Annotated in this window: 48 protein-coding genes (1 of these 48 running past the window's edge); 30 read left to right on the forward strand and 18 right to left on the reverse strand. The window is 73.4% G+C overall.

Annotated elements, in window-relative coordinates:
* On the forward strand, positions 1-268 hold the 3' portion of the coding sequence (locus ACPYO4_RS02105; protein ID WP_425707548.1) for a PH domain-containing protein. 161 nt of this gene lie to the left of the window's left edge; the window shows 268 of its 429 coding nt (coding positions 162-429); its start codon lies beyond the left edge, outside the window; it ends in the stop codon at positions 266-268.
* Positions 269-281: 13 nt separating this feature from the next.
* Entirely contained in the window at positions 282-620 is a 339-nt protein-coding gene (locus tag ACPYO4_RS02110) for a DUF488 domain-containing protein (RefSeq protein WP_425707549.1), read from the forward strand.
* Between the two features lie 43 nt (positions 621-663).
* Here the strand turns inward: ACPYO4_RS02110 and ACPYO4_RS02115 are convergent, their stop codons facing one another.
* Positions 664-1743: a DUF418 domain-containing protein gene (locus ACPYO4_RS02115; protein ID WP_425707550.1), complete on the reverse strand. Its 1080-nt coding sequence runs from the start codon at positions 1741-1743 to the stop codon at positions 664-666.
* Between the two features lie 237 nt (positions 1744-1980).
* On the opposite strand from ACPYO4_RS02115, the gene ACPYO4_RS02120 reads away from it, so the two are divergent.
* A complete protein-coding gene (locus ACPYO4_RS02120) occupies positions 1981-3756 on the forward strand; it encodes a gamma-glutamyltransferase family protein (RefSeq protein ID WP_425707551.1) in 1776 nt (591 codons plus the stop codon).
* Between the two features lie 61 nt (positions 3757-3817).
* Here ACPYO4_RS02120 and ACPYO4_RS02125 read toward each other — a convergent pair whose 3' ends face one another.
* Positions 3818-4366: a YqeB family protein gene (locus tag ACPYO4_RS02125; protein ID WP_425707552.1), complete on the reverse strand. Its 549-nt coding sequence runs from the start codon at positions 4364-4366 to the stop codon at positions 3818-3820.
* Between the two features lie 195 nt (positions 4367-4561).
* Between ACPYO4_RS02125 and ACPYO4_RS02130 the strand changes: the two genes are divergently transcribed.
* The 6 genes from ACPYO4_RS02130 to ACPYO4_RS02155 all read left to right on the forward strand — a co-directional run bounded on the left by ACPYO4_RS02130 (position 4562) and on the right by ACPYO4_RS02155 (position 11013).
* Positions 4562-4837 carry a hypothetical protein gene (locus ACPYO4_RS02130; protein ID WP_425707553.1) on the forward strand — a complete coding sequence of 92 codons (276 nt, stop codon included), beginning with the start codon at positions 4562-4564 and terminating at the stop codon, positions 4835-4837.
* 2 nt (positions 4838-4839) lie between these two features.
* Positions 4840-6723 carry an ATP-binding cassette domain-containing protein gene (locus ACPYO4_RS02135; protein WP_425707554.1) on the forward strand — a complete coding sequence of 628 codons (1884 nt, stop codon included), beginning with the start codon at positions 4840-4842 and terminating at the stop codon, positions 6721-6723.
* On the forward strand, positions 6720-8243 hold the full coding sequence (locus ACPYO4_RS02140; RefSeq protein ID WP_425707555.1) for a phytoene desaturase family protein: 1524 nt from the start codon (positions 6720-6722) through the stop codon (positions 8241-8243). Before ACPYO4_RS02135 ends, ACPYO4_RS02140 begins: the two co-directional genes overlap by 4 nt.
* Positions 8240-8758: a hypothetical protein gene (locus ACPYO4_RS02145; RefSeq protein ID WP_425707556.1), complete on the forward strand. Its 519-nt coding sequence runs from the start codon at positions 8240-8242 to the stop codon at positions 8756-8758. The genes ACPYO4_RS02140 and ACPYO4_RS02145 overlap by 4 nt, the downstream gene beginning before the upstream one ends.
* Before the next feature lie 126 nt (positions 8759-8884).
* On the forward strand, positions 8885-9838 hold the full coding sequence (locus ACPYO4_RS02150; protein WP_425707557.1) for a hypothetical protein: 954 nt from the start codon (positions 8885-8887) through the stop codon (positions 9836-9838).
* Between the two features lie 53 nt (positions 9839-9891).
* The gene (locus ACPYO4_RS02155; RefSeq protein WP_425707558.1) at positions 9892-11013 is read left to right on the forward strand and encodes a trans-sulfuration enzyme family protein; all 1122 of its coding nucleotides are present in this window, start codon (positions 9892-9894) and stop codon (positions 11011-11013) included.
* Here ACPYO4_RS02155 and ACPYO4_RS02160 read toward each other — a convergent pair.
* The 5 genes from ACPYO4_RS02160 to ACPYO4_RS02180 form a co-directional block, all read right to left on the reverse strand.
* On the reverse strand, positions 11000-12670 hold the full coding sequence (locus tag ACPYO4_RS02160; protein WP_425707559.1) for an ABC transporter permease: 1671 nt from the start codon (positions 12668-12670) through the stop codon (positions 11000-11002). The two genes, ACPYO4_RS02155 and ACPYO4_RS02160, sit on opposite strands and share 14 nt — an antisense overlap.
* Positions 12670-13575 (reverse strand): ATP-binding cassette domain-containing protein, encoded by a 906-nt coding sequence (locus ACPYO4_RS02165; RefSeq protein WP_425707560.1) that lies wholly within the window; start codon positions 13573-13575, stop codon positions 12670-12672. The genes ACPYO4_RS02160 and ACPYO4_RS02165 overlap by 1 nt, the downstream gene beginning before the upstream one ends.
* Positions 13572-14372 carry a TetR family transcriptional regulator gene (locus ACPYO4_RS02170; RefSeq protein WP_425707561.1) on the reverse strand — a complete coding sequence of 267 codons (801 nt, stop codon included), beginning with the start codon at positions 14370-14372 and terminating at the stop codon, positions 13572-13574. The genes ACPYO4_RS02165 and ACPYO4_RS02170 overlap by 4 nt, the downstream gene beginning before the upstream one ends.
* A gap of 188 nt (positions 14373-14560) precedes the next feature.
* On the reverse strand, positions 14561-15328 hold the full coding sequence (locus tag ACPYO4_RS02175; RefSeq protein ID WP_425707562.1) for an NAD(P)-dependent oxidoreductase: 768 nt from the start codon (positions 15326-15328) through the stop codon (positions 14561-14563).
* Complete coding sequence (locus ACPYO4_RS02180) at positions 15325-16386, reverse strand: EamA family transporter (protein WP_425707563.1); 1062 nt, start codon at positions 16384-16386, stop codon at positions 15325-15327. Before ACPYO4_RS02180 ends, ACPYO4_RS02175 begins: the two co-directional genes overlap by 4 nt.
* 79 nt (positions 16387-16465) lie before the next feature.
* Between ACPYO4_RS02180 and ACPYO4_RS02185 the strand changes: the two genes are divergently transcribed.
* Entirely contained in the window at positions 16466-17332 is an 867-nt protein-coding gene (locus ACPYO4_RS02185; protein ID WP_425707564.1) for a LysR family transcriptional regulator, read from the forward strand.
* Between the two features lie 53 nt (positions 17333-17385).
* Here ACPYO4_RS02185 and ACPYO4_RS02190 read toward each other — a convergent pair whose 3' ends face one another.
* Both ACPYO4_RS02190 and ACPYO4_RS02195 read right to left on the reverse strand, forming a co-directional pair.
* Complete coding sequence (locus ACPYO4_RS02190; protein WP_425707565.1) at positions 17386-18339, reverse strand: AEC family transporter; 954 nt, start codon at positions 18337-18339, stop codon at positions 17386-17388.
* Positions 18340-18517: 178 nt separating this feature from the next.
* Entirely contained in the window at positions 18518-19180 is a 663-nt protein-coding gene (locus ACPYO4_RS02195; RefSeq protein ID WP_425707566.1) for a nucleotidyltransferase domain-containing protein, read from the reverse strand.
* A 210-nt stretch (positions 19181-19390) separates the two neighbouring features.
* Between ACPYO4_RS02195 and dnaK the strand changes: the two genes are divergently transcribed.
* The 6 genes from dnaK (at position 19391) to ACPYO4_RS02225 (ending at position 25058) form a co-directional block, all read left to right on the forward strand.
* Entirely contained in the window at positions 19391-21274 is a 1884-nt protein-coding gene (dnaK, locus tag ACPYO4_RS02200; RefSeq protein ID WP_425707567.1) for a molecular chaperone DnaK, read from the forward strand.
* The gene (locus tag ACPYO4_RS02205; RefSeq protein ID WP_425707568.1) at positions 21271-22032 is read left to right on the forward strand and encodes a nucleotide exchange factor GrpE; all 762 of its coding nucleotides are present in this window, start codon (positions 21271-21273) and stop codon (positions 22030-22032) included. The genes dnaK and ACPYO4_RS02205 overlap by 4 nt, the downstream gene beginning before the upstream one ends.
* A gap of 130 nt (positions 22033-22162) precedes the next feature.
* Positions 22163-23149: a DnaJ C-terminal domain-containing protein gene (locus ACPYO4_RS02210; RefSeq protein WP_425707569.1), complete on the forward strand. Its 987-nt coding sequence runs from the start codon at positions 22163-22165 to the stop codon at positions 23147-23149.
* Positions 23146-23622, forward strand: coding sequence for a heat shock protein transcriptional repressor HspR (locus ACPYO4_RS02215; protein ID WP_425707570.1), 477 nt, complete (start codon positions 23146-23148; stop codon positions 23620-23622). The genes ACPYO4_RS02210 and ACPYO4_RS02215 overlap by 4 nt, the downstream gene beginning before the upstream one ends.
* A gap of 158 nt (positions 23623-23780) precedes the next feature.
* Positions 23781-24296 carry a DinB family protein gene (locus tag ACPYO4_RS02220; RefSeq protein ID WP_425707571.1) on the forward strand — a complete coding sequence of 172 codons (516 nt, stop codon included), beginning with the start codon at positions 23781-23783 and terminating at the stop codon, positions 24294-24296.
* A 141-nt stretch (positions 24297-24437) separates the two neighbouring features.
* Positions 24438-25058 (forward strand): hypothetical protein, encoded by a 621-nt coding sequence (locus ACPYO4_RS02225; RefSeq protein WP_425707572.1) that lies wholly within the window; start codon positions 24438-24440, stop codon positions 25056-25058.
* Positions 25059-25115: 57 nt separating this feature from the next.
* Here the strand turns inward: ACPYO4_RS02225 and ACPYO4_RS02230 are convergent, their stop codons facing one another.
* Complete coding sequence (locus ACPYO4_RS02230) at positions 25116-27242, reverse strand: prolyl oligopeptidase family serine peptidase (protein ID WP_425707573.1); 2127 nt, start codon at positions 27240-27242, stop codon at positions 25116-25118.
* 163 nt (positions 27243-27405) lie between these two features.
* Entirely contained in the window at positions 27406-27603 is a 198-nt protein-coding gene (locus ACPYO4_RS02235; RefSeq protein ID WP_425707574.1) for an antitoxin, read from the reverse strand.
* A gap of 182 nt (positions 27604-27785) precedes the next feature.
* Here ACPYO4_RS02235 and ACPYO4_RS02240 point away from each other — a divergent pair, with 182 nt between their 5' ends.
* Positions 27786-29258: an amidase gene (locus ACPYO4_RS02240; RefSeq protein WP_425707575.1), complete on the forward strand. Its 1473-nt coding sequence runs from the start codon at positions 27786-27788 to the stop codon at positions 29256-29258.
* Positions 29259-29424: 166 nt separating this feature from the next.
* Positions 29425-32235, forward strand: a complete 2811-nt coding sequence (locus tag ACPYO4_RS02245; RefSeq protein ID WP_425707576.1) for an ATP-binding cassette domain-containing protein — start codon at positions 29425-29427, stop codon at positions 32233-32235.
* Between the two features lie 178 nt (positions 32236-32413).
* On the opposite strand, the gene ACPYO4_RS02250 is transcribed toward ACPYO4_RS02245, so the two are convergent.
* Positions 32414-33493 carry a hypothetical protein gene (locus ACPYO4_RS02250; protein WP_425707577.1) on the reverse strand — a complete coding sequence of 360 codons (1080 nt, stop codon included), beginning with the start codon at positions 33491-33493 and terminating at the stop codon, positions 32414-32416.
* Positions 33494-33671: 178 nt separating this feature from the next.
* Positions 33672-34712 carry a hypothetical protein gene (locus ACPYO4_RS02255; protein ID WP_425707578.1) on the reverse strand — a complete coding sequence of 347 codons (1041 nt, stop codon included), beginning with the start codon at positions 34710-34712 and terminating at the stop codon, positions 33672-33674.
* 332 nt (positions 34713-35044) lie between these two features.
* Between ACPYO4_RS02255 and clpB the strand changes: the two genes are divergently transcribed.
* On the forward strand, positions 35045-37651 hold the full coding sequence (gene clpB / locus ACPYO4_RS02260; protein ID WP_425707579.1) for an ATP-dependent chaperone ClpB: 2607 nt from the start codon (positions 35045-35047) through the stop codon (positions 37649-37651).
* 124 nt (positions 37652-37775) lie between these two features.
* Here clpB and ACPYO4_RS02265 read toward each other — a convergent pair whose 3' ends face one another.
* Both ACPYO4_RS02265 and ACPYO4_RS02270 read right to left on the reverse strand, forming a co-directional pair.
* Entirely contained in the window at positions 37776-39767 is a 1992-nt protein-coding gene (locus ACPYO4_RS02265; protein ID WP_425707580.1) for a vWA domain-containing protein, read from the reverse strand.
* A 13-nt stretch (positions 39768-39780) separates the two neighbouring features.
* On the reverse strand, positions 39781-41214 hold the full coding sequence (locus tag ACPYO4_RS02270; RefSeq protein WP_425707581.1) for a sigma 54-interacting transcriptional regulator: 1434 nt from the start codon (positions 41212-41214) through the stop codon (positions 39781-39783).
* A 155-nt stretch (positions 41215-41369) separates the two neighbouring features.
* Between ACPYO4_RS02270 and ACPYO4_RS02275 the strand changes: the two genes are divergently transcribed.
* The 3 genes from ACPYO4_RS02275 (at position 41370) to ACPYO4_RS02285 (ending at position 43853) form a co-directional block, all read left to right on the forward strand.
* Entirely contained in the window at positions 41370-42014 is a 645-nt protein-coding gene (locus tag ACPYO4_RS02275; RefSeq protein ID WP_425707582.1) for a histidine phosphatase family protein, read from the forward strand.
* A 10-nt stretch (positions 42015-42024) separates the two neighbouring features.
* Positions 42025-42867: an SCO1664 family protein gene (locus ACPYO4_RS02280; RefSeq protein WP_425707583.1), complete on the forward strand. Its 843-nt coding sequence runs from the start codon at positions 42025-42027 to the stop codon at positions 42865-42867.
* Between the two features lie 167 nt (positions 42868-43034).
* Positions 43035-43853, forward strand: a complete 819-nt coding sequence (locus ACPYO4_RS02285; protein WP_425707584.1) for a serine hydrolase domain-containing protein — start codon at positions 43035-43037, stop codon at positions 43851-43853.
* Here the strand turns inward: ACPYO4_RS02285 and ACPYO4_RS02290 are convergent.
* The gene (locus tag ACPYO4_RS02290; RefSeq protein WP_425707585.1) at positions 43850-44641 is read right to left on the reverse strand and encodes an exodeoxyribonuclease III; all 792 of its coding nucleotides are present in this window, start codon (positions 44639-44641) and stop codon (positions 43850-43852) included. The two genes, ACPYO4_RS02285 and ACPYO4_RS02290, sit on opposite strands and share 4 nt — an antisense overlap.
* Positions 44642-44797: 156 nt before the next feature.
* Here ACPYO4_RS02290 and exaC point away from each other — a divergent pair, with 156 nt between their 5' ends.
* From exaC to fbaA, 5 genes are all read left to right on the forward strand, one after another.
* A complete protein-coding gene (exaC, locus tag ACPYO4_RS02295) occupies positions 44798-46321 on the forward strand; it encodes an acetaldehyde dehydrogenase ExaC (RefSeq protein ID WP_425707629.1) in 1524 nt (507 codons plus the stop codon).
* A gap of 59 nt (positions 46322-46380) precedes the next feature.
* Entirely contained in the window at positions 46381-46833 is a 453-nt protein-coding gene (locus tag ACPYO4_RS02300) for a DUF779 domain-containing protein (RefSeq protein ID WP_425707586.1), read from the forward strand.
* Between the two features lie 95 nt (positions 46834-46928).
* Positions 46929-47516 carry an orotate phosphoribosyltransferase gene (gene pyrE, locus ACPYO4_RS02305; RefSeq protein ID WP_425707587.1) on the forward strand — a complete coding sequence of 196 codons (588 nt, stop codon included), beginning with the start codon at positions 46929-46931 and terminating at the stop codon, positions 47514-47516.
* A 220-nt stretch (positions 47517-47736) separates the two neighbouring features.
* Positions 47737-48438 (forward strand): TrmH family RNA methyltransferase, encoded by a 702-nt coding sequence (locus ACPYO4_RS02310; RefSeq protein ID WP_425707588.1) that lies wholly within the window; start codon positions 47737-47739, stop codon positions 48436-48438.
* Positions 48439-48622: 184 nt separating this feature from the next.
* Positions 48623-49645: a class II fructose-bisphosphate aldolase gene (gene fbaA, locus ACPYO4_RS02315; RefSeq protein WP_425707589.1), complete on the forward strand. Its 1023-nt coding sequence runs from the start codon at positions 48623-48625 to the stop codon at positions 49643-49645.
* 203 nt (positions 49646-49848) lie between these two features.
* Here fbaA and cysK read toward each other — a convergent pair whose 3' ends face one another.
* The gene (gene cysK, locus ACPYO4_RS02320; protein ID WP_425707590.1) at positions 49849-50811 is read right to left on the reverse strand and encodes a cysteine synthase A; all 963 of its coding nucleotides are present in this window, start codon (positions 50809-50811) and stop codon (positions 49849-49851) included.
* Positions 50812-51039: 228 nt separating this feature from the next.
* On the opposite strand from cysK, the gene ACPYO4_RS02325 reads away from it, so the two are divergent.
* On the forward strand, positions 51040-52326 hold the full coding sequence (locus ACPYO4_RS02325; RefSeq protein ID WP_425707591.1) for an adenylosuccinate synthase: 1287 nt from the start codon (positions 51040-51042) through the stop codon (positions 52324-52326).
* A gap of 233 nt (positions 52327-52559) precedes the next feature.
* Here the strand turns inward: ACPYO4_RS02325 and ACPYO4_RS02330 are convergent, their stop codons facing one another.
* On the reverse strand, positions 52560-53522 hold the full coding sequence (locus tag ACPYO4_RS02330) for an LppM family (lipo)protein (protein ID WP_425707592.1): 963 nt from the start codon (positions 53520-53522) through the stop codon (positions 52560-52562).
* Between the two features lie 171 nt (positions 53523-53693).
* Between ACPYO4_RS02330 and ACPYO4_RS02335 the strand changes: the two genes are divergently transcribed.
* Positions 53694-55559, forward strand: coding sequence for a phosphoenolpyruvate carboxykinase (GTP) (locus ACPYO4_RS02335; RefSeq protein WP_425707593.1), 1866 nt, complete (start codon positions 53694-53696; stop codon positions 55557-55559).
* A gap of 477 nt (positions 55560-56036) precedes the next feature.
* Positions 56037-57410: a phosphoribosylamine--glycine ligase gene (purD, locus tag ACPYO4_RS02340; RefSeq protein ID WP_425707594.1), complete on the forward strand. Its 1374-nt coding sequence runs from the start codon at positions 56037-56039 to the stop codon at positions 57408-57410.
* Positions 57411-57435: the final 25 nt, after the last annotated feature.

Genomic DNA, 57435 nt, shown 5'->3' on the forward strand with positions numbered 1-57435 from the left:
CGACCGGCAGGGCGTGACCGGGAAGAAGGTGCGGGTCTTCTCGATCGCGCTCGACTCGGTCGTGGACGTGACCGCCGAGACTGCCGGCTCGGGGATCGACGACTCCGAGCTGACGATCACCTACATCACGACCCCGCGGCTACGAGCGCACAACTCCGCGACGGCGACCTACACGTTCGAGTTCCCCAAGAGCTTCGACCTTCCCGCCCTGTACCGATACTTCATGACGGTCGCGGAGCGGAACCGGACCGCACTCAACGCGAGCTGATCGGAGGGGAGTCATGGGCGTCGAGATCAAGCGCGTGTACGACGACGCGGCGCGATCGGACGGGTACCGCGTGCTCGTCGACCGGGTCTGGCCCCGCGGCGTGAAGAAGGAGGACGCCGAGCTCGACGAGTGGCTGAAGGACGTGGCGCCGTCCACCGACCTGCGCAAGTGGTTCGGCCACGACCCGGACCGGTACGAGGAGTTCGGCAGGCGCTACGAGGCCGAGCTCGAGGGCTCGGACGCCCTCGACCACCTCGCAGAGCTGGTCGAGGAGCACGAGCGGGTGACCCTGCTGTACGCCGCCAAGGACACGGAGCACAACCACGCCCGCGTGCTCGCCGGGCTGCTCTGAGCGCCGGGGCGCCCGACCCCTGACGAGCGGGCCAGAGGGGCGATCACCGCCGCCGACGGGGCGGTCGCAGGAGCGACTCGAGCGGCCCTCGACCGATCCCGATGCGCCAGGCCGTCGCCCCGGCCACGGCACCGACGACGATGAGCGCGGACAGTGCGTACCCCTGGGTGAGCGTGTGCGGCAGGGGCCGGAGGGCGGCGAGCACGAGCAGGTGCCCGACGTAGATGGTCAGAGCGAGCTGACCCGTTGCCACGAGCGGCCGCGCCCAGGGGCGCGCGAGCTCGTCGCCGAGCAGGAGCGCGACGCCCACGACCGCCACCGCGCTCGCCGCGGAACCGACGAGCCACAACGGCATCTGACCGTGCGCCGCGCTCGTGACGAGGAGGCCCGGGAACGGTTCGCCGTCCGGGTCGTAGAACGCAGCCGCGCCGAGGGCGGAGACGACGGCGGCGCCGACGGTGATGCCGAGCCCCCACGCGGCGAGTCGCCACTGCGTCGGGCGGTCACCGAGGTCGCGCCGGCCGAGCCACATCCCGAACAGGAACGGCGCCAGCCAGGTGACGACCGGGTATGGGCCGGTCAGCACCGCCGATCGCGCCGCCTCGACCGGCGTCATCAGCAGGTCGGGCGCCGGGGAGACGTCGCCCGTCCCGAGCCACATCCACAGCAGCGGGCCGGCGACGACGGCCAGCCCGGCAGCGACCAGCAGCACGCGGTCGGACGCCGCCATGACGAGGCCGCCGACGGCGAACAGCACCGCGTACGTGACGAGGATGACGTCGGACCCGTGGTCCAGGAGCTGCAGAACCAGCCCGATGACGAGCACCAGGGCGGCCCGCCAGGCGACGACCAGCCAGGTGCGCGGCCGGTACTCCCGGCCGCGCGGTCCGCGCACGCGCCGGGTCAGCATCGAGAGCCCGACGCCGGCGAGCAGCACGAAGAGCACGGACGCGCGCCCGTGGGGCAGGTTGTACACGGAGCCCGCCCAGCCCGGCACCCCGGTCGGGCCGACGTTGACGGCGACCATCCCGACGATCGCGACCGTGCGCGCGACGTCCAGGGCGACGATCCGCTCGTCCCCCCGCCGCTCGGACGTCACGGCCCCGCGGTGGTCATCGGTCACACGCCCCCACCTCCCCGACTGTGGACCGACCGCGCCGTGGGCTCTCGGGTGGCCTTGCTGCGAGGTTACCGAGAGCGCGTGCCTGCTGGCGAAAGGGCGCGGCCACCGGGGTTGCGACGACCACCCCGGCCCCGTCGTGCGCGTGCCCGCGGCCCGGGAGCGCCGGCCGACCGGCGCGTGGGGGCGCGGCATGCCAACCTGGACGGTGCCACGACGTCGGTGTGAGGTGGAGGAACGATGACACGACGACGGCACGCGTCCGCGCGCTCCCGCCTCGCGGTGGTGGTGGTCGCGGCGGCGACGCTCGCCGGGGGGTGCACCGCGTCGGAGCCCTCGTCGGGACCGGAGCCCACCACGGAGCCCGGATCCCCGCCCACGCCGACCGTCGGGCCCAGCCCGACGCACGGGACGTCGCCGTCGGAGGCACCCTCGGCAGAGGCGACGGAGACCCCGTCGGACCCACCGGACGAGACGGCCCTGGACTCGATGGGCGTGAGCGCCGGCGACCCCGCCGCGGTCGAGGCGGGAACGGAGGTCCTGGCCGACGGCGGGTCCGCCGTCGACGCGGCGATCGCCACCGCGTTCGCCGTCTCGGTCGTCGAGCCGTTCGCGTCCGGCGTCGGGGGCGGCGGCGCGACACTCGTCGTCCCCACGGTCGGGGACGAGGAACCGCAGGCTTACGACTACCGCGAGGTCGTCCCCGACGACGGCGTCGTCCCCCCGGGCGGAACCGGCGTCCCCGGGTTCGTCGCCGGCATGGCGGAGCTGCACGCGGACCACGGGCGCCTCGAGTGGAGCCGGCTCCTCGAGCCCGCGATCGAGCTCGCGTCCGACGGGCACCCGGTCTCCGAGGTTCTCGCCGGTCTGCTCGACACGCCCACCGGGCGCCAGGTGGCGGCAGAGAACCCCCAGTTCACCACCGGCGGCACGCCCCTCGGCGAGGGGGAGACCCTCGTCCAGGACGAGCTCGCCGCGACGCTGGGCGTGCTCGCGGACGAGGGCGCGGACGCCTTCTACACCGGCACCCTGAGCAGCGACCTCGCCGCCGCTCCGGGGCTCGACCCTGGCTCGCTCGCGGGCTACCAGGTGGTCCGCTCGCAGCCCGCGCGCGGGGCGCTCGGTGACCACGAGGTGCTCGCCGCCGCACCGCCCCTGCCGGGGGCCGCCCTCGTCCAGCAGCTTCAGGTCGCCGAGGCTCTGGGCGTCGCCGACCTCGAGCCGGGCACCGCGGACCACACCCACCGACTCGCCGGCGCCTGGCAGGTGGCGGACGGGACCGCGCAGACCCTGCTGGGCGACCCCGCCTTCGTCGACGTGCCGCTCGACGAGATCACCGACCCCGGGGCCAACGCGGAGCTCGCCGGGGCGCTGCCGATCGACCCGAGCGTCGACGGGCCCGCGCCCGCCGGGCCTGCCCCGGCGGTGCCGGAACGGGCCGACCTCGCGGAGGCGGGCAACACGACCCACGTCAGCGTGGTGGACGCGGACGGGCTGGCCGTGTCGATGACGAACACCATCACGCACTTCTGGGGGTCGGGGCAGAGCGTCGGCGGATTCTTCCTCAACGATCAGCTCACCCGGTTCGAGGCCATCGGGACCACCGACGCCAACGAGCCGGCACCCGGCCGACGGTCGGTCAGCTGGTCGATCCCCGCGGTCGTCGTCGACGGCGAGGACCGGCCCGTCCTCGCGATCGGCACGCCCGGCGGTCGGCGGATCCCCAACATCCTCACCGGCGTCGTCGCCCGGTGGGTGCTCCACGACCAGAGCCTCGAGGAGGCGGTCGCCGCGCCCCGGGCGCACGCCGAGGGGCAGATCCTGCAGATGGAGGCGGCCCCGGACGCTGCCACCGCGGATGCGCTCGCCGGGCTCGGGTACTCGATCGAGGTACCGGACCCCGAGGACCACGTCTTCGGCTCGGTACAGGCGCTGGCGATCGACCACGGCGCCCGCGAGGTGCGCGGTGCCGAGGACACCCGACGCGACGGGACGTTCACGGTCGTCGACCGGTGACGGCCGGCCCCGCGCTCGCACCCCCACTCTCGGCGACCGGACGCCGGGCGACCTGGCGGGGTCAGTCGCGCGGTCCCTCCCACGGGTAGCCGGCCGCGAGCAGCACCTCGCGGTGCCGGCCGCGGTCTCCCTCGAGCTCGTCGTCGTACAGGCGACGGCCGGCGGCGGTCTCGACGACGAGGTGACCCTTCTCGGGGTACACGGCGTCGACCTGGTCGCGCGCGATCTCCCGGACCACCTCGTTGCCGCGCGTCACCGTGATCCGCTCGCGGCTCACCATGAGGACCGTGGCGCGATGCACGACGACGGCGCCGAGCGCCAGGCCCAGCAGCAGCCCGAGCAGCGGCCTGCCCCACGAGAGCCAGGACTGGTCGAACGACCCGATCAGCTCGAGCGGCCCCTGGAACGGCATCCACGGCACCCGCGCGGCCCAGCCCGCCAGCAGCGGGACCAGGGCGCCGACCGCCGCGCCGCCACCGCCGAAGATCGCGTACGTCCACGTCCGGTCGGACCCGTGGATGCCCCCGATCGCGACCGCGGGGTCGTCCGCGCGGGCCGGGTCGTCGTCCCGACCGGCGTCGTCGGGTCCGGGCCGGTGTGCGTCGTCCATGGGTCGACAGCGTAGGGGCGGCACGCGCAGGGTCCGAGCCGTCCGACGCGGCGTCCGCACGTCGTCCGACCCCCGTGTGAGCGCGGTCTTATCTCGGCGGTGACTCCTCTCTCACCAGGGGTTTCTAGCGTTCCAGTCAGCCGGAGACGGCACGCGCGGCGACACAGCGACAGACCGACGGCACGGACCGACGGCGTGGTGTTCGCCGCGCGGGACGCGCTCGGCGCCGTCGCGGGTGTGCGCTGGCTCGCCGACGCCGATCTCCCGCTCCTCGCCGTCAGCGGCCTGCTCACGTCCGCGCCGCTGGCGGTCCGCGAGCTCGAGGCCGTGCACCCGAACATGACTATCGTCGACACGATGGCCCTCGACGAGCCCGAGCAGGCCGTGATGCTGCGCGACGCCGCCCTGGCCACCCGTACCCGGGGTGTGCCGGGCCTCGCCGCGCTCAGCGAGGACGCGAAGGCGGTCTGACCATGACCCGTCCGGTTCCCCGGCCGACGGGCGCGCCGACGCCGTACTCGGCGCCCACCCCGTCCGAGGCCCACGACGTCGCCTCCGTGCGCGCGCCGACGTCCGAGGCCCACGACGTCGGCTCCGCGCACGCGCCGCCGGCCGAGAACGAGCCACCGGTCCCCAAGGCCCCGAGCGTCCCGCGCCCGATCGGCGCCGGTCGACGCCTGCGCTTCGTCCTGCTCATCGGCATCGGCGTGGGCCAGGCGCTCGCCGCCGTCGGCGTCGCGATGCTCACCCAGCGCGGCTTCGACACCCTCCTCGGGTCGGCGGCCGGCGGCCAGGGCTCTCAACCGTCCCCCGGCGCGACGGGCCTGACGACCCTCGTCGTCGGCCTGCTCGCCTGCGTGCTGATCAGCGCCTGGATGCGCGGGGCCGAGCGCACGGAGTCGGAGAAGCTCGGCCAGCACTACGTCACCGAGGTCCGCGCCGTCCTCTTCACGCACCTCACCGCCGTCCCGGCGCGCGAGCTCGGCCGCCGCGGCCGCGGCGACATGCTGATGAAGTTCGTCGGCGACCTGTCCGCCCTGCGGCTGTGGGTCAGCCGCGGCCTCGCCCGCCTCACCGTGGCCGGCGTCGCCATCGCCCTGGCGATCACCGCCGTCGCGTGGATGAACCTCACCCTCGGCCTGGCCGTCGGCGGGGTGCTCGTCCTCGGCGGGGCGCTCACGCTCGCCATCACCCCGTGGATGATGCGCACCGCCAAGGTCTCCCGGCGACGCCGGTCCCGCCTGACCGGCGAGGTCACCGAGCGGCTCACCCAGGTCGCCGTGCTCCAGGCCGCCGGCCAGGAACGCCGCGAGGGCAAGCGGGTCGGCCGGCACAGCGAGAAGGTCGCCGCCGCCATGGTCGACCAGGCACGTGCCTCGGGCGCCGCCCGCGCCATCGCCGAGGGCACCGCCGTCGCCGCGAGCGCAGCCGCCCTGGTGGTCGGCGGCATCGAGGTCACGGCCGGCCGGGCCTCCCCGGGCACGATCGTCGCCGGCGTGAGCGTGGCCGGCATGCTCGCCGGCTACCTGCGGGACCTCGGGCGGGTCGCCGAGTACGCCTCCCGCGCGAAGGTCGCCATGGCGGCCGTGCGCCGGTTCCTCGACATCGCCCCGCTGCCGGTCACGCCCGGCGCGCCGGACATCGAGGTCGACCGCGGCCTCGTCGAGGTCGACGACGTCAGCCTCGGCACCGCGCTGACCGACGTCACCGTCCGCGCCGAGCCCGGCACCCGGGTCGCCGTCGTCGGACCCAACGGCGCGGGCAAGTCCACGCTCACCTCCGTCGTGGCCCGCCTCGTCGACCCCGACGCCGGGACCGTGCGCATCGACGGGCAGGACGTCCGGCACCGCTCGCTGCGCTCCGTCCGGCGCTCGATCGGGATCTCCTCGCCGAGCATGCCCCTGCTCTCGGGCAGCGTCCGGCGCAACGTCACCTACCGGATCCCCAGGGTCGACGACGCCGAGCTCGAGCGCGTGACCCGCCTGTGCGGCCTCGACGAGCTCGTCGCCTCCCTGCCCGACGGCTGGGACACCGACGTCGGCCCCGGCGGCGGCCGGCTCTCCGCCGGCCAGCAGGCGCGCATCTCCATCGCCCGCGCCGCCCTGGGCCGGCCCGCGCTGCTCGTGCTCGACGAGGCCGAGGCCCACCTCGACCCCGAGAACTCACGTGTCGTCGACCGCGTGCTGGCCGACCACCACGGCACCGCCCTGGTGGTCACGCACCGGCACGAGCTCATGGCGTCCTCCGACGTCGTCTGGTGCCTGGAGGACGGCCGGCTCACCAGGGTCGCCACCCCCGCGGAGCTCCTCTCGTCCGACGACGACGCCGCACGGCTCGCCGAGGCGGTGCCGGCATGAGCCGCTCGCCGTTCGACGTCGGGCACGACCCGGCCGTGGCCGGCCGGACCGCAGCCGTCGTCGGGTCGGGCCCCAACGGGCTGGCCGCCGCGGTCGCGCTGGCTCGCGCGGGGATCGCCGTCACCGTCTACGAGGCCGGGCCGGAACCGGGCGGGGCCACCCGCTCCGGGCCGGTCCTCGGCGAGGGGACGACGGTCGACCTCGGCTCCGCGGTCCATCCGTTCGGCATCGCGAGCCCGTTCCTCGCCACCCTCGACCTCGCACGGCACGGGCTGGAGTGGATCCAGCCGGACATCCCCGTGGCTCACCCGCTCGACGACCGTCCGGCCGCCGTCCAGTACCGCTCGCTGAGGTACACGGCCGCCGACCTCGGACGCGACGGCAGGGCGTGGCAGCGCCTCTACGGCCCCGTCGTCGACGCCTGGCAGGAGACGACCGCGGGCTTCCTCGGACCGATGCTCCGCGTTCCGCGTCACCCCGCGGCGCTCGCCCGCCTCGGGCTGCGCGGCGCGCTGTCGGCGACCACCGTCGCGAGGACCCTCTTCCGTGCGGAGCGGGCGCGCGCCCTGTTCGCCGGGACCTCCGCGCACTCCGTCCTGCCGCTGACCCACCCGCTGACCGCCGCCTTCGGCGTCCTCTTCGGCGCCGCCGCCCACGCGACCGGCTGGCCCGTCGCCCGCGGCGGGTCTCGCGCGATCGCGGCCGCGCTGGTCGCCGAGCTCGAGGCGCACGGCGGGCGGGTGGTCACCGGCGCCGAGATCACCGACCTCGCGCAGGTGCGGCCCGCGGACGTCGTGCTGCTCGATCTCGGGCCCCACGCCGTCGCCGACCTCGTCGGCGACGAGCTGCCCGACGGCGTGGCCCGCGGGCTGCGCCGCTGGCGCTACGGCACCGCCACCCACAAGGTCGACTACCTCCTCGACGGCCCCGTGCCGTGGCGCGACGAGCGCGTCGGCCGCGCCGGCACCGTCCACCTCGGCGGCACGCTCGACGAGATCGCGGCCGCCGAGCGCGACGTCCACCGCGGCCGCCACCCCGACCGGCCCTACGTCCTCGTCGCCCAGCAGAACGCCCTCGACCCCGGACGCGCCCCCGCCGGCCGCCAGGTGCTCTACGCCTACGCCCACACCCCGCACGGCTCGGCGGCACCGGTGGGGGACCGGATCGACGCACAGATCGAACGGTTCGCCCCCGGGTTCCGCGACCGCGTGCTGGGCCGGGTGGAATCCGCGCCCGCCGACCTCGCGGCGTGGAACGCCAACCTCGTCGGCGGTGACGTCATCGGGGGCTCGATGGGTGGGGCGCAGCTCCTGCTGCGGCCGCGCGCCACCCTGCGGCCCTACGGGCTGGGGGTGCCCGGGCTGTTCGTGTGCTCGGCGTCGACACCCCCCGGCGGCGGCGTCCACGGCATGAACGGCTACCACGCGGCCCGCGCGGCGCTCGCCCACCTCCGACGCTCGACGAGCCCGGGACGAAGACACGAAGGAGTGGACATGACCAGTATCGAGGTGACCCGATGAACCGGCTCGCCGCGACCTCGCACCGGGGCCGGGCAGCGAGCTCGCCCGGCCGCGCCAAGACCCTCACCTACCTCGCGGGGATCGCGCTGTGCGCGGTCGTGGCCGCGCCGATCCGGCAGAACCGCCGCCCGGCAAAGGAACGGGTCGACGGCTTCCCCCTGTCCTACTACCCGATGTTCTCCGTGCGCCGGACGAGGAACGGCACCGTGCACCACCTGCTCGGCATCGACGCCGACGGCACCGAGCGGATCCTGCACTGCGGCCACGCCGGGACCGGCGGGCTCAACCAGGTTCGCCGCCAGATCAACCGCCGCGTGCGCGAGGGGCGGGCCGAGGAGGTCGCGCGCCTCGTCGCGGCGTCGGTCGCGGCGTCGTCGGCGCGCGACGACGCCGCGGTCCGCCACGTCCGCGTCGTCACCAGCGTGCACCGCTTCGACGACTTCTTCGCGGGGGACCGCACGCCCCGACGCCGCACCGTGCTCGCCGAGGTGCCGGTCCCGCGCACCATGACCTGACCGACCGCGCGATCCCGCCGCCCGGCGTGCCTCCCGCTCGGCGCACCCGGTCCCCGACGTACCAGTGCCGACGCACCCGCCCCGACGTACCGACCCGCCCGTCCCCGGCCCACCTGGAGACCTTCGATGTCCACCCGGATCCGCGCCGGCGCCCGGCGCCTCGCGTCCGCCCTCGACCGGCGCCTCCTGCCCGCCACCGCGGCCGCGCGACCCGCGCTCAACCGGGTCGCGACCGGCGCCTACACCGCCTACTACCTGGGCAGGCGCGTGCGGATGTTCCGCCGCGTCCACCGCACCGACCCCGGCCTGTTCCAGCCCGTCGGCCCGGTGAAGATCCTCCGGCGTCCGCTGCCGGCGCCCGTCGCCGACGCCCTGATGTACGCCACCCTCGCCAGCGACGTCGCGTTCACTCTCGGCGTCCGCCACCGGGTGACGGGACCCCTGCACGCCGCCCTGCTCACGTGGACGCTGTCCTACCGCAACTCGTGGTCGATGATCTTCCACAGCGACAACAACCTCGTCCTGCACACCGCGGTGCTGGGCGTGACCCCGTCCGCCGACGCCGTCTCGGTCGACCGGCTCCTCAGGCGACGGGTGGGCCCGACGGCGACGACCCCGGGCCCGGCTCACCCAGGGGCGCCGGCGCCGTCCTGGCGGTACGCCGCGCCCGTGCGCGGGATGCAGGCCGTCACCGCCGTCAACTACTTCCTCGCCGGCTACGCCAAGGTGCTCGGCCCGATGGGCTGGCGGTGGGCCGACGGCGAGGTGCTGCGACGGCAGATCGCCGCCGACGGCCTGCGCAAGGAGCTCCTCGGCAGCGAGGCCGCCGGTCTCGGCATCCGGCTCTACGACCAGACGTTCCTGTTCACGGTCTCGGCCGCCGGGTCGCTCGTCCTCGAGCTCGCGGCACCGCTCGCGCTGCTCGACCGCCGTCTCGCCCGCCTCTGGGCGGTCAGTGCGTTCTCGATGCACTGGGGCATCAAGGCGATCATGGGCATCACGTTCAGGCACAACCTCTCGGGCGTGCTGTACCTGCCCTACTTCCCGCTCGAGAGGCTTCTGCCGCCCCGTATGCGCTGACACCGCGCCGGGCGGCCGAGCTCGCCGATCGGGCCCCGACCTACCCTGGCCGGGTGAACGAGAACTGGTCCGCCCGCACCCGCGCCGTCGCCCTCGGCCGCCCCGCCGGGCCCGGCGCACCCCTCAACGTGCCGCCGTCGCTGGCGTCGACGCTGCGCGAGGGCGGCACCGACTACACCCGGTTCGGGACCGACGGCACCACCGCCCTGGAGGCCGCTCTCGGCTCCCTGGACGGCGGGCACGCCGTCGCCTTCTCCTCCGGCATGGGGGCGGCCGCGGCGATCGTCGAGACGATGCCGGTCGGCACGCACGTGGTCAGCTCCTCGACGATCTACCACGGCGTGCGCTCGCTGCTCGCCGACCTCACCGCGCTGGGGCGCCTGCGCGACGTCCCCGTCGACGCCACCGACCACGACGCCGTCGCCGCCGCCCTCGACGCCGCGGCCGCAGAGGGTGTGCCGGCGCTGCTGTGGCTCGAGACGCCGAGCAACCCGTTGCTCGAGATCCTCGACGTCGAGGCCCTCGCCGCGATCGCCGCCGAGCGTGGCGTGCCGGTGGCGGTCGACTCGACGTTCGCCACCCCGCTGCGGCTCCGGCCGCTCGAGCTCGGCGCCACGTACGTCGTGCACTCGGCCACCAAGTACATCGGCGGGCACTCCGACCTGCTCATGGGCGTGGTCGTCGCCCGGGACCCCGACGCCCTCGCGCCGATCGTGCGGCAGCGCTCCCTGCACGGCGGCTTCCCCGGCGGCATGGAGACCTTCCTCGCCCTGCGCGGTCTGCGCACGCTCGCCGTCCGCCTCGACCGCGCCGAGGCGAGCGCCCAGGTCCTCGCCGAGCGCCTCGCGGACCACCCGGCGGTCACCTCGGTGGCCTACCCGGGCCTGCCGGACGACCCCGGGCACGAGCTCGCCGCCCGCACGATGGGTGGGTTCGGTGCCGTCGTGTCCTTCTGCCTGAGGAGCGAGGACGCGGCGGACCGCGTGCTCGCCCGCACCGAGCTCGTCATCATGGCGACCTCGCTTGGCGGCGTCGAGACCACCGCCGAGCGGCGCAACCGCTGGGGCGAGGGCACCCGGACGGGCCTGGTGCGCATGAGCGTCGGGATCGAGGACGTGGAGGACGTCTGGGCCGACCTCGCCCGGGCGCTCGAGCCGGAGGTCAGCGCGAGGTGACGTCCCGGCGTCGGAACCCGAGCGCCCCGACGACGACGAGCACCGCGGCGATGCCCGTCAGCACGAGCAGCGGGGCCACCTCGAGATCCTCCGCGGGCAGGGCCGGCGTGCTGTCGAACGGGGACACCGCGAGCGCCCAGCCCGGGATGTCGAGCAGGCCGCCGAGGAACAGCACGAGCGCCGTCCACACCACCAGCAGCCACGCCAGGACCGTCAGGCGAGGCGCCAGGCCGAACGTCGCGACCGCGAGCCCGGCGAGCACCGCGATCGCCGGCAGGTACACCAGCGCGGCGAGGGTGAGCTCGCCGATCCGGGAGGCCTCGCCGACCCCGAGGGCCACGCCGATCCCGGTGCCCAGACCGGAGACCACGGTGAGGAGGACCATGTGCACGGCGACCGTCAGCAGCCACCCCCCGAGGTAGCCGGTCCGCGAGCTGCCGGTGACGATCGTCTGCTCGGTGCGGCCCGAGGACTCCTCGGCCTTGAGCCGTAGCACGCCCGAGACGGCGAGGATCATCGGTGCCACGAGGACGATCGTGAGGATGATGCCCGCGAACTGCGCGGTCATGTCCGTGCCCTCCAGGGCGACCCAGTCCTGCAGAGTGGGGTTGTCCTCGAGCATGTCGTCGATCGATCCGGCGAGGGAACCCATCGCCACGGCGAACAGGAAGGTCCCCACTCCCCAGGCGATGACCGAGCCGCGCAGGAGCCGCTCGGCGAGCCCGGCCGGGGAGAGCAGCGAGCGCGCCGCGTTGGCGGGCCCGGGGGAGGGGCGGCGCAGGCCGGCGCCGAGGTCACGCCTGCGGGCGAGGCTGACGGCCACGACGTACAGGACGACGACGGCGGCCGCCGAGACCGCGAGCGGCCACCACCTGAGGTCGACGAACAGGCGGGTCTGCTGGGCCCAGGCCAGCGGCGAGAACCAGGACAGCCACGAGCCCGTGGGCTCGATGACGTCGCCGATGCCGCGGACGAGGAAGGCGCCCGCGAGGACGGCGGCCGACAGCCCGCTCGCCCCGCCAGCGTGCTCGGTGGTCTGGGCGACCACCGTGGCGAGCGCGGCGAACACCATGCCGGTCAGCGCCGTGGCGAGCCCCAGGGCGAGCGAGTCGGTGACAGCCATCCCGGGGACGACCAGGCTGATCGTCACTGCCGCGCCGACGAGGACGTTGGCGACGGCGACGGTGACGACGGACGCCGTCGGCGCGGCGAACCGGCCGACGGGGAGCGAGCGGATGAGCTCGAGGCGCCCCGACTCCTCCTCGGCGCGGGTGTGCCGCACGGCCAGGAGGATCGACATGATGCTCGCCGCGAGGAGCACGTAGAGCACGAGCTCGTTGGCGACCATCGCGCCGAACGTGTAGTCGTCGAGAGCGAACGCCGGGCCGCTCATGATGACCGCGGCCGGGCTCGACATGAGGTCGGCGCGGCCCTGGAGCGACTCCTGGGTGGGGAACGCGCCTTCGAGGGAGTAGACCGAGCCGAGGACGACGAGCCCGACGGCGAGCGCCCACACCGCGATGCGGACCCGGTCGAGCCGCAGGTTGAGCCGGACCAGGGTCGCTGTCCCCGTGAGGCTTGTGCCGGCGTCGGGCGGTGGTCGGTCCGTGCGGCGTGCCGGCGGGACGTCGGTGCGACCGGTGGCTGTGGCGGTCATCAGGCGGCCTCGCTCACGTCGTCGCCGTAGTGGCGCATGAAGAGGTCCTCCAGCGACGGCGGGGTGATGGACAGGTTCTCGACGCCGGCGTCGGCGAGCACCTGGAGGACCTCGTTGATCCGGGCGTTGTCGATGTCGAAGGTGAGGCGGTCACCCTCGCGGGCGAGGTCGTGGACGCCGTCGAGGCGGGTGAACGCCTCGGCGGGGTGGCTGGTCGTCGCGGTGACGGTCGAGCGCGTGAGGTGGCGCATCTCGGCGAGGGTGCCGGACTCGACGGCTCGGCCCGCCCGGATGATCGTCACGGTGTCGCACAGCTTCTCGACCTCGCCGAGGATGTGGCTCGACAGCAGGACCGTGCGGCCGTCCGCGCGCAGCTTCCGGACCTCGTCGGTGAACACGGCCTCCATCAGGGGGTCGAGGCCGGAGGTCGGCTCGTCGAGGAGGAACAGCTCGGCGTCGGAGGCGAGTGCCGAGACCAGGGCGACCTTCTGCCGGTTGCCCTTGGAGTACGTGCGCGCCTTCTTCGTCGGGTCGAGCTCGAAGCGCTCGATCAGCTCCTCGCGGCGTCGCCGGTCGGCGGTGCCGCCGTGCAGGCGGGTGAACACGTCGATCGCCTCGCCGCCGGTGAGGTTCGGCCACAGGCTCGTGTCGCCGGGGACGTAGGCGAGGCGGCGGTGCACGGCGACGGCGTCGGACCAGGGGTCCTGGCCGAGCACGGTGGCGCGGCCGGAGTCGGCGCGGAGCATGCCGAGCAGCACGCGGATGGTCGTGGACTTCCCGGCGCCGTTGGGGCCGAGGAATCCGGTGACGCGCCCGGTGGGCACGGTGAGCTCGAAGCCGTCGAGCGCGCGGGTGGAGCCGAAGGTCTTGACGAGGTCGGCGACCTCGATCGCGGGGCTGGTCATGCGGTGCTCCTGTGGGACGTGGTGGAAGGTGCGGGATCGGTGGCGGCGGGCGCCGCAGTGGCGGTGTCGTCGTCGGAGGGTGTGGTGGTGGTGCGGTCGGAAGGGTCGGAGTCCTCGTCGTCGAGCCCGTCGGTCGCCCGGCCCTCCTGCGCGGCCCTGGCACCGTCGGGCGTGGCGAGGTAGGCGGCGAGCAGGTCGGGGCTCGTGAGCAGCGGCTCGGTGTACAGCTCGAGCAGCGGGAGCGTCATCGTGTCGGCGTAGGCGCGCAGCATGGCGGGCAGCTCCTCGAGGTCCCAGTGCTCCTGCCGGCCCGGGAGCTGGAGGAGCAGCGCGCCGAGGGACAGGACGGTGAGCGCCCGGGCGCGCGCGGCGGGGGCGCGGCTCGGGCGGACGACGCCGTCGTCGACCGCCTCCTGGACGTAGACGGACGTGTTGTCGACGGAGGCGTTCACGAACCGGTCGGTCAGCTCGCCCCCGTGCTGCAGCGCCCGCAGCACGTAGCCGACGAGCGTCGTGTAGCCCTCGATACCCGCGAGCGGGATGAGCATCGCGGCCGCCCGGGCGTTCGACCGGAGGACCGAGGACTTGAAGTCGCGGATCTGCGCCAGGACGTGCTCGTCGCAGGCCTCGCGGAGGCCGGCGCGCGAGCCGAAGTGGTGGAGGATCAGGCCCGCGCTGACCCCGGCATCGGCGGCGATGCTGCGCAGCGACGCGTCGAGGCCGTGGGCCGCGAACCGGTGGATCGCGGCGTCCCGGATGCGGGCCCTGGTGGTGAGATCCTCGGACGTTGAACTCATGTTCAGGACGCTATACGTGCGTTCAGTCGATGCGCAAGGAGATTCTGGGCGCGGATCGTCCTGGTCCGCCTCGGCCTGCTCCGGGCATCTCCGACGAGGTCGTGCTTGGGGCGGCGAGGTCGTGCGCGCGAGGCACGATCTCGACGGTCCGGGCACGACCTCGCCGAGGCCCGGGCGAGGCGCCGGCGTCAGCGGTCGATGCGGGGGTGTTCCGTGTGGCTTCGCGCGACGGTGATGTGCCGGTCGGTGCCCGGAACCTCGACCTCGTCGATCGCGGCCACCGCGAGATCCTCCACCGAGATGCTCGAACGGCCGTCCGGGTCCGTGAGCAGGGTGGTGGTCCCGCGTCGGTAGCGGCCCGAGCGCTCGCCGGGCGCGAGGACGGCGGGCGGGCTGAGGTAGGTCCACCCCTCGTACGGATGGACGACGCACGCCGCCAGCTGGTCCAGGCTCGCTGCCGCGACGGCACGCCACGATGGCGGGACGAACCTCGGATCGTCGACGACGAGCAGGCCGCCGTCCCCGGGCGCCGGGCAGCCTTCCGTCGGGACCGCTTCCGCATCACCCGGTGCCGGGTCCGCCCGCCCGGGAGAGCTGAGCGGGCCGGCACCCCCGACGACGAGGAGCCGCGTGTCCGTGCGGCGGGCGGCGTCGAGGACCGTTGTCGTGAGCGGGCCGATTCTCCGCTCTGCCCCCGACGGTGCGCGTGCGGCGAGGATCGCGGCGTCGGCCCCGGCGAGTACCGCGTCGGCCGCGCCTGGTCGTGAGACGTCGAGGGCGACGGTGCGCACGGGTGTGCCCCGCCGTGCGTCGTCGTCGGTGGTGGTTCGAGGACTGCGCGTGCGGGTGCGCCCCGGGCTCCGCGAGACGGCGACGACGTCGTGCCCGCGCCGCGTGGCCTCGCTGGTGAGCTGGGTTCCGACCATGCCGGTCGCGCCGATGACGACGATCCTCACGATGCGACCTCCTGCGTCGTCGGGGTGTGCGGAGCGTGCGCGTCGATGCGGGAGCGTCGAGGGGACGGCTGGCTGCTGCGGCGTGCGCCAGGCCTTCGGCGCCGCGGCGCGAGCTGGCCCGCGGCGAGGGCGGCCAGGGCGAGGGCGAACCCGACCAGCTGGACCGGGGTGAGGCGCTCTCCGACGACGGCGGCCCCGAGGACCGCCGCGACGAGGGGGGAGAGCAGGCCGAGGAGTGCCGTCGCGGTGACCGGGCGGGAGCGGACCCCGGCGAACCACAGCGAGTAGGCGATGAGCCCGCCCACGAGGCCGAGCCACGCGTACCCGGCGACGGCCGGGGCGTCGATGCCGGTGGGAACGCCGTCGACGACGAGGGTCGGGACGAGCAGGACGAGGCCGCCCGCGGTCAGCTGCCAGGAGGCGAACCCCACGGGCCCCACGTCGTCGGGCCGGCCCCACCGCTTGGTGAGCACGACGCCGGTGCCCATGGAGGCGGCGCCGAGGATGCCCGCGGCGATGCCGACCGGGTCGAGCGCCGCGTCGGGTCCGAGCACGACGAGACCGACCCCCAGCACGCCGACGACGCCCCACGCGAGCCGCCACCGTGAGAGACGCTCCGAGAGGATGAGGACCGCGAGGAAGGTGATGAGGATCGGCTGAGTGGCGCCGAGGGTCGAGGCGACGCCGCCCGGCAGCCGCTCCGCGGCCACGAAGAGCAGCGGGAAGAAGATGGCCATGTTGAGCGTGCCGAGCACGGCGGACCGCCACCACCACGCGCCGCGGGGCAGCCGGCGGGCGACGAGCAGGCCGAGCAGGCCTGCCGGGAGCGCGCGCATGAGCGCGGCGAACATCGGGTGGTCCGCCGGGAGCAGCTCGGTGGTCGCGATGTAGGTCGTCCCCCACACGGCCGGCGCAAGAGCGGTCGCCAGGGTGAGCGCGGTGGTGCGGCCGGGTGAGGGGTGAGGCGTGTCGACGTCGGGCGTGGTGCCGCGTCCGGGCGGTCCGGTGGGCGTCGCGTCGGGCGCCGATGTCCCCGGGCGGGGTGCTGTCGTCGTCATGCGACCAGCGTCGGCCCGCCTTGGTTGATGAGTCCAACACATCGTTGTCATCGGATCGATCGCGTAGCACGATGGATGGATGGAGCTGCAGCAGCTGCGCTACGTCCTCGCTGTGGCCGAGACCCGCAGCTTCACCCGCGCCGCCGAGCGCTGCTTCGTGGTCCAGTCGGCGCTCAGCCACCAGGTCAAGGCGTTGGAGCGGGAGCTCGGCGTCGATCTCTTCGCCCGGACGAGCCGGCGGGTGGAGGTCACCGCCGCCGGCGAGGCCTTCCTCCCGGCGGCCCGTGCCGCGCTCGATGCTGTCGAGCGCGCCGCTGCCGAGGCCGCGTCCGCCGCCGGCGAGGTGCGAGGGACGCTGCGCATCGGGCTGATCCCGACCGTCACCGCCCTCGACGTCCCCGCGCTCGTGGGCCGGCTGCGCGACGAGCACCCCGCGGTGCGGGTGACGATGCGCGGCGGTGGCAGCGACGAGCTCGTCGCCGCGATCCGCTCCGGCGAGCTCGACCTCGCCGTGCTCGGCCTGTCCGACACCCGCTCGCCGGTCGGCGTCGCCTCCCGTGAGCTCGCCCGTGAGCCGCTCGTCGCCGTGCTCCCGGCCGGGCACCGGCTCGCCCGGCGACGCCGACTCGGGCTCGCCGAGCTGGCCGACGAGACGTTCGCCGACTTCGGCGCCGGCACTCCGGGCCGCGCGCAGAGCGACATCGCGTTCGCGGCCGCGGGCGTCGCGCGGGAGGTGGCCTTCGAGTCGATCGGTCCCGAGCTGCTCCTCGGTCTGGTCGCCGAGGGGCTCGCGGTCACGCTGCTGCCGGCCGCCGTCGTGCCGGACGACGCCCGCACGGTGGTCGTCCCGGTGGTCGACGGACCGGTCCGGGTCGAGCACCTGGCGTGGAGCGACTTCAACCCCGGCCCCGCGACGCTGGCGTTCCTCGACCTCCTCGACGCCTGAGCGAGCGGTACCTCGCCCGCTCGGCGAGGACCTGTGCGGTCGGCGCTGCCCCGTTACAGCCAACCCATCGCGCGCAGGCCGAGCATCCACCCCGAGAGCGTGAGGAACGAGCACGCCGTCTGGAGCATCATCGACGCGGTCGGGACGTCGGACTCCCCGTACCCCTCGCCGAGCGCGGGCAGCACCGAGTACGTCGGCAGCGCGCACATCAGCACCGCTGCCGCCCGCAGCTCGGCCGGCAGCGGGGGCAGCCCGGCGGCGTCGAGCAGGAGGATCAGTCCGACGGCGATCGCCGGCATCACGGCCAGCTTCCCGACGACCGTGGTGGCGATGTCCCCCACCGCCCCGCGCACGCGCAGACCGACGAACATCCCGCCGACGGCGAACAGCGCCACCCCCGTCGACGCGCCCGCGAGGAGGTCGACGCCGCGGTCGAGCGTCGTCGGCAGGTCGATGCCGGCCGTGCTCAGTGCGAGCGCGGCGACGATCGCGATGACCATCGGGTGCAGGACGACACCGCGCAGGGTCGCGACGAGCCGGTCGCGGACGGTGCCCGTGCCCGTCGCCTGCTCGGCCAGCAGCAGCGTGAGCGGGATGATGAGTACGTTGTCGACGATCATGCCCATCCCGACGGCGGCCCCCGCCCGCTCCGCGAACAGGATGAGGAAGATCGGGAACCCGATGAACCCGTTGGCCGTCCCCGCCATGCCGGTGCCCATGAAGATCGCCCGCAGCCTCGACCTGCCCCGCGCGCGGGCGTAGGCGGCAGCGAGGCCGAACATCACCAGCGCGGCGATCGCGTAGGTGAGCAGGTACACGGCGTGGAAGACCTCGCCGGGGGAGCGGCCGGCGATGTTGGCGAAGATGAGGAGAGGCAGCGCCACCTTGACGACGAACCGCGACAGGACCGCAGCGTCCTCGCGCCGGAACATGCCGGACCGCGTGAGGACGTAGCCGAGCGCGACGACGAGGAAGACCGGCACCGTCGCCGAGAGCACGTGCTGCACACTGCCTCCCTGGTCGTCGTAGTGGCTGGGCCGGCCCGCCACCGTGGTCGTCGTGGTGCGGCCGGACCGGCCCGCCGCCGTTCGTGCACGTCGTCGACGACGGAGGGGCACCGCTCGGCGCCGTTCGTCGTCGTCGGGGAGATTGTCGCCCGTCCCGGCGCGGCGGAGGCGCGGATGCTCAGAGGGTGTCGAGCCAGGCGTGGTCGGCGTCCAGGCGCGCGACGACGTCGCGCAGCCACCGGCGCGCCCGGGCGTCGAGCAGCGGAAGCGCGGCCCGGGCGTCCTGCCGGTCCTTCTCCCGAGCCTGGGCGGCCTTGAACATGAGGGTCACCTCGGGCCGTGCGTAGCGCAGCCCGTCGGGCGCGACCCACGTGACGTCGTCGAGGTCCTCGGTGTGGGAGGCGAGGCGCTTGTTGGTCCAGCGGCCGCCGGTCTCCGGGGTGAACGGCACGTCGAGGATCCACGGCGAGCGCGCGTCACGTCGCACCCACAGCTGGCTGTCGGGCCGCAGCTCGCCGAAGCGCCCGTCGAAGGGGCGCAGCCACCCCTCGTCGACGTTCCACGGCGTCCACCGGTCGCCGAGGAAGCGGCGGAAGGCCCCGGCGTCGCTCGACAGGATCGAGACGTCCAAGTCCTCGTGCGGGCGCGCGACGCCGGTAACGACCTCGATGCTCCAACCGCCCACGATCCACCACGGCCGGTCGAAGCCCCGCATGAAGGCGCCGACGGTGGTGGGGTCGAGCGGGTCCCAGCCGCCGTACCAGCGCGAGAACTGCTCGGGCGGCAGCGGGCGGGCGAAGCGCGGTTGCGCCGCGGGAGGACGTGGACGGCGTGGTGGCACAGGGCGAGAGGCTACGGGCCGGGCCTTCTGCGCGCCCGGGAATACCCACCCCACCTCCAAGGTTGAGCCAGGCAGACTCAGCTTCACGCCCGGTCGGCTGGACAACGGAACCGGCGCGGGTGCAGAGTTGAGTGCATACGACTCAAGACCAGTCGGAAGCCGCGGCCAACCAGGTCACGCAGCCGGCGCAACCACTAGGGAGCACCACACATGGCACGAGCAGTCGGGATCGACCTCGGCACCACGAACTCCGTCGTCTCCGTCCTCGAGGGCGGCGAGCCGACGGTCATCGCGAACGCGGAGGGCCAGCGCACCACGCCGTCCGTCGTCGCGTTCAGCAAGTCCGGCGAGGTCCTCGTCGGCGAGATCGCCAAGCGTCAGGCCGTCACCAACGTCGACCGCACGATCTCCTCCGTCAAGCGCCACATGGGCACCGACTGGTCGGTGGACATCGAGGACAAGTCCTACACCGCGCCCGAGATCTCCGCGCGCATCCTGGGCAAGCTGAAGAAGGACGCCGAGTCCTACCTCGGCGAGCCCGTCACCGACGCCGTCGTCACCGTGCCCGCGTACTTCAACGACGCCGAGCGGCAGGCCACGAAGGACGCCGGCCAGATCGCCGGCCTCAACGTCCTGCGCATCGTCAACGAGCCCACCGCGGCGGCGCTCGCCTACGGCCTGGAGAAGGGCAAGGAGGACGAGCTCATCCTCGTGTTCGACCTGGGTGGCGGCACGTTCGACGTCTCCCTGCTCGAGGTCGGCAAGGACGAGGACGAGTTCTCCACGATCCAGGTCCGCGCGACCTCCGGGGACAACCGCCTCGGCGGCGACGACTGGGACCAGCGGGTCGTCAGCTGGCTCGTCGACACGGTCAAGGGCCGCGGCGGTCCCGACCTGTCCAAGGACAAGATCGCGCTCCAGCGGCTCAAGGACGCGGCCGAGCAGGCCAAGAAGGAGCTCTCCTCGGCGACGTCGACGAACATCTCCCTGCAGTACCTGTCGATGACGCCCGAGGGCCCGATCCACCTCGACGAGCAGCTCACGCGCGCGAAGTTCGAGGACATGACCAAGGACCTCCTCGACCGCACCAAGGCGCCGTTCGAGAACGTCATCCGCGACGCCGGCATCCAGCTCTCCGAGATCGACCACGTCGTCCTCGTCGGCGGCTCGACCCGCATGCCGGCCGTCACCGAGGCCGTCAAGGGCCTGACCGGCGGCCGCGAGCCCAACAAGGGCGTCAACCCGGACGAGGTCGTCGCCGTCGGCGCCGCCCTGCAGGCCGGCGTCATCAAGGGCGACCGCAAGGACGTCCTGCTCATCGACGTCACCCCGCTCTCCCTGGGCATCGAGACCAAGGGCGGCGTGATGACGAAGCTCATCGAGCGCAACACGGCCATCCCGACCAAGCGCTCCGAGGTCTTCTCCACGGCCGAGGACAACCAGCCGTCGGTGCTCATCCAGGTCTTCCAGGGCGAGCGCGAGTTCGCGAGGGACAACAAGCCGCTCGGCACGTTCGAGCTCACCGGCATCGCACCGGCGCCGCGCGGCATGCCGCAGGTCGAGGTCGCCTTCGACATCGACGCCAACGGCATCGTCCACGTGTCCGCCACGGACAAGGGCACCGGCACCGAGCAGTCGATGACGATCACCGGCGGCTCGGCGCTGCCCAAGGACGAGATCGACCGCATGGTCAAGGAGGCCGAGGCGCACGCCGCCGAGGACGCCAAGCGTCGTGAGGAGGCGGACGCCCGCAACACGGCCGAGCAGCAGGTGTACTCGGTGGAGAAGCAGCTCACCGACAACGCCGACAAGCTGCCCGAGGACGTCCGGGGCGAGATCCAGGAGTCCGTCGACGCCCTGAAGAAGGCGCTCGAGGGCGAGGACGTCGAGGCCATCAAGACGGCGCAGGACGACCTCAACACCAAGGCGATGAAGATCGGCGAGGCGCTCTACGCCGCGCAGGCCGACGAGAACGTCGGCGCGCAGGAGCAGCCGGACTTCGGTGACGCCGGGGGCGAGCAGGCCTCGGACGCCGGCGCCGACGAGGACGTCGTCGACGCCGAGATCGTCGACGACGAGGAGGACCGCAAGTGACCGAGCAGCCCGACCGACCGAGGGAGGAGCCGGTGGTCAACGACCGCCGTCGCCTCGACCCCGAGACCGGACGGGTGCGCCCGCCGGCGGGCGGCCCGGCCGCGGGCGGACCGCAGGGTCAGGCGGTTCCCGACGACGCCGCGGCGGCGCCCGGTGCCGGTGCGCCCGGCGCGGGCGGCCCCGCGGGTGAGGGTGCGGCCGCGGGCGGTGGCCCAGCCGGTGGGGCGTCCGACGTGCCGGCCGGTGCGCCTGCTGGTGCGCCGTCCGGCGGGCCGGAGGGTGACCAGGTCGCGGCGGAGGAGGACCCTCTCGCCGTCGCGCAGGCGGAGGTGCTGGACCTGCAGGACCAGCTGGCGCGGCGCAAGGCCGACGTCTACAACGTCGAGCAGGAGTACGCGGCGTTCGTGCGTCGCTCCCGCACGGAGGCCGCCGGTCACCGGCAGGCCGGCGTCGAGTCGGTCGTGGAGTCGCTGTTCGGCGTCCTCGACGACATCGCGCTGGCCCGCAGCCACGACGACCTGAGCGGCCCGTTCGCCTCGATCGCCGACAAGCTCGAGCAGACGCTCCAGCAGAGGTTCTCCCTCGAGCGCTTCGGCGCCGTGGGCGAGGAGTTCGACCCGAACGTGCACGAGGCGCTCATGAGCTCCGAGAGCGCGGAGGTCGAGGTCCCCACGATCGACCAGGTCCTCCAGCCGGGCTACCGGATCGGCGACAAGGTCGTCCGGGCCGCCCGCGTGGCGGTGCACTCTCCCGCGTGAGCCGGGTGACGATGCCCGTGGGCGCCGCCGGGCGGCGCCCACGGGCACGCAGCACATGCAGGACGCCGGGCGTGCGGCGCACGCCCGGCCCGCGAGATCGACAAGACGCAGCCGAGGGAGGTGGTGAGTGATGGCGGGACAGGACTGGCTGGAGAAGGACTTCTACCAGGTGCTCGGCGTGAGCAAGGACGCCGACGCGGACACGATCAAGAAGGCGTACCGCAAGCTCGCCCGGACGCACCACCCCGACCAGAACCCAGGTGACGCCAAGGCCGAGGAGACCTTCAAGAAGGTCGGCGAGGCCTACGCGGTGCTCTCGGACCCCAAGGAGCGCAGCGAGTACGACGCGCTGCGGGCCATGGCCGGGGGCCGGCCGCGCTTCTCGGGCGGACCGGCCGGCGGCGCCGGCGCGTCGGGCTTCGAGGACGTCTTCTCCTCCGGCTTCGGAGCCGGGGGCCGCGGGCAGGGCTACGCCTCGGCGCAGGACGCGCCCGGGTTCGACGACATCCTCAGCTCGATGTTCGGCTCGGCCGCGCCGTCGGGCTTCGGGTCGAGGCGCCGCGCCCAGCGCGGCCAGGACGTGCTCGCCACGACCACGCTGCCGTTCCGGCAGGCCGTCGACGGCTCGACCGTGGAGCTCACCGTCGACGGCCGCGCGGTGACCACCCGCATCCCGCCCGGCGTGCGCGACGGTCAGAAGATCAAGATCCCCGGCAAGGGACGCCCCGGCAGCGGCGGTGCACCGGCAGGCGACCTCATCATCACCGTCGAGGTCACACCCCATCCGGTCTTCACCCTCGACGGCGCGAACCTGCGCCTCACCGTGCCGGTGACGTTCGACGAGGCCGCGCTCGGGGCGACCGTGGAGATCCCCACGCTCGACGGCGAGAGCGTGCGCCTCAAGGTGCCGGCCGGTACGCCGTCGGGCAGGACCCTGCGCGTGCGCAAGCACGGCGTGAAGCGTGCCAAGGGCGTTCCCGGCGACCTCCTGGTGACCGTCAACGTCGTCGTGCCCTCGCGGCTCAGCGCGGCGGCACGAAAGGCCGTCGAGGACTTCGCCGCCGCCAACGGCGACGTGAGCCCGCGGGACCAGCTCTTCGAGCAGGCGAGACGATGAGCCCGGGCCGGGCGGGGCGCGGTCGCGCCCGGGGCCGGGTGCGCGCCGAGGACCAGATCGGTCCCGACACCGCGGTGCTCACGATCTCGGTCGCCGCCGAGCTCGCCGGCATGCACCCGCAGACGCTCCGGCAGTACGACCGGCTGGGCCTGGTGGCCCCGCACCGCACCGCCGGACGCGGGCGCCGCTACTCGCTGCGCGACGTCTCCCGGCTGCGCGAGGTGCAGCGCCTGTCCCAGGAGAAGGGCGTGAACCTCGCCGGGATCGAGCAGGTGCTCAGGCTGCGCGACGAGCTCGACCGGGTGACGGCCGAGCTCGAGGCGTTGCGCGCGCGGGTCGAGCCGGGCAGCAGGGTGTTCACCGCGAGCTCGACCGGCGTCGTCGTGGCAGGACCGCGCGGCCGCCGGGTGCGGGGCGAGCGCCGGGAGACCGGCGCGCTCGTCCTGTGGCAGGGCCACCGCCGCACGCGCTGACGCCGCGAGGTGCCGCGCCTCGCCCCTCGTCGGCGCGAGATCAGGGGAAGTCGGCGAGAGCAGGGTCTATATCCCGTGTCCTCGTCAGCTTCCCCTGACCTCGTCGGGGTGGGCGGCGTAGCGTGGCCGGTGACCGCGCCACGAGAGGGAGGATCGCCGTGATCGAGCCGGAGACCAAGGACTGGACCTGGGTCCTGCGGGAGCGCTGCGCGGAGTGCGGTACCGAGGCGTCGACCCTCGCGCCCGACGACGTCGCCCGCGAGCTGTCCGCCGCCGCGAGCCGCTGGGCCGACGTGCTGCGGCGCGACGGCGTCGCCGACCGGCCGGACGACTCCACGTGGTCGCCCCTGGAGTACGGCGCGCACTCGGCCGACGTGCTCGAGGTCATGTCCACCCGCCTCGCGCTCATCCGGTCCGGCGACGGTCCGACGTTCCCCGACTGGGACCAGGACCGCGCGGCGGTCGAGGGCGACTACGGGTCGCGCGAGCCCGCGGAGGTGGCGCGGACCTTCGCCGAGCGGGCGGAGGAGACCGGCATCGTCTTCGGCGCCGTCCCCGAGGCCGCCTGGGAGCGCCCCGGCTACCGCTCGGACGGCGCCGCGTTCACCGTGCGCACGCTCGCCCAGTACCTCCTGCACGACATCCGGCACCACCTGCACGACGTCGCAGGCTGACCGCGCGGGGCGGCCCGCCCCTTCGCCCGTGCCCGCCTCGCGCAGTGCTCGGGTGAGGTCCGGGGTCCCGATGGGGGCGCTCGACCCTTCTCCCGCGGACCCTCGGACTCGGCGGGCCGCAACGCTTGGCACACTGTGCGGGTGACAGCCACGCCCGACGAACCGTCGACGACCGACGAGCAGCCGGTGCCCGACGGCACCGACGACACCGCCGGTCCCCGACGCCGTCGCATCCGCCCACGCACCACCCGCGCGTCCGTGCTGTGGATGGTCGTCGGCGTGCTCGTCGGCTCCCTGGTCCCCGCGTTCGCCCTGGCCGCCGGGACGGGCGCGGCCACCGGCATTGTGCGCGAGGCGGTCGACTCGGCCGAGCCGCTGGGCGCCGGACGGCACGACCTCGCCGGCGAGAGCACCTACCTCATCGTCGGCGAGCGGGGGACCGAGGGGCAGTGCGTCGTCACGGGCCCCGACGGCTCCTCGCTCGACATCGAGCTCGAGGAGGTCTTCCAGGCCGGCGCCGGCAGTCACGAGGTCACGCTCGGCAGCTTCGCCGCCGGATCGGACGGTCAGTACGACGTGGACTGCGACGCCGGCGGGGCCGAGCTGGGGATCACCCGCTCGCCGTCGCTCGGCGGCTGGTCGGTGCTCGGCGGGCCGCTCCTGGTCGGGCTCCTGGGGCTCGGCGCCGGGTTCGCGATCGGGATCATCGGCCTGTTCGGCTGGATCCGCGCGCGCCGCGAGCGCTGGAACACCGGCCCCTGACGCACTCGCCGTCGAGAGTGCGGTGGGGTGGACGCACCGCACTCTCGACGGGCGGGGTCAGGCGTCGCCGAGCTGCTGCCAGAGGAACTCGTACGCGAGCGCGTTCAGGTGGGCGCGCTGCGCGTTCGTCGCGGCCCCGCCGTGGCCGCCCTCGATGTTCTCGTAGGAGCGCACGTCCTTGCCGGCCTCGAGCATCCGGGCGGCCATCTTCCGGGCGTGCCCGGGGTGGACCCGGTCGTCCCGCGTGGAGGTCGTCAGCAGGAGCGGCGGGTAGTCCTTCTCGTCGTCGAACAGGTGGTACGGCGAGAACGTCTTCATGAAGCTCCACTGCGCCGGGTCGTCCGGGTCGCCGTACTCCGCCACCCACGACGCCCCCGCGAGCAGGCGCGAGAACCGCCGCATGTCCAGCAGCGGGACCTGCGCGACGATCGCGCCGAACTTCTCCGGGTAGAGCGTGAGCATGACGCCCATGAGCAGCCCGCCGTTCGACCCGCCCTGGATGCCGAGGTGGGCGGGGTCGGTGACCTGACGGCCCACGAGGTCGTCCGCGACGGCGGCGAAGTCCTGGTAGGCCCGGTGCCGCCGGTGCGTGAGCGCGGTGCGGTGCCACCTCGGCCCGTACTCGCCGCCGCCGCGGATGTTGGCCACGACGTACACGCCGCCCCGCTCGAGCCACGCCCGACCCACGGTGCCGGAGTACAGGGGGAGCAGGGAGATCTCGAAGCCGCCGTAGCCGTACAGCAGCGTCGGCAGCGGCCTGCCGCCCTCGCGGCGCCACTCCGCGGTGCCGACCCCCTTCTTCCCGATCTGGAAGTACGGGACCTGCGTGCCGTCGTCGGACGTGGCGAAGAACTGCTCGACGACGAGGCCCTCGTCGTCGAAGAACTGCGGCATCATCTTCAGCGGCTCGACGGCCTTCGTCTGCCCGGCGCCCGTGAGGCGCACGAGGCCCAGCGAGCTCGGCTGGAGGAAGTCGTTCGTCGTCAGCCACACGTCGTCCGACTCGAGCTCGTCCACAGCGGACACCGCCAGCGCCGCCATCCGCGAGACCGCCAGCCGGGGAGACCCGGACGCCGACAGGGCGAGGGGACGTTCGCGCCACTCGCCGTCCGAGGTCGGCGGCGGGGTGCGCATCTCGAGGCGGTTCGTCACGTCCTCGAGGATGTTGAGCACGAGGTGGTGGCGCGTCCACGAGTAGCTCGCGAGCGCGGTGGTCGGGGTGGGGACGAACAGGGTCGTCACGGTGCCCTCGCCGGCGAGGAACTCCTCGAGGTCGACGCCGAGCAGCGTGCCGGCGCGGTACATCGTGCCGCGCAGCTTGCCGGTCTCGCGCAGCAGGATCGTCAGCCACTCGCGGTGCACGTCGACGGACGCGGTGGTGGGGACGTCGATGCGGACCTTCTCGCCGTCCTCCCGCTCGAGGTAGACCTCCTCGTCGAAGAAGCCCACCGCCCGGCTGAAGAACGTGCGCTCGAACCCGGGCGTGGCGTCGTAGGAGGCCCCGACGACGACGTCGGACTCCTCGCCCGCGTACACCTCCGGGGCGTCGGCGAGCGCTGTGCCACGCTCCCAGCGGCGCACCGTGCGCGGGTACCCGGACTCGGTCAGGGTCCCCTCGCCGAAGTCGCGGCCGACGAGCAGGACGTCGCCGCTCGCGTCGCCCCACCGGGCGAACCCCTTGGACTCCTCGAGCCGGAAGCCGTCCTCGACGAACTCGCGCGTGGTCAGGTCGAACTCGCGCACGACGTCGGCGTCGGACCCGCCGCGGGACAGCGCGACCAGCGCCACGTCCCACTCCGGGCGGCGCACGGTCGCCCCGTGCCAGACCCACTGCTCGCCCTCGGCCTCAGCGAGGGCGTCGACGTCGATGAGGACGTCCCACTCCGGCTCGCGCGTCCGGTAGGACTCCCACGTGGTCCGGCGCCACAGGCCGCGGGGGTGCTCCGCGTCGATCCAGAAGTTGTAGAGGTGCTCCCCGCGCTGCACGACGCCGGGGATCTTCTCCGTCGAGTCGAGCACCTCGAGGATCTGGGAGCGGATCTCCTCGAACCGCGGCGCCGAGGCGATCTCGTCGGTGACCTCGGCGTTGCGCTCCTCGACCCAGGCGAGGGCCTCCTCGCCCTCGACCTCCTCGAGCCACTCGTAGGGGTCGTCGTCGGACTGAGCAGGAGCCGTCGAAGTCATGCGCACATTCCACCACGTCGTCATGCAGGTCACACGGCCGCCGAGCGCGGTTCTTCGTCGTCGGCGTCGTCGAGGCGCGCCGGGCGCGCACAGCGACGGCCGGCCCCCAGACTGGGGGACCGGCCGTCGAGCGTCGGGGGCTAGCTCCCCGAGAGTGAGTGGATCAGGCCTGCGACGTGTCGCCGGCGCCCTCGTTGCCGATGCGGCCGTCGAGGTTGTCACGCACGCCGTCGATCTTGTCGCTGTGCTTCCCGCCGGAGACGTTGTCCGCGGCGTTGCCAGCAGCGTCGAGACCCTTGTCCGAGTACTCCTCACCCTTGTCGCTGGAGAGTGCGTCCTTGGCCTTGTCGAAGATTCCCAATGTGATCTCCTTCCGTCGGGTCAACCGCCCGGATGGCACGGCCGCGGTCCATCCTTGCGCATAACCCCGGTTGCGGGTCAAGGGAGAAGAACGACGCTGCACCGTCGGGCGCCCGCTCAGGCGCGCTCGGGCGTCCGCTCGGCCCCGCTCGGGCGTCCGACGAGGCCCCGTAGTCTCGGGCCATGGCCCAGATCCACGAGCTCCCCGCCCTCGACCTGGCTGCCGCGATCCGGTCCGGGCAGGTGTCGCCGACCGAGGTCGCCGACCACACGCTGCGTCGGATCGAGTCGCTCGACCAACATGTCGGCGCCTTCATCCACGTGGCCGCGGACCGGGCGCTGGACGACGCGCGGGCCGCCGAGGCCACGCTCGCCGAGGCGTCGTCCGGCCCCGGCGGTGCCCCCGACCACCGCGACCTGCCGCCGTTCCTCGGCGTGCCCGTGCCGATCAAGGACCTCAACCAGGTCGCCGGGCTGCCCATGCGCATGGGGTCCGCCGCGTTCGCGGACAACGTCGCGCAGCTCGACGACGGCATCGTGTCGCTGCTGGCCGACGCGGGGACGACGATGGTCGGCAAGACCACGACCCCCGAGTTCGGCATGCCCCCCTACACCGAGCCGGACGTCGGGCCGACCGCCCGCACGCCGTGGGACCTCGACCGGTCGGCCGGCGGGTCCTCCGGGGGTGCGGGTGCCGCCGTGGCGGCCGGCCTCGTCCCCGCCGCGCAGGGCTCCGACGGCGGTGGATCGATCCGCATCCCCGCCTCCGCCTGCGGTCTGGTCGGTCTCCTGCCCACCCGCGGCCGTGTCTCGCCGGGCCCGTACCAGACGGACGGTCCCGGACTGGGCCGCAACGGTGTCCTCACCCGCACCGTGCGCGACACCGCCGCTCTCCTCGACGTCCTCGCCGTCCCCCGAGCGGGCGACATCTACCGGGCACCCGAGCAGCTCGGCACGTTCCTCGCCGCCTGCGACACCCCGCCCGCACGGCTCCGGGTCGGGGTCCTGCGCGAGCCCATCTCGATCGGGACCGACGTCCACCCCGAGGCGCTCGCCGCCGTCGACCGTGCGGTCACCCTGCTCGAGGGAATGGGCCACGAGACGGTGGAGGTCGGCGTGCCGTTCGCCGTCGAGGACTGGGAGGCGTTCCAGCCCGTCTGGGCGACGGGCGCCGCTGCCGCACCGCTCGATCCGGCGCAGGAGGAGCTGCTCGTGCCGCTCACCCGTCTCCTCCGCGAGCGCGGGAAGGAGGTGACCGGCGTCGAGTACGCGAGCGCGATCACCTCGATGCACCTGCTCACCCGACGCACCGCGCAGGTATGGGCGGGAGTCGACGTGATCCTCAGCCCCACCCTGTCGGGGCCGCCCGCCCCGGTGGGCTCGATGCGCGACGACGCCGACCCGTGGCAGGACTTCCTCGACCAGCGCGCGTTCACCCCCTGGACGTCCACGTGGAACATCACCGGCGCGGCCGCCATCTCGCTGCCGCTCCACCGGGCACGGGTCGACGACGACGGGCCCGAGCTCCCCTTCGGCGTCCACCTCGGGGGGAAGGTCGGTTCGGAGGCACTCCTGCTCGGCCTCGCCGCCGCGCTCGAGGAGGCCGACCCGTGGCCGCACGTGGCGCCGGCGTGGGAGCGCGTCGACCCGCGGTGATCGCCGTCCCGGATGCGTGCCGCCCGGCGTGGTGGCGAACGCGACCCGGTCCGGGCACCTCTCACCCGTCGTCGGGGTCCGGCGCGCACTAGCATGCCGGGGGGCGCGCCCGGCAGGACGGCGCCCGGCGGTCGTACGACCCACGCTTTTCGAGAGGAACCACTGCATGCGGACGGGCATCGAGATCGCCTCCCCGATGGGGACCGCCACGCGGCCCCCGGGCGGACGCGCGCTGGTCGGCAGCGCCCCGCCGGCCGACCTCATCATCGGCCACCCCGCGGTGGCTCCCCAGAACCTCGAGATCGCCGAGACCCCGAACGGCTGGATGATGCGCGTCGTCGGGGGTGCGGCGTTCGTCGACGGACGGCAGCTCACCGCGCCGATCGCGATCGGGCAGGGCGTCGTCGTGCACCTCGGACACCCCGCCCAGGGGCCCGCGCTACGGATCCGGCCCGTCGGCGCCCCGACCGGTGCAGCCGGTCCGGGCGGTCAGGGTGCCGGTCCGTCCGCGGCGTCGGCCCACTCCGCCGGTCCGTCGGCGGCGTCGGCCCACTCTGCCGGTCCGTCCGCGGCGTCGGCCCACTCCGCCGGTCCGTCCGCGGCGTCGGCGCACTCCGCGGGGCCGTCGGCCGCGTCGGCGGCGAGCGCTGGCCCCGTCGGTGCATCGTCGGTCCCGACCCCCGCGAACCCTCGCTCCACCCCGGCCCCGGGAAGCCCGGGCGGTGCCCCCGCCGGTAGGCCGCCGGCCGGACCGGCGACCGGTGCGCCGACGTCGGGCCCGTCGCGTCCGGCCGCCCCCGCCCCGCAGAACGCGGAGCCGTTCAGCGGCGCGAGTGGCCCGGACGCCCCCGGCGCTCGCCGGCCCTCGACCCAGGAGCTCCACGTGGGTGCGCCCCTGGCTCCGGCCCCGTCCGGCAGCCCCGCCGGCGGTTCGCCCGCGTCGGCAGGGTCGGGCCGACCGCCGGGCACGCTGACGATCGGTCGCGCACGCAGCGCCGACATCACGCTCGACGACCCGCTCGTCTCGGGCCGGCACGTCGACCTCGTGCCCACCCAGGGCGGCTTCCGGGTGATCGACCGCGGCTCGCTCAACGGCACGTTCGTCAACGGCGCGCGCGTCACCCAGGGCATGCTGCAGATGGGCGGGATCCTCGGCGTCGGGGGCTCGTTCCTGCAGCTCGTGCCCGGCGGGCTCGTCCCGATCGACATCTCCGGCGGCGAGGGCAGCCTCGAGGCCGAGGACCTCACGGTGCGGGTGGACGCGTCGTCGGAGGAGAAGAAGCGGCTCAAGGACCAGGGCGCGCCGGACCCGTCGAAGAAGACCATCCTCGACGACGTCACGTTCTCCCTGCCCGGCCGTTCGCTGCTCGCCGTCATCGGCCCGTCGGGCGCCGGCAAGTCCACGCTGTTGCGATCGCTCGTGGGGCGGCCGACCGCCGACGAGGGCATCGTCCGGTTCTCCGGCCTCGACGTCTACGAGCACGAGGCCACCATGCGCAACCGCATGGGCGTGGTCCCGCAGGACGACGTCGTGCACCGCACCCTCACCGTCCGACGCGCCCTCGACTACGGCGCCGAGCTGCGGTTCGACGAGTCCGTGCAGCGGCGCGACCGGGAGCAGGCCGTCGATCGCGTGATGAGCCAACTGGGCCTCACCGAGCACTCCTCGACCCGCATCGACCGGCTCTCCGGCGGCCAGCGCAAGCGCGTGTCCGTCGCACTGGAGATGCTCACCCAGCCGGACCTGCTCTTCCTCGACGAGCCGACGTCGGGCCTGGACCCCTCGCTCGACGCCGAGGTCATGCACCTGCTCGCGGAGATCGCCCACGGCGACGACTCGCGCGGGGTGCGCGGCCGCACGGTCGTCGTCATCACGCACAACGAGGTCAACCTCGCCCAGTGCGACAAGATCCTCATCCTTGCCCCCGGGGGCAAGACGGCCTTCTACGGGGCGCCGCACGAGGTCAAGCCCTACTTCGCCAAGGCGATGCGCTACCTCGGCCGCGAGGTGAAGGACCCCGACGACCTGACCTACGCGCAGATCTACGCCTTCATCAAGGAGGACCCGACCCGGTCCAAGCAGATGTTCGAGGGGGCGTCGGCCCGGCCGCACGTGCGCCGCGTCAACGTGGCCCGCCCGCAGCAGCTCGAGCGCCGCAGCAAGCAGTCGATGGGCAAGCAGGTCTCCACGCTCGCACGGCGTCAGGTCAACCTCATGGCGGCGGACGGCAAGTACCTGTTCTTCCTGCTCGTCCTCCCGGTGCTGTTCGCGCTGCTCACCGTCGCCGTGGGAGGTGAGCTGGGCCTGCGGCAGCCCGACCCCGGCGAGGACATCACCGGCGAGTCGATGCAGATCCTCACCGTGCTCATGGTCGGGCTCGCCTTCGCCGGCCTCGCGGTCTCGGTCCGAGATCTCGTCGGCGAGCGGCACATCTACCGGCGGGAGTCCGCGGTCGGACTGCGACCGGACGCCTACCTCACCGCCAAGGTCGTCGTCCTCGGCGCGTTCGCCGTCTACCAGGGTGTCGTGGCCTCGGTGGTCACGCTCATGCTCCATGACCCGCCGACGAACTCGGCGCTCCTGCCGGCCGGGAGCGCGGAGATCGTCGTGGCCGCCGTGGTGCTGGCGTTCACCTGCATGGTCATGGGCCTCATGCTGTCCGCGATCGCGTCGAACTCCGAGCAGATCATGCCGCTGCTGGTCGTCGCCGTCATGCTCCAGCTCGTGCTCTCGGGCGGCGTCATCGACGTCGCCGGTCAGCCGGTGTTCGAGCAGCTCGCCTGGTTCATGCCGGCGCGCTGGGGGTTCAGCATGGCGATGTCGTCGGTCGGCATCACCGACTGGCACCCTTACCAGGACGACCCGCTGTGGTCCCAGGAGCCGGGCATCTGGTTCCTCGGGCTGGCCATGCTCATCGTCTGGGCCGTCGTCTACGCGCTGATCGCGCGGTGGCGGCTCGTCAAGCAGGCCGACTAGACGGAGCCGAGGCTTCGCCGGTCGTGTCGTCGCGGCGGCGCTGAGCGAGGCCGACGCTTCGCCGGTCGTGTCGTCGCGGCGGCGCTGAGCGAGGCCGTCGCGTCCCCGGACGGCCGCCCGCCCGGCGAGACCCCGGCCCGTCGGGAACGGGCCGGGGCGCGCGGTCCGGTGGCGTCGGTCAGCGACCGGGCACGACGACGCCGAAGTGCTCCGACAGGACGCCGAAGAGCACGTCCGAGTTGGCGATCTCCACGGGTCGGACCGTCGCGGGCGTACCGCCCGACCGGTCCCGGACGTGAAGCTCGAGGCCGTCCTTGCCCTTCACCGGGGTGATCGCGGCCAGGGAACCGGCGTCCAGCTCCTTCTTTCCGACGACCACGGTGCGACCGGCGAGCGTCACCTTGCCGAAGTCCACCGGCGCAGCTGTTCCGGCACTCTCCTGCACGCGTGCGCGAGCGGCGCTGTTGATCCGGGCCCGCATCGTCGCGAAGAACTCCTTGTCGTCGATCATGAGCTGGCGCTTGAAGCCCACCCAGCCGAGCTGCATGAACGTCGTCGACTCGAGGTCGACGAAGTACTGCAGGTCCGCCCACGGGACCTCCTGCGCCCTGCTCTGCGTGACGACGCGGACGCCCGAGTCGTAGGCCCTCACGAGCGTGCTGCCTTTCGGCCGGGCCGCCCACACGATGAGCAGCGCCACGACGACACCGACGCCGACGATGGCGAGGCCGATCCAGCTCTCGCCGGACACGCCGCCCATGCGCACGCCCATCGCAAGGGCGATGCCGGCGACCGCGGCCGCGCCGAGGAAGCCGAGGCCGACACCCGTGCCGGTCGTCGCGGAGTAGGTGGCCAGCGGCTCCTGCCCGCCGTCCAGCGTGCGGGCGAGGGCGGTGTCGCGGCGCCACCGGATGACGACGAGCGCGATCAGGATCGCGGCGATGACGGCGACGGCGACGCCCACCCACACCCAGGACTCGTGGGCCCGGGCGGAGGCCGTCAGCCGCTCCTCGTAGGACTGGATCGACGTGCTCGAGGAGATCCGGCGGCGCCTGCGCGACGTCATCTGGCACTCGTCGCCGGGAGCCATCGGGTCGTCTCCGCACATGGCGACGGCGTCGGCGCCGAGGTGGCGGTACGCCAGGAACAGTCCGCCCACGACGAACAGGCCGAGGAAGACGGTGATGCCGGTGGGGAACCGGCGGAAGGCGGCCAACGGGTCTGCCGTCGGGCCTGGAACTGTCGATTGTGTGGTCACGAGCGGATAATAGACCCGGCACGGAGCGACCTTTCCGCACGGCCGTGCGGTTCATGGCTGAACGGGTGTCTCTGCGCAGCCGCCTTCCTTGTGGCTCCGTGGAGTCATCGAATGGGCTCGACCTGGCAGGATCCGGCCGCTCCGGGCGCCACGTTGAGCCCAGTCGACGAGGCGGGCACTAGTTCGCCAGCAGCTCACGCACGGGGTGCAGCCGCTGACCCGATGTGTGGCGCACCTTCGCTGCCACGACGCGGGCGACCTGCGCCGGACTGCGTGCTCCTCGCCGGTCGAACCGGGCCATGTCGTCGCCCAGGGCGAGGATCGCGCGCTCGCGGTTGCGCTCGGCGATGAGTCCGGCTGCGGTCTGCCCGGCGTCGGCGACGTGGTACTTCAGCTCGCCGTCGTACTCGATGTGCAGCCAGCGTTGCGTCCCGTCGGGACGACGACCGTCGGGCAGCGCGAGGTCCGTGAAGTAGGTGTTGCCCTCGGCCTCGACCCGGCACTGGGCCACTGCGTCGCGGCGCCCCCACACCAGCAGCGACCAGCGCAGGAACGTCTCCGGCGCGGACTGGGCCCAGGGACTCGCCCACTCGACCACCACGCGGGCACGTCGCGCTCCACGTGCGCCGCGCGGCAGGGCGTCGATGCGTGCGAGGAGGCGGCGTCGGACGTCGGCAGCCTCCCGCTCGGTCCGCACGCGCTGGTAGGTGTCGGCGTGGCTGAGCAGCGCGAGCACATGGTCGACGACGACGAGCGCGTCCAGCGGATCGAGGTCACGCGCACAGTCGACGGCGGTGCGCTCCAGCGAGGTGCACGGTACGCCGTCGATACGGACGACGTCCTCGAGCGGGAGGGCGCGCGTCTGCCTGCGGTAGTCGGTCGTGCGGGCGGAGCTGACCTTCTGCGGGGACGTCAGGACCGGCCGTCCGGGCAGCTTCCACACGCGCAGCCCGTGGGCGAGCGCTGCGGTGACGCCGCTGAGCGCGTGCCGGACCCGGGTGCGTCGGCTCACGGCGAGAGCGGTCCCGAGGTGGACCTGCTCGGCCCGCTCGAACCTGTCGAGGTCGTCGGCAACGATGGCGACGGCGCCGTCGCGCAGCCGGACGACCTCGCAGCCCGCCGGGACCGTTGCCCTGAACGCGTTGCCGCGGGCGGTCCGCCAGTGCCCGAGGACGACGGCGGGGAACGGTCGAGGTCGATAGATCGCTGAGCGCAGCACGAGAGGACGATCTCCCGGCTCGCGAGAACGGGACCGGGTGCCGTCGTCGCGCTGTGGACAAAGCTGCGAGGAGCGGGTTGTGCACATGTCGCGGGACATCGATGCGGTGCGACGGCGGAGCGGCGGAGGTGGGGTGCCGGACGAGCGTCAGATCGTCGAGTGGGCTCGACATGGCGCCCAGAGCGTGCGGAACCTGCCATGTTGAGCCCGTTCGACGCGGGGAACGGGCGCCTCGGTCCCCACCCGAAACGGTGGCGCCCCAACCTTGAGCGGAATAGACTCAACTTTGCGTTCGTTTCACACACAGGACCGAACTCACCGATTGGGGACCGATGGACACCAAGCTCACCACCCGCTCGCAGGAGGCCGTCGCCTCCGCGCTCCAGCGCGCCACGACGGCCGGCAATCCGCAGATCGAGCCCAGCCACCTGCTCCGGGCGCTCCTCGACCAGGGCGAGGGCATCGCGATCGCGCTGCTCGACGCCGTCGGGGCGGACCGCGCCGACCTCGCCCGTCGCACGGACGCGGCGATCGCCGCCCTGCCCGGCGCCTCCGGCGGATCCGTCGCGCAGCCGCAGACCTCGCGCGCGTTCCTCACCGTCATCGCCGGCGCCACCGAGGAGGCCGGCGCGCTCGGTGACGAGTACGTCTCCACCGAGCACCTCCTGCTCGGCCTGGCCGCGGCGCCCGGCACGGACGAGATCCTCCGGCACGCGGGCGCCACCCCGGACGCCCTGCGCGCCGCCGTACCGTCCGTGCGCGGCAACCGCCCCGTCACCAGCGCCGACCCCGAGAACACGTTCGACGCGCTGGAGAAGTACGGCCATGACCTCACGGCGGCCGCGCGGGAGGGCAAGCTCGACCCCGTCGTCGGGCGCGACGCCGAGATCCGCCGCGTCGTCCAGGTGCTGTCCCGGCGCACGAAGAACAACCCGGTCCTCATCGGTGAGCCGGGCGTCGGCAAGACCGCCGTCGTCGAGGGCCTCGCCCAGCGCATCGTCGACGGCGACGTCCCCGAGTCCCTGCGCGGCAAGACCCTCGTCGCGCTCGACATGGCGGGCATGGTCGCGGGCGCGAAGTACCGCGGCGAGTTCGAGGAGCGGCTCAAGGCGGTCCTTCAGGAGATCGCGGACTCCGACGGCGAGGTCGTCACGTTCATCGACGAGCTGCACACCGTGGTCGGGGCGGGCGCGGGCGGCGAATCCTCGATGGACGCCGCCAACATGCTCAAGCCGATGCTCGCCCGCGGGGAGCTGCGCCTCGTCGGCGCCACCACGCTCGACGAGTACCGCGAGCACATCGAGAAGGACCCCGCCCTCGAGCGCCGCTTCCAACAGGTCCTCGTCGGCGAGCCCAGCGTCGAGGACACCGTGACGATCCTGCGCGGCATCGCCCCGAAGTACGAGGCGCACCACCAGGTGACGATCTCCGACGGCGCGCTCGTCGCCGCGGCCACCCTCTCCGACCGCTACATCACCGGCCGCCGCCTGCCGGACAAGGCCATCGACCTCGTCGACGAGGCCGCCTCCCGCCTGCGCATGGAGCTCGACTCCTCCCCGGAGGAGGTCGACGTGCTGCGTCGGCAGGTGGACCGGCTCGGCATGGAGGAGGCCTACCTCGCGGAGAACCTCGACGACGACGACGCCGCCACCGCCGAGCGGCTGGACGCCCTGCGGGCCGAGCTCGCCGACCGGCGCGAGGAGCTCGACGGCCTGACCGCACGCTGGGAGAACGAGAAGGCCGGGCACAACCGGGTCGGTGACCTGCGCGCCCGCCTCGACGAGCTCACCACGAAGGCCGAGCTCGCCGAACGGGAGTCTCGCTACGAGGACGCCGGCCGGCTGCGCTACGGCGAGATCCCCGCGCTCCAGCAGGAGCTGGACGCCGCCGTCGCGAGCGAGGAGGCCGAGTCCGCCGACGCCGCCGGCTCCGACCCGATGATCGCCGACAAGGTCTCCGCCGAGGAGATCGCCGAGGTCGTCGGCGCGTGGACCGGGATCCCGGTCGGACGACTGCTCCAGGGCGAGTCGGAGAAGCTCCTGACGATGGAGGACGAGATCGGTCGGCGCCTCATCGGGCAGACCGCGGCCGTGCGCGCGGTCTCGGACGCCGTGCGGCGCTCCCGGGCCGGCATCGCGGACCCGGACCGGCCGACGGGCTCGTTCCTGTTCCTCGGTCCCACCGGGGTCGGCAAGACGGAGCTCGCGAAGTCCCTGGCGGACTTCCTGTTCGACGACGAGCGGGCCATGGTCCGCATCGACATGTCCGAGTACTCGGAGAAGCACTCTGTGTCCCGCCTGGTCGGGGCCCCGCCCGGGTACGTCGGATACGAGGAGGGTGGCCAGCTGACCGAGGCGGTCCGGCGTCGGCCGTACACGGTGGTGCTCCTCGACGAGGTCGAGAAGGCGCACCCGGAGGTCTTCGACATCCTCCTGCAGGTGCTCGACGACGGTCGGCTCACCGACGGGCAGGGCCGCACGGTGGACTTCCGCAACGTCATCCTCGTGCTCACCTCGAACCTGGGCTCGCAGTTCCTCGTCGACGGGTCGGTGGCCGAGAGCGAGCGCCGGGAGAAGGTGATGGAGATCGTGCGGGCGTCGTTCAAGCCGGAGTTCCTCAACCGGCTCGACGACGTCGTCATGTTCGACGCGCTCGGCCTCGACGAGCTGGGCCACATCGTCGACCTGCAGATCCAGCGGTTCGCGGAACGGCTCGCCCCGCGGCGCATCACGCTCGAGGTCACCGGCGCGGCGCGCGAGTGGCTCGCGTTCGAGGGCTTCGACCCGGCCTACGGGGCGCGGCCGCTGCGTCGTCTCGTCCAGCGCGAGATCGGCGACCGGCTCGCCCGGCTGCTGCTCGGGGGCGAAGCTGCGGACGGCGCGCACGTCGTCGTCGACCGCACCGAGGGTGCCGACTCCCTGGAGGTGCGGACCACCTAGCCCCCTGGTCACCGAGGGTGCGGTGGGGAGCCCCGAGAGTGCGGTGGGGAGCCACCGAGGGTGCCGTGGGCAACCCACCGACCGCACTCTCGACGAGCCCCGACCGCACTCTGGGCGGAGGGGGTCAGAGGTCCCAGGGGGAGCGAGCCTGCACGTACTCCCCGACGACGGCCGCGCCGAGGTCGTCGAGGTCCGGCGCCACCACGCGGCCGCGCGCCCGGCGTGCCATCGCGTCGAGGAACCGGGCGAGGCCGGGGTCGTCGCCGAGCCGGAAGAACGTGGTCTCGGCGCCGAGCCGCGCCGCGCGGTCGAGCTCGGCGACGGTGAGCCGCAGCGTCTGCGGCGCCGGCGGGTAGTCGAACCACGACTCGCCGCCGGGCTCGAGGTGGGCGGTGGGCTCGCCGTCGGTGACGACGAGCAGCACGGGCTGCATCGTGGGGTGCTGCCGGAAGAACCGGGTCGCGAGCATGAGCCCGTGGTGGAGGTTCGTGCCCTGCTCACGGAACGGCGGCAGGGCGGTGAGCTCGGCGAGGTCGACCCGCTGGGCGTACCTGCCGAACTGGACGAGCTCGAGCCGGTCGCCGCGGAAGCGCGTGGACAGCAGCTGGTGCAGGGCGAGTGCGGTCCGCTTCATCGGTAGCCACCGCCCCTCGGCGGCCATGGAGAACGACGTGTCGACGAGGAGAGCCACCGCCGCCTGCGTCCGCGCCTCGGTCTCGGCGATCTCGACGTCGGCGACGTCCAGCCGCAGCCCCCGGCGCGGGTCGCCGCCCTCGCGTGCGGTGCGCAGGATGGCATTCGTCAGCGAGCGCGTGACGTCCCACGGCTCCGTGTCGCCGAAGGCCCAGGCCCGGCTCGACCCGGTCTGCTCGCCTGCCGCTCCCGCCTGCCGGGTGTCCCGCGATCCGCTGCGCCCCGACAGCCGACCCGCCGCGTCCTTGAGCAGCGACCGGCCGAGCCGCCGCATCGCGCGCGGGGACAGCCGCAGGTCGCCGTCGGAGCCGCGGTGCAGGTAGTCGGAGTCCCGCAGCGCGCGCTCGAGCTCGGCGAGGGTGCGGGCGGAGACGGCGGCGTCGTCGCCGAGGTGGCGGCCCAGCGCCTCGAGGTCGAGGTCCGAGAGCGGGGACCCCGACGACGCCTGGTCGATCTGCTCGGCGAGGCGGTCGAGGTCGGCGAGCTCCTGCAGCGCTCCGGTGCCGTCGCCGAGTCCCAGGCCCTCCTCGCCCTCGAACTGCTCGGAGCCGGTCCAGTCCTCGCCGGGTCGCAGGGCCCGGAGACCGGCGTCGACGCGGGCGAGCTGCTCCATCAGCTGCGGCGAGCCGAACGCCTGCTGGGAGAGCTGCATGAGCTCCTCGCGCTGCTCCGGCGTCATCGAGCTGAGCATCCGGCGTGCTGCGGCGGAGCGCTTCGCGAGCGTGTCGATGAGCTCGTCGACGTCGCGGGGGTTCTCCGGGAACTGGTCGCCGTGCTTCGCCATGAAGTCCTCGAAGTCTCCAGCGGTGTCCTCGCCGCGGGCGTGCTTCTCGAGCAGGTCGCCGAGGTCGGAGAGCATCTCGGCGACGGCCCGCCGATCCTCCTCGGTGGCGCCCTCGAGCGCCTGCTTCATGCCGGCGAACCGCTGCTCGAGCACCTCGCGGCCGAGCAGGTCCTTGATCTGGTCGTACGTCTGGCGCGCCTCGTCGGACGCCCAGTCGTAGGTGGCGAGCTCGCTGACCGCTGCGGCCGTCGACCCCGGGAGGTTCTGGATGACCATCTCGCGGAACGTGCGGTCGGTATCGTCCATGGCGACGTCGCGCGCGAGCTGGCCGCGCTCGGCGAGCACGGCCGAGTCGAGCAGGGCCCTGACCTCCTGCAGCGTGCCGTCGAGCCGGTGCCGGCCGAGCAGGTCGCGGCGGCGCTGCTGGACCCGGCCGGCGAGGTCGTCGAGGCCCTGGGCGCCGCGGCTGCCGCGCCGCAGGAGCTCGCGGAGGGCCTGGTCGGGGCTGTAGCCGGACATGACGTCGTCGGCGATCTCGTCGAGCGCGGCCCCGAGGTCGATCGGCGGCGCTAGCGGGTCGGGACCGCCGGCGTAGCGGCCGTACCGCGCGGGGCGCGGTGATCGGGGCTGCGGGGTCATGTCGTCGCTCCGGTCATCCGTAGACGGTCTCGCCGTCGCCGGTCTCCTTCGAGATCCGGCGGGCGAGGAAGAGGCCCTCGAGCGCGAGCTCGATCGCGGAGGCGCGCGAGCCGTCGTCGTGGGCGTCGAGCCGCTGGGCGATCAGGTCGTACACGGACGGGTCCGCCCCGTCCTCGCCGGCACTCGAGGCCGCCACCGACCCGCCCGTGTACCCCGGCAGCGAGGCGAGGAAGTCGGCGGCGGTCACCTGCTCGCCCGTGGTGACGACCTCGTCGGCGGCCTCGATCGCCGCGACCAACGGTCCCAGGTCGATGCCCGCGAGGTGGGCGCGCACCGTCTCCGCCGTGGCGGTGCGCAGGACGTGCTCGAGGAGCTCGGCCTCGCGGCCCTCCTCGCCGACCTCGAACTCGACCTTGCCGCCGAGGACGTCGACGGCGGTGCGGACGTCGACGACGCGCGCGACCGCCCGCTCCTCCCCGCGCACGGTGGCGCGGTGCAGGGCGGCGGCCGCCACCGTCTCGGCGCCGGCGATCGCGAACCGCGCCGAGACGCCGGAGGACTGGTCGACGGCGGCGGAGTCGCGCAGGTTCCGCGCGAACCGGGCGAGGATCTCGAGGACGGCCGGCGGCACGTCGGCTCCGAGGTGCGCCTCCTGGGTGATGATGGCGATCTCGTCGTCGAGCTCGATCGGGTAGTGCGTGCGGATCTCGGCGCCGAAACGGTCCTTGAGCGGGGTGATGATCCGGCCGCGGTTCGTGTAGTCCTCGGGGTTCGCCGTGGCGACGACGAGGACGTCCAGCGGGAGCCGGAGCACGTAGCCACGGATCTGGACGTCTCGTTCCTCCATCACGTTGAGCAGCGACACCTGGATGCGTTCAGCCAGGTCGGGGAGCTCGTTGATGGCGACGATGCCGCGGTGCGAGCGCGGGACCAGCCCGTAGTGGATGGTCTCCGGGTCGCCGAGCCGCCGGCCCTCGGCCACGCGCATCGGGTCGACGTCGCCGATGAGGTCCGCGACCGAGGTGTCAGGTGTCGCGAGCTTCTCGACGTACCGCTCGTCGCGGTGCCGCCAGAGCACCGGCAGGTCGTCGCCGAGCTCCGCTGCCCGGGCGCGCGAGGCGTCGGTGATCGGGGCGAACGGGTGCTCGCCGAGCTCGGAGCCCTCGATGACCGGGGTCCACTCGTCGAGGAGCCCGGCGAGCGTGCGTAGCAGCCGGGTCTTGCCCTGGCCGCGCTCGCCGAGCAGCGCGATGTCGTGCCCCGCGAGCAGGGCGCGCTCGACCTGCGGGAGCACGGTCCGGGAGAACCCGTGCAGGCCGGGCCAGGGGTTCTCGCCGGCGGCGAGCGCGGCGACGAGGTTCTCGCGGATCTCCGTGCGCAGCGTGCGGAAGGTGTGGTCGGAGGAGCGGAGCTCCCCCACGGTGCTGATGTCCGGGCGATCGCTCACGCCTCCAACGTACGTCGTGCCCGGCGTCGGCGGACAGTGCGTCGTTCCGTCTCCTCTCCTCCGAGATGCCCGACGGCGAACGGCTTGTCGTCCCGGCCGTTCCCCGCCCCGGTGCCGGACGGCCCGGTGGCAAGGACGTGCCTAGGCTGGAGGCGATGACCGAGGAGAAGGCAGCCCCGCCCACGCTGGTCCTGCTGGTGCGGCACGGCACGACGCCGACCACCGGACGTGTCATGCCCGGACGTGCACCCGGTCTGAATCTGTCCGAGCGGGGCCGCGACCAGGCGGAACATGTCGCGGAACGGCTCGCAGCGGCGTCGCCGTCGACGATCCTCTCCTCCCCGCTCGAGCGCGCGCGGGAGACCGCGGAGCCCCTGGCCCGCCGCACGGGTCTGTCGGTCGTGGAGGAGCCGGGGCTGCTCGAGTCCGACGTCGGCGACTGGACCGGAGAGCCGCTCGCCGACCTCGCGCGGTTGCCCGAGTGGCGCACGGTGCAGGAGCGTCCCGCCGAGTTCCGCTTCCCCGGCGGGGAGAGCCTGGTCGAGATGCAGGAGCGGATGGCGGCCACGCTCGACCGGATCCGGGCGGAGCACCGGGGGTCGACGGTCGTGTGCTTCTCGCACGCCGACCCGATCAAGGCGGCGCTGTCCTACGCGTTCGACCTGTCCCTCGACCGGTTCCAGCGCCTCACCGTCGCCCCGTGCTCCGTCTCCGCGATCGCGTACCCGCAGGCGGGCGACCCGGTGGTCCTCACCGTCAACTCCACGCTCGAGTCGCTCGGCGACCTGCGGATCTCCTGAGGGCGTCCCGGTGGACGCGGAGCGTGCGGTGGGCGGCCCGGCGGGGGAGCACGCGAGGGCCGGCGAGGAGGCGCAGGGTGGCGCGCCGCGAACCGCGGACCTGACCGGATCACCCGGAGCGGCCGCCGCGACCGACCCGTGCGGTGCCACCGACCCGTCCGGTACCACCGACCTGCTCCTGCACGGCGACATCACGGTGATCGGGCGGCTCGCGGACTCCAGCAACGAGACCTTTCTCGTCGAGGTCTCCGGGGAGGGCGACCTGACGTGGGCGATCTACAAGCCCGAGCTCGGCGAGGCGCCGCTGCGCGACTTCCCGCCCGGTCTCTACCGCCGCGAGCGCGCCGCGTACCTGCTCAGCGAGTCGCTCGGCTGGCACCTGGTCCCGACCACCGTGCTCCGTGAGGAGGTGCCGTTCGGCGTCGGCTCGCTCCAGAGGTTCGTCGAGCACGACCGGTCCGCCCACTACTTCACCCTCGTCGATGACGCGCCCGAGACCCACGACGACCTGCGGCGGATCGCCGTGTTCGACGTGCTGACCAACAACACCGACCGGAAGTCGGGCCACGTCCTGCGCGGCGAGGACGGCCGCGTCTGGGGCATCGACCACGGGCTCTGCTTCTCGGCCCGGCCGAAGCTGCGCACCGTCATCTGGGACTTCGCCGACGAGCGCATCGACGCCGACCTGCTCGCCGCCGTCGCCCCCGTCGTCACCGAGGTCGACGACGAGATCGCCGCGCTCCTCGACGACGACGAGGTGGACGCTCTTCGTCGTCGGGCGCTACGGCTGGTCACCGAGGGCCGGCTGCCGGTGGACCTCACCGGGATGGCCTTCCCCTGGCCGCTCGTGTAGCGGTCGGCCGCCCGGTCCGAACCGCGCCAACGGGTTCGAACCGCGCCGACCGGTCCGAACCGCGCCGCCCGTGCCGCCCGTCCCGACGGTGACCTCCCGTCCCGAAGGTGACCTCCCGGCGCGAGGGTGCCGCTCCGGCGTCGGGCGGTCCGTGACACCCTGGAGGCGTGGCCACCTACCCCGCACTCGACCGGTTCGACTTCGACGTGGCGCTGCTCGTCGCCACGCACGAGGACGGCGTGGTCTCGTCCGACGGCGACGTCGAGCGGGTCCTGCCGTGGAAGTCGACGACCAAGCTGCTGACGGCCACGGCCACCCTCGTGGCCGTCGAGGCCGGGCACCTCACCCTCGACGAGTCCGCCGGCCCCGAGGGCTCGACGGTCCGTCACCTGCTCGCGCACGCCTCGGGCCTCCCGATGGACGCCGGGGGCCCGAGCCAGGCGCCCGGGAAGCGCCGCGTGTACTCCAACCTCGGGTTCGAGACGCTCGGCGAGCTCGTCGGGAGCCGCGTGGGCGCACCGATCAACGAGTGGGTCCGCGCGCAGGTGGTCGAGCCGCTCGGTCTGACGTCCGTGGTGACCGAGGGCAGCTGCGCGCACGGCTACTCAGGCTCGACCGCCGACCTCCTCACCTACGGGTTCGAGCTGCTGGACCCGGCGCTGATCTCGGCCGAGCTTCATGCCGAGGCCACCGCGACCGTCTTCCCCGGGCTGTCCGGGGTGCTGCCCGGCTTCGGGCGGCAGGCGCACAACGACTGGGGGCTCGGGTTCGAGGTCCGCTCCGACAAGGACCCCCACTGGACGGGGCCGGGCGTGGCCCCGACGACGTTCGGCCACTTCGGCCAGTCCGGCTCGTTCCTGTGGGCGGACCCGACCCGCGGCGCGGCGGCGGCGTTCCTCGGCGCGAAGCGGTTCGACACCGAGGTCCACGGCGTGATCTGGCCCGAGCTCAACGAGCAGGTCGTGGCGGCGCTCGACGCGCGCTAGTTGACCAGGTCGAGATCCACGATCACCGGCACGTGGTCCGAGGCGCCCTTGCCCTTGCGCTCCTCGCGGTCGACGTAGGCGTCGGTCACCTTCGTCGACAGCTCGGGGGAGGCGTACACGAAGTCGATGCGCATGCCCTCGCCCTTGGGGAAGCGCAGCTGCTGGTAGTCCCAGTAGGTGTAGACGCCCGGCGTGTGCGGGCGCGTGACCTCGGCGTACCCGGCGTCCTCGAACGCGGCGAACGCGGCCCGCTCCGGGGCGGTCACGTGGGTCCTGCCCTCGAAGAACTCCATGCTCCAGACGTCCTCGTCCTGGGGCGCGACGTTCCAGTCGCCCATGAGCGCGATGCGTCGGTCGGCGTCGTCCTCGAGCCAGCCGCGCGCCACGTCCTTGAGGGTCGCGAGCCACTCGAGCTTGTAGGCGTAGTGCGGGTGGTCGATCTCCCGGCCGTTGGGCACGTACAGGCTCCACAGCTTCACGTCGCCGCACAGCGCGCCGATCGCGCGCGCCTCGGCCACCGGCGGGTCACCGAACTCGGGCATGCCGGGGAAGCCGACGGCGACGTCGCTCAGTCCCACCCGCGAGGCGATGCCCACGCCGTTCCACTGGTTGAGGCCGTGCAGCGCCACCTCGTAGCCGGCCTCCTCGAACGCCGCCATCGGGAACTGCTCGGGCTTGCACTTGAGCTCCTGCATGGCCAGGACGTCGACGTCCCACCGCTCGAGGAAGGCGACGACGCGGTCGACCCGCGTGCGCACGGAGTTGACGTTCCAGGTGGCGATCCGCATGCGCCCACGGTAGCGCCGCCGTCCGACACGCGGCCCTCGACCTCCGCACATCTGCGCGACCTGCCGACCCACCCTGCCGCCGAGCGCCTCGCGAACCTATGCTCGAGGGACCCGCCACGAGGACGTGGCACCGAGGCCGAAGGAGTCGTGACCCGAATGACCGTCTACGCCAACCCGGGAACCGAGTCGAGCATCGTCAGCTACCGCTCCCGCTACGACCACTGGATCAACGGGGAGTACCGCGCCCCCGTCAACGGCCGGTACTTCGAGAACCCGAGCCCCCTGACGGGCAAGACCTTCTGCGAGGTCGCGCGGGGCGACGCCGACGACATCGAGGCCGCCCTCGACGCCGCCCACGCCGCCGCGCCCGCCTGGGGGAAGACCTCGGCCACGGAGCGCGCGATCATCCTCAACAAGATTGCCGACCGGATCGAGGAGAACCTCGAGGAGATCGCCGTCGCGGAGACGTGGGAGAACGGCAAGCCCGTCCGCGAGACGCTGGCCGCCGACATCCCGCTCGCGATCGACCACTTCCGCTACTTCGCCGGGGCGATCCGCGCCCAGGAGGGCAGCCTCACCGAGATCGACGGCGACACGATCGCGTACCACTTCAACGAGCCGCTCGGCGTCGTCGGGCAGATCATCCCCTGGAACTTCCCCATCCTCATGGCGGTGTGGAAGCTGGCCCCGGCGCTCGCGGCCGGCAACGCGATCGTGCTCAAGCCGGCCGAGCAGACCCCGGCGTCGATCCTCTACCTGGTGGAGAAGATCGCCGACCTGCTGCCCCCGGGCGTCCTCAATGTGGTCAACGGGTTCGGCGCCGAGGCCGGCAAGCCGCTGGCCTCCAACCCGCGCATCCGCAAGATCGCCTTCACGGGCGAGACCACGACCGGCCGGCTGATCATGCAGTACGCCAGCCAGAACATCATCCCGGTCACCCTCGAGCTCGGCGGCAAGAGCCCGAACATCTTCTTCTCCGACGTCGCCCAGGCCAAGGACGACTTCTACGACAAGGCCCTCGAGGGCTTCACGATGTTCGCGCTCAACCAGGGCGAGGTCTGCACGTGCCCGTCGCGCGCGCTCGTCTCGGGCGACATCTACGACTCCTTCATGGCCGACGCCATCGAGCGCACCCGCGCCGTCAAGGCCGGCAACCCCCTCGACACCGAGACGATGGTCGGCGCGCAGGCCAGCAACGACCAGCTTGAGAAGATCCTCTCCTACATCGACATCGGCAAGCAGGAGGGCGCCAAGGTCCTCCTCGGCGGCGAGCGGCTCGAGCACGACGGCGATCTCGCGGACGGCTACTACATCGCGCCGACGATCTTCGAGGGTCAGAACTCGATGCGGATCTTCCAGGAGGAGATCTTCGGCCCGGTCGTGTCCGTGGCCAGGTTCGACGGCTTCGACGACGCGATCTCCATCGCCAACGACACCCTCTACGGGCTCGGCGCCGGCGTCTGGTCCCGCGAGGCCACGACCTGCTACCGGGCCGGCCGCGCGATCCAGGCCGGGCGCGTGTGGACGAACACCTACCACCAGTACCCGGCGGGCGCGGCGTTCGGCGGCTACAAGGGCTCGGGCATCGGGCGGGAGAACCACCAGATGATGCTCAGCCACTACCAGCAGACCAAGAACCTCCTGGTCAGCTACGCACCGAAGCGGCTCGGCTTCTTCTGAGCCGTCCCGACGGCGGGTGCCCGGCCCGGGTGGGCCGGGCACCCCGGGAAGGATCTGACATGACGACGACGGAGCGGGTCGCGCTCACCGACGACGCGGCGGCGCTGCTGCGGCGGCTGCGCGCCACGCACGGCGAGCTGATGTTCCACCAGTCCGGCGGCTGCTGCGACGGGTCGTCCCCCATGTGCTTCGCGCAGGGCGACTTCCTCACCGGCGACGCCGACGTCCACCTCGGCGACCTCACGGTCCCGGGGGAGGCCGGAGGAGATCCCTCGTCCGACGACGCGTTCACCGTGCCCGTGTGGATGAGCCGGAACCAGTTCGAGGTCTGGCGCCACACGCACCTGACGATCGACGTGGTGGCGGGCCGCGGCGCCGGCTTCTCCCTCGAGGCGCCCGACGGCGTGCGGTTCCTCATCCGCTCGCGCCTGTTCACGGACGCCGAGGCGGCAGAGCTGGGCGACGACGACGCCGAGCGCGTGGGCGTGGGCGCGGCGGCCGGCGCGGGGTGAGCGTCGGCGTCGGGCCGGGGTGACCGGCCGCGCCGGGCGTCGGACCCGCGCGGGGTGAGCGTCGGCGTCGGGCCGGGTCCGGCTACCCTCGCTCCGTGACCTCGACGCCCGCACCTGCCTCGAACGACCCCCAGCGCGCCCGCCTCGCCGCCTTCGTCGGCGAGCTCGGCGTGGTGCGCGGGAGGGTCGTGCTCTCCTCGGGCAAGGAGTCCGACTACTACGTGGACATGCGTCGCGTGACGCTGCACCAGGAGGCCGGTCCGCTGCTCGGGCACGTCCTGCTCGACCTGCTCGAGGAGGAGGGGCTCGGGGCCGGCGAGATCGACGCCGTCGGCGGGCTCACCCTCGGCGCCGACCCGGTGGCGACGGCGATCATGCACGCCGCGTCGTCGCGGGGTCAGGGGGTGGACGCGTTCGTCGTGCGCAAGGAGGCCAAGGCCCACGGCATGCAGCGGAGGATCGAGGGCCCGGACATCGCGGGCCGGCGGGTCGTCGTCGTGGAGGACACGTCGACGACCGGCGGCTCCGCCCTGACCGCCGCGCACGCCGTGGCCGAGGCGGGGGCGGAGATCGCCGCCGTCCTCGTGGTGCTCGACCGCGCGACGGGTGCCCGCGAGGCCGTCGAGGAGGCCGGTCACCGCTACCTCAACGCGCTCGAGCTCGCCGACGTCGGCCTTGCCTGACGAGCCGAGTCGCTCATCCGCCGACCGGCGCTTTCCCGCCGCCGGCGGGCCCCAAAGTGCCGTGGCCGGCCACCTCCCGCCTGCCGCTGACCACCCCGCTGCTGCCGCCGACCACCTCCCTCCTGCCGCGGCCAGCCCTGACCGGCCCCCTCCTGTCGCCGAGGCAGTCGGCAAACCGGTGAGTCAGCGCCCCGCGTCGACTGACTCGGCGGTTGCCCGATTGACTCGACGGGGCGGGGTGCCGGACGAGGGCGAACCGAGGGAGTCCGAGCCGAGGAGCTTCCCCGCCGACACCCCGGACATCGCCGACGACGACGAGCGCAGCGTCGGCGTCGGACCGTGGCAGGGAGAGGTGCCGGACGACCCGCGGCTGGACCCCGAGCTGCTGGCTGCGGGGGACCGGCGCAACGTCGCGGACCACTACCGGTACTGGAGCGTCGAGGCGATCCGCGCCGACCTCGCCTCCCGGGCGCACCCGCTGCACCTCGCACTGCTCAACACCGGGCGCGACCTCAACATCGGCTCGCTCGTGCGCACCGCGAACGCGTTCAACCTGGCGTCGGTGCAGATCGTCGGCCGGCGCCGGTGGAACCGCCGTGGCGCCATGGTCACGGATCGCTACCTGAACGTCGAGCACCGCGCGGACGCCGCGGACCTGCTCGCGTGGGCGCGCTGCCGGGGGCTCGCCGTGCTCGGGCTCGACAACCTGCCGGGCGCCGTCCCGCTCGAGGGGCGGGCGCTGCCGCGGGAGGCGGTCCTCGTCCTCGGCGAGGAGTCGGCGGGGCTGCCGGACGAGCTGCTGGCCGGCTGCGACCTCCTGCTCGAGATCACCCAGCACGGCTCCACGCGGTCGCTCAACGTGGCCGCCGCCGGCGCGATCGCCATGCACGCGTGGATGACGCAGCACGCGGTGCTCGGGTAGGTGCACCGATGCCGACTCCCTCCGGCGCCCTCTCGGCGACCTCGGGCACGCGGGCACGTCGGCCGCCGTCCCAGGAGCGACGGATGCCCCGGACATGTCGGAGGGACGGATGCCCCGAACATCGCGCCCGGATCGGTGGGATGATCGGGCCGACAGCACCACGCCCCAGTTCAGGAGGTCCACGATGCCCATCGCTACCCCGGACGTATACGTCGAGATGATCGACCGGGCCAAGGCGGGCAAGTTCGCCTACCCGGCCATCAACGTCACGTCCTCGCAGACCCTGACGGCCGCGCTGCGCGGCTTCGCCGAGGCCGAGTCCGACGGCATCATCCAGGTCTCCGTCGGTGGCGCGGAGTACGCGTCCGGCTCCACCGTCAAGGACCGCATCGCCGGCTCCCTCGCGCTCGCCGCATATGCGAAGGAGGTCGCCAAGGGCTACCCGGTGACCGTCGCGCTGCACACCGACCACTGCGCCGAGCCGAACCTCGACTCGTGGGTCCGCCCGCTCCTGGAGATCGCCAAGGCCGAGGTCGACGCCGGTCGTCTGCCCGCGTTCCAGTCGCACATGTGGGACGGCTCGACGGTCGACCTCGAGACCAACCTCCGCATCGCCGAGGAGCTCCTCGAGAAGTCCGTCGCGGCCCGCACGCTGCTGGAGATCGAGATCGGCGTCGTCGGCGGCGAGGAGGACGGCCACGAGGCCGAGATCAACGAGAAGCTGTACACCACCGCGGAGGACGGCCTGGCCACGGCCCGCGCCCTCGGCACCGGTGAGAAGGGCCGGTACCTCACGGCCCTGACCTTCGGCAACGTCCACGGTGTGTACAAGCCGGGCGCCGTCAAGCTGCGCCCCGAGCTGCTCGGCGAGATCCAGAGCGCGGTCGGCAAGGAGGTCGGCAAGGAGAACCCGTTCGACCTCGTGTTCCACGGCGGCTCCGGCTCGACCTCCGAGGAGGTCGCCACCGCGGTGCGCAACGGCGTCATCAAGATGAACGTCGACACCGACACCCAGTACGCGTTCACGCGCCCGGTCGTGGAGCACATGTTCCGCAGCTACGACGGCGTGCTGAAGATCGACGGCGAGGTCGGCAACAAGAAGCAGTACGACCCGCGCGCCTGGGGCAAGGCGGCCGAGGCCGGCATGGCCCAGCGCATCGTCGAGTCCTGCGAGTGGCTCGGCTCGGCGGGCACGAAGATCGCCTGACGAGCCCGTAGCGCCGGCCGCCCCGGCGCGAAGCGCGATCCCCACGACGGCGGGGCGACAGAGGTCCGCTCACTCGTGGGCCGGACGCACGTGCGTTAGAACCGCGCTCATTGGTCATGTGGGGTGGGCAGGAGTCCGCTGACTGGTCATATGGGGCGGGCAGAAGTCCGCTCACTCGTCGTGCGGGGCGGGCAGAAGTCCGCTCACTCGTCGGTGGGGCGGACATGGTCGAAGAGCTCGGAGGAGACGTAGCGCTCCCCGCCGTCGGGCAGGATCGCCACGATCGTCCGCCCCGCGTGCTCCGGTCGGCGCGCGAGCCGTGCCGCGGCGTGCAGGGCCGCCCCGGAGGAGACGCCGAGGAGCAGCCCCTCGGTGCGCGCCGCCCGCCGCGCCCAGCCGATGGCCTCGTCCTGCGGGACGGTGACGATCTCGTCGATGAGCTCCAGGTCGGTCACGGGCGGCACCCCGTTGCCCCCGGTGATGCCCTGGATCTTGTGCGCCTGCCACTCGCCGCCGCTGAGCACCGGGGCCTCCGCGGGCTCTACGCCGACGAGCCGGACGTCCGGGTTATTTGTGCGCAGGAACCGCCCGGCCCCGCTCAGGGTGCCGCCGGTGCCCGTGGTCGCGACGAGCACGTCGACCCGCCCGCCGGTGTCCGCCCAGATCTCCGGTCCGGTCGTGGCCTCGTGCACCCCCGGGTTGGCCGGGTTGCCGCCCTGGCCGGACAGGAACAGCGTCGGGTCCTCCTCGACGAGCCGGTTGGCGTACTGGTTCGCCCCCGCCATGCCCTCGGCGCCGGGCGTGAGGACGAGCTCGGCGCCGAACGAACGGATGAGGGCGCGGCGCTCGTGGGACACGTCGTCGGGCAGCACGATGACCACCCGGTAGCCGAGGAGCGCCCCGATCCACGCGAACGCGATGCCGGTGTTGCCGCTGGTCGCCTCGAGGATGGTCCCGCCCGGGGCGAGCCGCCCGTCCGCCTCCGCCGCCCGCACGATCGACAGCGCGGTGCGGTCCTTGACGCTGGAGGCCGGGTTGTACGCCTCGAGCTTGCCGAGCACGGTGGCCGGCGGTGCCTGCCCTGCGTCGTCGTGCAGGAGGCGGCCCACGCGCACCAGCGGGGTCCGGCCGACCAGGTCGGTGGCGTTCTCGGCGATCGCGGTCATCTCAAGCTCCTCGGGGATCGATGACGGTGAGCCTCGCACCAGCACCCGACGTCGTACCCCGCTACCGCACACGGTTCCGGATCGTGGACACGGAGCGCCCGGCCCGCGTCGGCGCGCCCGCCGTCCCCGAGCACGCAGGACACGGAGCGCCCGGCCCGCGTCGGCGCGCCCGGGTACGCTCGAGCGGTCGTCGGGGCGCCCGGCGCCAGCGAGCAGAGGGAGCAGCACATGCCGGCAGTCGTGGTCGTCGGGGCCCAGTGGGGCGACGAGGGCAAGGGCAAGGCGACCGACCAGCTCGGCAGCCGCGTCGACTACGTCGTCAAGTTCAACGGCGGCAACAACGCGGGGCACACGGTGGTCGTCGGCGACGAGAAGTACGCCCTCCACCTGCTTCCGTCGGGCATCCTCAGCCCCGGCGTGATCCCGGTGATCGGCAACGGCGTCGTCGTCGACGTCGACGTGCTCTTCGAGGAGCTCGACGCCCTGGCGGCCCGCGGCGTCGACGTCTCGCGCCTGCGGGTCTCCGCGAACGCGCACCTCATCCCCAGCTACAACCGCACCCTCGACAAGGTGACGGAGCGCTTCCTCGGCAAGCGCCAGATCGGCACCACCGGCCGCGGCATCGGCCCCACCTACGCGGACAAGATGAGCCGCGTGGGCCTGCGCGTCCAGGACCTGTTCGACGAGTCGATCCTGCGGCAGAAGGTCGAGGCCGCGCTCGACTTCAAGAACCAGGTGCTCGTCAAGCTCTACAACCGGCGCGCGGCGGACGTCGACGTCGTCGTCGACGAGCTCCTCACCCACGCCGAGCGGCTACGCCCGATGGTCAGTGACGTCGCCCTCGAGCTCAACCAGGCCCTGGACACGGGCAAGATCGTCCTGTTCGAGGCCGGCCAGGCGGCCATGCTCGACGTGGACCACGGCACCTACCCGTTCGTCACCTCCTCCTCCGCGACGGCGGGCGGCGCCTGCACCGGCTCGGGCGTCGGCCCCACGCGGATCGACCGGGTCGTCGGCGTCATCAAGGCGTACACGACCCGGGTCGGCGAGGGTCCGTTCCCCACCGAGCTCGACGACGACATGGGCGAGCACCTGCGCAAGACCGGCGGCGAGTTCGGCGTGACCACCGGACGCCCGCGCAGGACCGGCTGGTACGACGCCGTCATCGCCCGCTTCGCCTCGCGCGTCAACGGGCTCACCGACCTCGTGCTCACCAAGCTCGACGTCCTCACGGGCCTGGAGCGAGTCCCGGTGTGCGTGGCCTACGACGTCGACGGCGTCCGCCACGACGAGATGCCCGCCGACCAGTCGGCGTTCCACCACGCGACGCCGATCTACGAGGAGCTGCCCGGCTGGTGGGAGGACATCAGCGACGTGCGCCGCTTCGAGGACCTGCCACAGGCCGCCCAGGACTACGTGCTCGCCCTCGAGGAGATGTCCGGGACGCGGATCTCGGCGATCGGGGTGGGACCGGACCGCGAGGCGACGATCGTCCGCCACGACCTCATCGACTGACCGAGTTCGGCTGCCGGAAGGGCACGAAGGGCCACAACCGACGCCGACGCCTCCGGGCTCGACGGCGACGACACCTCTCGCCCCGGCTCCTCCTGTCACGGCTCCTCCCGTCACGCCACGCCCGACGACGACGGCCGCCTCCCGAAGGAGGCGGCCGTCGTCGTTGCTGCGGGACCGGGGCTCCGCCCGGCCGGACGTCTGCTCCGGAGGTGCGCTCCGGCGTCGTGCGGGGTCTACTGCCAGCCCTGGCCCTGCGGGGGCTGCTGACCCGGCTGGCCGGGAGGCGGCTGCTGGCCGGGCTGACCCCAGCCCTGCTGGCCCTGACCGGGGCTCTGCGCGCCCCAGCCCTGCGGCGGCTGTCCGCCGCCCCACTGCTGACCCTGCTGGTCCCATCCGGCCTGGCCGGGCGAACCCGCGCCCCACTGCTGCCCGGGCTGCCCGCCGGCGCCCCACTGCTGGCCCTGGTCCCACTGCTGCTGGCCGCCGTAGCCGCCGGCCCCGTAGCCGCCACCGCCGTAGCCACCGCCGCCGTAGCCGCCGGACTGCTGCGCGGCCGCGGCACGCTTCTTCTTGGAGCCGCTGCGGACCACACCCACGACGATGAGCACGACGATGAGCACCACGACGCCGATGCCGACCCACAGCGCCCAGCCGGGGATGCTGTCGAGGAATCCCGGGGACGCCGAGCCGGTGGCCGTGATCCCGTCGCGCATGTGCTCGATGCCGGTGAACGTCACCCGGTTGCCGTCGACCTCGCCGCCGCCGCCGTCGATGACCTCGCCGGGGAAGACCACGGTGGTGGTGAGCTCGGGGGCGCCGCCCAGGGCGGCCATCTCGTCGGGGTTGATCGTCGGGTCGCCCTGGAGCTGGAACGTGAGGACGTCGCCCTCCTGCGTGACGACGTAGCTGCCGTCGTCGTTGGTCATCTGGTCCGTGGGGCCGGTCGCCTCGACGGTGCAGCCCGGCTGGCCGTTCTCCTCGTAGTCCTCGGCCGTCACGGTGCCGCCGTTGACAGGCGCGTCGCCACTGTCGGAGATCTCCTGGCAGTCGACCTGCTCACGGGTCACGCCCGGCATGGTGGCGACGCCCTGGGCGTTGATCGTGGTGTTGCCGTCCGTCCCGATCTCGAAGGTCGTCTCCGCCCGGAAGCAGCCGGACAGGACGAGGAGGAGGACGGGGAGGGACAGAAGGGCCATGATGCGGCGGTACAGCCCGCTAGGCTGGCGATGACGTCTCATGGCGTCACGGTAGCGGTCCGCGGGCGGGTCGTACGTGGGTAGATCACCACCGATGTCGCCGTTCGTGGCGCTCGGTGCACGATCAGCACCGGGGGAGCGGACCCCCGGCATCAAGGAGGATGATCAGTGATGACCACCCAGAGCCCGGCCGTCGATCTGGCCCGAGCATCGGCGCCCGAGGGAGTCCCGGAGGACCTGCTCGCCTGGGTCGTCGGCATCGCGGAGCTCACCGGGCCCGCGAAGGTCGAGTGGGTGGACGGCTCGCAGGAGGAGTGGGACCGGCTGACCTCCGAGATGGTTGAGTCCGGCACGCTCGTCCGGCTGAACGAGGACCGGCGGCCCAACAGCTTCCTCGCGCGGTCCCTGCCCTCCGACGTCGCCCGCGTGGAGTCGCGGACCTACATCTGCTCGGAGCGGGAGGAGGACGCCGGCCCGACGAACAACTGGGCGGATCCGGCGGCCATGAAGGAGACGCTGCGCGGCGTGTTCGCCGGTGCGATGGCCGGGCGCACGATGTACGTCGTCCCGTTCTCGATGGGTCCGCTGGGCGGGGACATCTCCAAGCTGGGCGTCGAGGTCACGGACTCGCCCTACGTCGTGGCCAACATGCGGATCATGACGCGCATGGGCACCCCCGCGCTCGACCTCATCAAGGGTGGTGAGTTCTGGGTGCCCGCCGTGCACTCGGTGGGCTACCCGCTGATCGACGCCGAGGGCAACGAATGGCCGGACGTCCCCTGGCCGTGCTCGGAGGACAAGTACATCACCCACTTCCCCGAGACCCGCGAGATCTGGTCCTACGGGTCCGGGTACGGCGGGAACGCCCTGCTGGGCAAGAAGTGCTACGCACTGCGCATCGCCTCGGTCATCGCCCGGGACGAAGGCTGGATGGCCGAGCACATGCTCATCCTCAAGCTGACGAACGAGCGGACCGGGCGGTCCTACCACGTCACGGGTGCGTTCCCGTCGGCCACCGGCAAGACGAACCTCGCGATGCTGCAGCCCACGATCGAGGGCTGGAAGGTCGAGACCGTCGGGGACGACATCGCCTGGATGCGGCAGGGCGCGGACGGGCGGCTCTACGCGATCAACCCGGAGGCCGGCTTCTTCGGCGTCGCGCCCGGGACGGGACGGTCGACGAACCCCGTCGCGGTCGACACCCTCACCGAGAACATCCTGTTCACGAACGTCGCCCTCACCGACGACGGCGACGTCTGGTGGGAGAGACTGACCGACGAGGCGCCGGCGCACCTCACCGACTGGCAGGGCAACAGCTGGACGCCGGACAGCGAGGCCCCGTCCTCGCACCCCAACAGCCGGTTCACCGCGCCCGCCGCACAGGCCCCGACGATCGCCGACGACTGGGAGGACCCGGCCGGCGTGCCGATCGACGCCATCCTCTTCGGCGGCAGGCGCGCGTCGAACGTGCCGCTCGTCGCCGAGGCGTACGACTGGGAGCACGGCGTGTTCATGGGCGCGACCGTGGCCTCCGAACAGACCGCCGCCGCGGAGGGGACCGTGGGCGCGCTGCGGCGCGACCCGTTCGCCATGCTCCCATTCTGCGGCTACAACATGGCCGACTACTGGGGGCACTGGCTCCGCATGGGCGAGAAGCTCGGCGAGAACGCGCCCCGGATCTACCAGGTCAACTGGTTCCGCAAGGACGCCGACGGGAAGTACATGTGGCCGGGGTTCGGCGACAACTCCCGGGTGCTGGACTGGATCATCCGCCGCGTGAGCGGGGAGGTCGACGCCGTGGACGGCATCACGGGGCGGATGCCGCGCGCGGCGGACCTCGACCTCACGGGGCTCGACCTCGCGCCCGAGGTGCTCGAGGAGATCTTCCGGGTCGATCCGGCCGCGTGGGCCGCAGAGTCCGACGCCACCGAGGCCTACCTCGAGCAGTTCGGCGACAAGGTGCCGGCCGAGGTGCGCGACCAGCTGGCCAGGCTCCGCGAGCGCATCGCCGCTGCGCAGGGCCGATCCGGCGAGTGAGCGGGATTCTGCTCGGCGAGTGAGCGGGGATCTGTCCGCTCCGCATGGCGAGTGAGCGGACTTCTGCCCGCGCCCTCGCCAGCGGTGCCGCCGCGGCCGCTCTCCCCATCGAGGCAATCGGGTAAGTGCCCAGTCAATGCCCCCGGGGCGCTGCCTCGGTGGTTACCCCATTGCCTCGGCGACCACAGGCGGGGGAGCGGATTGTTCGTTTCTGAACGCGGCTGTCGATATCGGCGTGATTGTTAGCTTCGCTGTCAATATCGCTTTGATTGACAGGTCTCGCTCGGGACGGCAACACCTCCGCGCCGTCCCGGCGGGCGGAACCGCGCTCACTCGTCCGACAGATCTCCGCTCACTCGCCAGCCGGAATCGTCCAGCGCTGGCTGCTCGCGCGCGGGGGCGCCGCGCCACCGCCCCGGGCCGGCCGACCTGGGCGGCCCATGAGGGGTGTGCCCACTCACCCGTACCCTTGCGCGGGTGAAGATCCTGCTCCTTGGTTCCGGTGCCCGTGAGCACGCGCTCGCCCGCGCCCTCGCCGCCGACCCCGTCACCGAGTCGCTCGTGCTCGCCCCCGGCAACCCCGGGTCCGCCCACCTGGGGGAGCGGGTCGACATCGACATCCTCGACGGCGCCGCGGTGGTCCGGCTGGCGATCGAGAAGGCGGTCGACCTCGTCGTCGTCGGTCCGGAGGCCCCGCTCGTGGCGGGCGTGGCCGATCCGGTGCGCGCGGCCGGGATCCCCGTGTTCGGGCCCAGCGGGGAGGCGGCCCGGCTCGAAGGCTCCAAGGCCTACGCCAAGGAGATCATGGCGCTCGCCGAGGTCCCCACGGCGATGGCCCACGTGTGCGTCACCCTCGACGAGGTCGAGAGCGCGCTCGACGCCTTCGGCCCGCCCTTCGTGGTCAAGGACGACGGTCTCGCCGCCGGCAAGGGCGTGGTCGTCACCGACGACCGCGACGCCGCACTCAACCACGCGGTGGCCTGCCTGGCGCCCGCCGTCGGGGGCGACGAGTCCACGGGGGGGCGCGCCGCCGTCGTCGTCGAGGAGTTCCTCGACGGCCCGGAGGTCTCGCTGTTCTGCCTGTCCGACGGCGAGCGCGTCCTCCCGCTCGCGCCGGCGCAGGACTTCAAGCGCATCGGCGACGGCGACACCGGCCCCAACACCGGCGGCATGGGCGCGTACTCGCCGCTGCCGTGGGCGCCGGAGGACCTCACCGAGCAGGTGGTCGAGCGTGTTGCGCGGCCGGTCGTCACCGAGCTGGCGCGGCGGGGGACGCCGTTCGTCGGGCTGCTGTACTGCGGGCTGGCGCTGACCTCGCGGGGGCTGCGGGTCATCGAGTTCAATGTGAGGTTCGGCGACCCGGAGGTGCAGGTCGTGCTGCCGCTCCTGCGCACGCCGCTCGCCGGGCTGCTGCACGCGGCCGCCACCGGGAGCCTGCCCGAGGGCGGCGTGCTCGAGTGGGACGAGGGCGCCGTCGTCGGCGTGGTCGTCGCGTCCGCCGGCTACCCCGGCATGGTGCGCACCGGCGACGTCGTGGATGGGCTGGCCGCGGCCGACGCCGTCGAGGGCGTGCACGTGGTCCACGCCGGGACGGCCGACGCGGACCGACCGGACGACGACGAGACCCCTGACCGCGACGGGGCCACCGAGAGTGCGAACACCGCGGACGGCGCGGTGGTGTCTGCGGGCGGGCGGGTGCTCACCGTCGTCGGGCAAGGCGCAGATCTGGCCGCCGCCCGAGACGCCGCCTACGCGGGCGTGGCCGAGGTGCGTCTCGAAGGTTCGCAGCACCGGACCGACATCGCGCTCGCGGCCGTCGAGGGGCGCGTCCAGGTTCCCGAGACGGCCTGACGCCGCGGCGCACCCGTGCGTCGAA

Source organism: Georgenia sp. Z1491, from assembly GCF_049856175.1.
Taxonomy (GTDB): Bacteria; Actinomycetota; Actinomycetes; order Actinomycetales; family Actinomycetaceae; genus JB111.

Excerpts from the sequence above, each read along its gene's own strand:
- ACPYO4_RS02110 (WP_425707549.1), top strand. The coding sequence starts at position 282 with ATGGGCGTCGAGATCAAGCGCGTGTACGACGACGCGGCGCGATCGGAC.
- ACPYO4_RS02120 (WP_425707551.1), top strand. The coding sequence starts at position 1,981 with ATGACACGACGACGGCACGCGTCCGCGCGCTCCCGCCTCGCGGTGGTG.
- ACPYO4_RS02125 (WP_425707552.1), bottom strand. The coding sequence starts at position 4,366 with ATGGACGACGCACACCGGCCCGGACCCGACGACGCCGGTCGGGACGAC.
- ACPYO4_RS02135 (WP_425707554.1), top strand. The coding sequence starts at position 4,840 with ATGACCCGTCCGGTTCCCCGGCCGACGGGCGCGCCGACGCCGTACTCG.
- ACPYO4_RS02140 (WP_425707555.1), top strand. The coding sequence starts at position 6,720 with ATGAGCCGCTCGCCGTTCGACGTCGGGCACGACCCGGCCGTGGCCGGC.
- ACPYO4_RS02145 (WP_425707556.1), top strand. The coding sequence starts at position 8,240 with ATGAACCGGCTCGCCGCGACCTCGCACCGGGGCCGGGCAGCGAGCTCG.
- ACPYO4_RS02150 (WP_425707557.1), top strand. The coding sequence starts at position 8,885 with ATGTCCACCCGGATCCGCGCCGGCGCCCGGCGCCTCGCGTCCGCCCTC.
- ACPYO4_RS02160 (WP_425707559.1), bottom strand. The coding sequence starts at position 12,670 with ATGACCGCCACAGCCACCGGTCGCACCGACGTCCCGCCGGCACGCCGC.
- ACPYO4_RS02165 (WP_425707560.1), bottom strand. The coding sequence starts at position 13,575 with ATGACCAGCCCCGCGATCGAGGTCGCCGACCTCGTCAAGACCTTCGGC.
- ACPYO4_RS02170 (WP_425707561.1), bottom strand. The coding sequence starts at position 14,372 with ATGAGTTCAACGTCCGAGGATCTCACCACCAGGGCCCGCATCCGGGAC.
- ACPYO4_RS02180 (WP_425707563.1), bottom strand. The coding sequence starts at position 16,386 with ATGACGACGACAGCACCCCGCCCGGGGACATCGGCGCCCGACGCGACG.
- ACPYO4_RS02185 (WP_425707564.1), top strand. The coding sequence starts at position 16,466 with ATGGAGCTGCAGCAGCTGCGCTACGTCCTCGCTGTGGCCGAGACCCGC.
- dnaK (WP_425707567.1), top strand. The coding sequence starts at position 19,391 with ATGGCACGAGCAGTCGGGATCGACCTCGGCACCACGAACTCCGTCGTC.
- ACPYO4_RS02210 (WP_425707569.1), top strand. The coding sequence starts at position 22,163 with ATGGCGGGACAGGACTGGCTGGAGAAGGACTTCTACCAGGTGCTCGGC.
- ACPYO4_RS02215 (WP_425707570.1), top strand. The coding sequence starts at position 23,146 with ATGAGCCCGGGCCGGGCGGGGCGCGGTCGCGCCCGGGGCCGGGTGCGC.
- ACPYO4_RS02230 (WP_425707573.1), bottom strand. The coding sequence starts at position 27,242 with ATGACTTCGACGGCTCCTGCTCAGTCCGACGACGACCCCTACGAGTGG.
- ACPYO4_RS02240 (WP_425707575.1), top strand. The coding sequence starts at position 27,786 with ATGGCCCAGATCCACGAGCTCCCCGCCCTCGACCTGGCTGCCGCGATC.
- ACPYO4_RS02245 (WP_425707576.1), top strand. The coding sequence starts at position 29,425 with ATGCGGACGGGCATCGAGATCGCCTCCCCGATGGGGACCGCCACGCGG.
- clpB (WP_425707579.1), top strand. The coding sequence starts at position 35,045 with ATGGACACCAAGCTCACCACCCGCTCGCAGGAGGCCGTCGCCTCCGCG.
- ACPYO4_RS02265 (WP_425707580.1), bottom strand. The coding sequence starts at position 39,767 with ATGACCCCGCAGCCCCGATCACCGCGCCCCGCGCGGTACGGCCGCTAC.
- ACPYO4_RS02275 (WP_425707582.1), top strand. The coding sequence starts at position 41,370 with ATGACCGAGGAGAAGGCAGCCCCGCCCACGCTGGTCCTGCTGGTGCGG.
- ACPYO4_RS02290 (WP_425707585.1), bottom strand. The coding sequence starts at position 44,641 with ATGCGGATCGCCACCTGGAACGTCAACTCCGTGCGCACGCGGGTCGAC.
- exaC (WP_425707629.1), top strand. The coding sequence starts at position 44,798 with ATGACCGTCTACGCCAACCCGGGAACCGAGTCGAGCATCGTCAGCTAC.
- ACPYO4_RS02300 (WP_425707586.1), top strand. The coding sequence starts at position 46,381 with ATGACGACGACGGAGCGGGTCGCGCTCACCGACGACGCGGCGGCGCTG.
- fbaA (WP_425707589.1), top strand. The coding sequence starts at position 48,623 with ATGCCCATCGCTACCCCGGACGTATACGTCGAGATGATCGACCGGGCC.
- cysK (WP_425707590.1), bottom strand. The coding sequence starts at position 50,811 with ATGACCGCGATCGCCGAGAACGCCACCGACCTGGTCGGCCGGACCCCG.
- ACPYO4_RS02325 (WP_425707591.1), top strand. The coding sequence starts at position 51,040 with ATGCCGGCAGTCGTGGTCGTCGGGGCCCAGTGGGGCGACGAGGGCAAG.
- ACPYO4_RS02330 (WP_425707592.1), bottom strand. The coding sequence starts at position 53,522 with ATGGCCCTTCTGTCCCTCCCCGTCCTCCTCCTCGTCCTGTCCGGCTGC.
- ACPYO4_RS02335 (WP_425707593.1), top strand. The coding sequence starts at position 53,694 with ATGACCACCCAGAGCCCGGCCGTCGATCTGGCCCGAGCATCGGCGCCC.